Source organism: Ignavibacteriales bacterium (genome assembly GCA_026390595.1).
Classification (GTDB): domain Bacteria; phylum Bacteroidota; class Ignavibacteria; order UBA10030; family UBA10030; genus UBA9647.
In genome coordinates, this window is record JAPLFQ010000008.1 from 115,343 (window position 1) to 167,001 (window position 51,659).

The following is a 51,659-nucleotide window of genomic DNA, read 5'->3' on the forward strand; positions in this document are numbered from 1 at the left end:
TAATATACGTGAGCGCTCGTTCTTCCCCGCGCGTACCGGGAGCGCGCCCTTCCATGGAATCATGCGCAAGGACGGCGGTTCGCTCTTTCAAACGCGCAGCGGTGACACGCGAGAGCGAGAGATCGTCCTGACGGGAACAGGCACAGAGCATGACGAGTATGGCTCCGGTGCCCAGCAGCAAGAGTGATTGTTTCATGGGAATTGTCTTTCGAGAATTGGAGGAGTTATCGAAGAATCGATTGACGAATTGAAAGTATCAAAAGTCCCGACACAAAGCAACGCACACGTCGTGTCCGCTGACGGCGTGTTGAATCTCAGTGCGCGCGTCTGTATATTGACTGAGTTATCATCCCATACTTCGAGATTCGAAATTGGGAGTTCGATATTGGACATTCACCTGAACTTCCAGAAGAAGAGAAGTTCATTCGAGTGAATATCGAATATCGATTGACGAACACCGAATTCCGAGGTATTTGATCCGGTATTCACGATGATACTCTAAGGCAAAACAACTCCCCGTGTCCAAGATCCAGACAAAATACGTGTGCCAGTCTTGCGGGTATGTCTCCCCCCGTTGGGTAGGAAAGTGCCCGAATTGCAATGAGTGGAACACCTTCGTCGAAGAAGCGCCATCTCCGTTGAAGCTCTCGAGAAAACCGGCAGGGGCCGCCTCGAATCTCGATCCGATTCCGATGGACCAGCTTGAGAGCGAAGACGTTCCGCGCGTCAAGACGAATATCGAGGAATTCGACCGCGTGCTCGGCGGCGGACTTGTTCCCGGTTCACTGATACTGCTCGGAGGCGATCCGGGCATCGGAAAATCCACGCTCATGATGCAGGTGGCCCTGAAGCTCAAGGATCAGGTTATTCTCTATATTAGCGGCGAAGAGTCTGTGCGGCAGATCAAGCTTCGGGCCGAACGACTCGATGCAAGCGACAAGAGCGGCATCCTGCTCCTGGCGGAAACGAATCTCGACCTCATTCTCAATGTCATCGAGCGGGGCACGCCCGACCTGATCATCGTTGATTCGATTCAGACGATGTACCGCCCCGGGCTGGAGAGCGCGCCGGGAAGCGTAAGCCAGGTACGCGAATCGACCGCGTTGCTGCTGCGGCTGGCAAAGACACGCGGCATTCCGATTTTCGTGATCGGTCATGTGACAAAGGAAGGGGTCATTGCCGGTCCGAGAGTCATCGAGCACATGGTGGACACCGTCCTGCAGTTTGAAGGCGAAGCACACTACGCATACAGGATTCTCCGCGCGTTGAAGAACCGGTACGGCTCGACGAACGAGATCGGAATTTTCGAGATGCACGAGAATGGCCTGCGGGAAGTCAAAAATCCCTCGGAGGCATTTCTTTCCGAGCGCCGGTACGGAACATCCGGATCGACAGTGGTTTCCAGCATCGAAGGATCGAGACCGATCCTCATCGAGGTGCAGGCGCTTGTCACGCCCACGAGTTACGGTATGCCTCAACGCAACACCACGGGATTCGATTACCGCCGGCTCTCCCTCTTGTTGGCGGTCCTGGAGAAACGCGTCGGCCTCCACTTGGGCAGCCAGGATGTGTTTGTGAATATCGCCGGAGGTGTGAAAATCGATGAGCCCGCAGTCGACCTCGGCATTGCGACTTCCATCACATCCAGTTTGCGTGATATTCCGGTCGACTCCTCCACCGTCGCCGTCGGCGAGATTGGACTGGGGGGAGAAATCAGAACCGTCGGACACGTTGAGAAACGTGTGCAGGAAGCATCCAAACTCGGATTCAAACGGATCATCGTACCCCATAACAATCTCAAGGGCTTGAAGGGACAAGAGGGTATTGAGATCGTCGGAGTTCATACCGTCAACGAAGCGATCCAGCAATTGATCAGCTAGCGCCACTTCTATCTCGGGATCTTGTATTCAAAAAGGCGCTAGTGCCAGCTTCCAATAGCGATCTCGATGACAATAGACGATACGATTTCTTGGAAGCGGCATTGATATGATACAAGAAGAGCAGCTGCGGTTCATGAGAGAGGCAATTGAGTTTTCGAGGGGAAACGCCAGAGACGGCAAAGGCGGTCCCTTCGCTGCTCTTATTGTCCAGGGTGATGCGATTATTGCGCGCGGCACGAATCTCGTCACTTCGACCAATGACCCGACAGCGCACGCGGAGATCGTCGCCATCCGGGAAGCGTGCAGGCACCTCGGCACGTTTCAACTTGCCGGATGCGATTTCTATACGACGTGCGAGCCGTGCCCGATGTGTCTCGGTGCAATCTACTGGGCGCGCCCGCGGGCCGTGTATTTCGCAAACACACGACATGATGCGGCCGGCATCGGGTTCGATGACCGCTTCATCTATGATGAATTTACCCTCCCCCACGAGAAACGCAGAATTCCGATGATTCAGGTTCTTCGGGATGAAGCGCTCATTGCCTTTCGTGAATGGACGACCAAATCTGACAAGATCTCTTACTGACGGAGCACACGATGCAGTGGATTGGATATCTCGGATTGACGGCACTCGTGGTGTGTTGGATCCCTCAGTCGATTGAGACGATCAAACAGGGCAGATGCCCTGTGAACCTTGCATTTCTGCTTCTTACCGCGCTGGGGAGTTTCAGTTTGGCTGTGTATGCATTGAGCCTGGGCAACCTGGTCTTTTCCATGTTGAACTGTCTCACAACGTTCGGCTCGTTGATCAACATCTACTACAAAGTGCTTCCCCGGAAATCACAACAAGGCAATGCATGAACAAGATTGTCCTCGCCACACGGAACTCACACAAGATTCTTGAAATAAAGACCATTCTTCGCGATTTCCCGCTGGAGATTCTGACACTCAACGATGTTCCCAACGTTCCCGAACTGCGGGAAGACGGAGAGACATTTCAGGCCAACTCGCTGCAGAAAGCGCGCACGGTGTATCAGTTCACAAAACTCCCAGCACTCGCCGACGATTCCGGCCTCGAGGTATTCTATCTGAATGGCAGGCCGGGAGTTATCTCGGCACGTTATGCCGGCTTGAACGCGACGGACGAGCAGAACAACAAGAAACTCCTGGGACAGATGCGGGGCGTCTCGCCCCGGCGGCGGAAGGCGCAGTTTCGTGCGGTGCTCACCCTGCTGGACGAGAACGGTGCAGAAGTAACGGAAGGAATTTGTCCTGGCAGACTTGCGGAATTGCCGCGTGGCACGAACGGTTTCGGTTACGATCCAATTTTCATGCCCGATGGGTTTTCGCGTACGTACGCAGAGCTCACAAGCGAAGAGAAGAACCAGATCAGCCACCGCGCACGGGCGCTGGCGGCGATGAGACAGATCCTGCAGCGGTGGTAACGCGAAGTCTCATTTCGCCTAACGGCATTATTTCAGTTTGCCTTCGATCGTGGCAAGAAGCAGTTCCAGATCAAAGGGCTTTTCGATGAAGTTGTCCACACCCAGGCGCATCCCCGCGCGCACCACAAACTCATCGCTGATACCGCTCATCAGAAGAAACGGCGTGTCGTTCAGTCGTTCATCCTCGCGCACATGCTGATAGAACTCCAGGCCCGTCTGTTGACCTTCACCAAACAGCAGGTCGGAGACGACGATGGCCGGGATGGTTTTCTGAAGTATCTCGAGCGCCTTTTCCACGCTCTCCGCGGTTACGACGTCATAGCCATGCTTTCGAAGGTTCGCGGCAAGCGAAAGGAGCAGCGTTTCTTCATCGTCTGCAAGAAGGATCGTTGATTTCGCGTTCGGCGTGTTTTTGGCCCACAGAATCTTCGCCTCCGCGCACATGTGTTCTTCCATTGTGATGTTGAACTTCCGCCGCATGAGCTGCAGAACTTCGTTCTCGTTCTGCGAGATGACCCCATCCTTCCAGGCAATGCGGAGAGACTCCACATATGCATCGATCTGAATTTGTTTTTCGACATCCCGGTGCTCGTCATCTGAGATTCTGAATAGGTCGCGCACTTTTTTCAACTCGCGCGCCTCTTCTTCCGTCACGGATCCGTCAAACCACATTTCCTTCAACAGCTCGCGATACATCGCTACGCTCGCGCGCTCACCCGGCCTGGATTGATCCGCAGGCGGCTCCGGCATCACGGCCCGCTGAGGAGAGTGTTCAGGCTTGTCGGCGGCAGGCTTCTTCACTTCATCGGGGTCGAGGAGGCTGATGCGTTCCTGGTATCCTTTAGCGTAGTAGTTTTGCGGATCGATGGCGAACACTTTTTCCACCTGCTGCCGGGCAAGTTTGAATTTCTTTGCGGCCATGAGCTGATCTGCCGCGCGCAGGAGCATGCTGATCTGCGCGATGCGCTGATCGTCACGGGAAGTTTTGGGGTCCTTCACTTCCGTCTCTTCGACCTGATGTTTCTGCGATTTCTCCATCCGGGCACGCACGCGATCCAGAAAAGAACGGGCATAGTAATTCCTCGGATCGAGCTGCAGCGCCGCTTCGATCTGGGCGATGGAATCCTTGAACTGTGATTCGTTGGCCATGATATCTGCGGCACGCAAATGGAGCGCAACGCGCTCTTTGACCGATTCTTGTTGCGGGTCTTTCTTGCTCAGCATGGACTTCTCCCTGGGGGCTCTGGACGGTGTACTTAGAAACTATTCATTTCGGTCTTGAAAATCAACGAGCGCCATCACAGAAAGGCTCTGGTGGTCGATAAATGTATTCTCGCTCCTTTTTTGATATATTGAGCCCGATGAGGAGCTTTGGAGTACGCTTCGGCTGTTTGACCCGGCGTCGGGTGATGGTGCCGCTGGCCCTCGCACAATTTCCAAAACATGTATGACGAGAAAGGAACATTCATGAGCAGGAGACTCTGGATCGGGTTCGTGGCTGTTTTCGTGACGACACAGATCATCGAAGGTCTTCTCGATTTCTATCTTCTCGATCCAATCTACGGTTCCTATTCCCATATCTGGCGACCGATCGCGGAAATGAAGCTCTGGCTGCTCCCCGTGACCGGAATGTTCTTTTCGTTTTTCTTCGTCTTCATATTCTCGAAAGGATATGAGGGGAAAGGCATTGCAGAGGGAATCCGCTACGGATTGTACGTCGCGCTGATGGCTGCGCTTCCGAAAGCGTACGGAAACTACGCACTCATGCAGATTCCATATTCGCTCGCATTGCAGTGGTTTCTGTACGGGACACTTGAATACGTCATCGCGGGTGCAATTGTGGCAGGAATCTTTTGCCTGCGAATTGACTCTTCTCCTGCATCCTGAAGAATTGTCAATTCTCGGAAATCCGCAAACAGCGCTCTTCTAGAGAGCCGAGCGGAAAGTGCCGCCACCAAGTCACTGAGCCAAAGGCTCATGCGCCTCTGGCGCAAAAGACACCAAGGTGTATGAAAACTTCACTTTTCTGCGTCCTTCTTCTTTGTGACTTAGTGCCTTTGTGGCAAATGACGAGTTTTCATCCGAGCTTCTAGGGCGCTCTTCTTGCATGGACCGCGTGTTTTCGTTGCGTGAGCAGAGAGTTCTTCTTACCTTGATTCACTTTTCTGGTCATCCAAATCAACTGTACAACATTTCACGAGGTGTATCTATGTTGCGAGCAATAGTAAGATCCTCCGCAATTGTTCTGCTTGTCTCGCTGGTGTTCTTCGCCGGCTGTTCGAGCAACCAGGGAACACGACCGGAGGTTACGAGTCAGCAAGTGCTTGAGAGCGTGAAAGCCGGACAGTTCGACACTGGCAAAATGTGGACGTTCGATTTCCCGCCGGTCGACTATTTCAAGAAGACTTACGGTTTCACCCCTGACAAAGCGTGGTTTGACAAAGCACGCCTGGGCACGTTGCGACTTCCGGGTTGTACCGCATCGTTCATCTCCGAAGACGGTTTGGTGATGAGCAACCATCACTGCGCGCGGGGTCCTCTTGCTGCCGTCGCCAAGGAAGGTGAGAAGTTTGTTACCGATGGATTTTACGCAAAGACTCTGGAAGAAGAGCGGAAAGCCCCGACGTATGTCGACCAGCTTGTGACAATCGAAGACGTGACATCCGAGATGCAGGCAGCGTTTGACAGCGGAACAACTGACAGCGCAAAGGCGGCGAACCGCGCTGCCAAGACGACCCAGATCATCGCCCGCTACGCTGCAAAGTTCAAGCAGACCACGAGCGATTCGATGGTCTTTAATGTATACCCCTTCTACAATGGTGGACACTATTCACTCTACGGCTTCAAACGTTATACCGATGTCCGCCTCGTGTTCGCACCGGAAGAAGAGATCGCGTTCTACGGCGGCGATCCAGATAACTTCACCTATCCGCGCTACGACTATGATTTGTCGTTGTTCCGCGTGTATGAAAACGGCAAGCCGCTGAAGACTCCCAACTTCTTCCCCTTCAGCAAGAACGGCGCGGCAGAGAATGAACCGGTATTTGTCATCGGCAATCCTGGTCGGACAGCTCGTCTCAATACCGTTGCCCAACTCGAGACAGCACGAAATCTCTCGTATCCATTCAATGTTGCGGCGGGGTCAAGTCGCCTGAACGCGTTGAATGCCTACGTCGAAAAGAACCCTGATAAGAAGTATGAAAACATCAACACGATCTTCGGGATCGCCAACTCACTGAAAACAACCAAAGGCGAACTTGAAGCGCTCAGAGATCCTATTGTAATGGCGAAAAAGGCCGATTTCGAGAAGAATTTCCGCGGCGCGGTTGTCAACAACGCACAGCTGAAGGCGAAGTACGGCGATCCGTGGGGAGAGATTGCGACGTACGAAAAGCAGCTTCAGGCACTCCAGGGCGAGGCGTTGCCGCTGAACGTCCGGAACTGGTCTTCCACGCTGTCGCTCGCTGCCGGTCTTCTCGATTACGCAACCGGTCAGATGGATTTCCGCGGCCGACCGGCCGGCAAACCTTCGTGGCCAAGAAATTATGCGGCAGAAGTTGAGAAGATGATGCTGATAGACCAGCTGACGTACATGAAGAAGTCGCTCGGCGACAAGAATGAAGCATTCAACAAGCTGATGGCAGGACGTACGCCGGAACAGGCCGCAGTCGCGCTCATGAGCAGTTCCATAACTGGATCCAAGGAGAAGTTCGAAGCATTGGCGAATGCCAAACAGGATGAGATCACAAAGACCGCAGACGTTGTTCTCGACTTCGCGAAGTATGCCACTGCCCGCTCCTCTGAACTCCAGTCGCAGGCACGCCCTGTCGTTGCGAAGCAGCAGCCTTTCCTGCAATTGCTGGGCAAGGCGATGTACGATGTGTACGGCACCAGCATCCCGCCCGATGCGAGCTTCTCGCTGCGCATCGCGGACGGTGTTGTCAAAGGATACGACTACAACGGTACAATCGCCCCAATTTATACAACCTTCTACGGAATGTATGACCGGTACCACTCCTTCGGCAAGAAGGATCCATGGAATCTGCCAGCCCGATGGGCAAATCCTCCTGCCGATTTCAACATGAGCACGCCGATTAATTTTGTTGCCACCAGCGACATCATCGGCGGCAACTCCGGCAGCCCTGTGATCAACAAAAACCTCGAAGTGGTCGGCCTCGTGTTTGATGGAAACATCGAGAGCCTCCCCGGCAGGTTCATCTTCGACGATACGAAGAACAGGACTGTTGCTGTTCACTCCTCCGGACTGATGGAAGCAATGGAGAAGATCTACAAGATGGACAGGATTGCGAAGGAGATGCGTTTCGGCAAGATCGTCAACTAGTGTTTTGCTGACAGATCAGGGGGCGGCCGACAAGCTGCCCCTTGCTGTTTTCTCACGCATCGATGGAACCCCGCAGGGGCTGTTGGGGGTTGAAAAAGGAAGTATGTGGGTAGAGAGTACTGGAGTAGGAAGTACTGAAGTAGTGGAGTAGTAGAGTAATGGAGATGGCTCGGATTATGCGAAATGTACTCAACCGTCTGGCGATAGCATTGGTTCTCTGTCTTGGGATCGCCATCCCCCTTCGGGCACAAACCCAATTGGGAGATCGTCCCAGCGGATTTGATACCTGGCTCGGGCTCCAGGCGGTTCCAAGCATGATGGTTGTCTCTCACCCCGGTGATATTCCGTTCGCCTTTGAGTGGGAAGCGACGCCGGTCTTGTATTCCTTTGGCATGACGAAACTGGTCTCGCCCTGGCATTCGTTCAGAGTCGTACCCCCGGCGCGGTTTACGGGTTCCATCGAGCTGAAGATCACCGGGCAGGTATCGACGCGAAAGACCGGCTCATCGTACTTCGGCAGCTCCGTCCAGCTCATTGGTCACGTACCGCTCATTGAACGCGGCGAGTATCTGGGTCTCACTGTGGGCGTCGCAAAGTACGCATTCGCTGGCTCCTCTCCTTGGTTCAAAGTCGTTGGTGTTTCCACTCTCTTTGGCTTCGTCGAGCTCAACTTCAAGCACAGTGCAGATCCAGCGATCTGGATGGGCACGATTGAATTTCGTTTCTTCTGAAGGCGCCTTGACGAGCACACGGATGACACAGAAGAAGCACGAGATTCCCGCCGATCGACATCAGTGTAGATCTCGTATCATCAGGTCCCGTTGTTCTTCGACAGTTGAACCTGCCCGCCGAACCATTTCTCTTTGGGCAGGCGTGCTGTCGAAGAGGGCCCATGTCCGACAGTTCAACTGTCGGACAACAAGATCAAGAACATATTGTCCAGTAGTTGCTGCAGTCCTTGTCCTGTTCGCGTGCTACGGCTGCAATCCTCTTGTCGCTCGATTCACTTCACGCGCGATCGATCAACTCAGCGAACCGACTCAACCAGTTGCGCATAAGATCGTGTCGCCCGTTCGCAACAGCGTGGGCCTTTCGGTTCTCTGGGTGGGACACGCCACCGTCCTGATACAAATCCACGACAAGGTCATCATCACCGATCCGGTGTTCACCAACACCATCGGTCTCCTCGCCAAGCGTTCCATCGATCCGGGTATCGATTCCAAGTCCATCCCGCGACTCAACGCGATTGTGATCTCCCATATTCACATGGATCATTTCAGTTACTCAAGCCTGGATCTGCTTCCGAAAACTGCCAGACTTTTTGTCCCTTCGGGCGGAATTTCATATACGCCCGAGTTCGGCTTCAGGGAAACCGTCCCGCTAAAACCGTGGCAGGTTTTTGAAGATGACGGCCTTCGCATCACGGCTGTCGCTGAAAAGCATTTCGGGGGGCGGTACGGATTTGATGCGGGCTGGAATGAGGACCCAACGTGGACGGGCTACGTCATTGAATACAAAGGAACGACCGTGTTCTTCGCTGGAGATACCGGGTTCGATCCCGAACTGTTCAAGGAGATCGGCCGCCGATTCCACGTTGATGTCGCCCTCGTGCCGATCGCCCCGGTGGAGCCGCGCGAATTCATGAGCCGCGTTCACGTCGACCCCAAAGAGGCCCTCCAGGTCTTCGAAGATGTTGGTGCAAAGCTGATGATTCCGATCCATCACGATACGTTTTTCCAGGGACTGGAACCGACCGCAGCCTATGCGAAGAACCTTCTGGAGAAACTCATAGCAGAACGCGGACTCCGGGATCGGGTAAAGATTCTTGAAATCGGCGAGCAGGTCATTCTCAAAGAATAGGAAGGAACTCCCAATGGTTACGGCCGCGAAGCCCCTCCCCTCTCTTCTTCTCGTCAGTTGTCTTCTTCTGCTCAGTTCGTGCAGCCCCTCCGGCTCCGCTCTCAGGCCGCACGACGATCGTGTACTGCAGCAGAATGTGGAGGCGCTTGTGAAGGGCTTCAGAGGAGATGTGGGGGTGTACGTCAGGAACCTCACAACCGGTCAAATGGCGGCCTGCCAGCCCGACACTCTGTTCCCCACCGCAAGCATGATAAAAGTGCCCATACTCTGCGGCGTCTTCGATAAGATCAACAAGGGGGAACTCACATACGGCCAGGAACTCGTGTACCGCGACTCGTTGAAATACGACGACGGTGTCACCGGTTCCTTCCGCGACAGCACGAAGCTTCCTCTGGCCGAAATCGTCATGCTGATGATTGCGCTGAGCGACAACACCGCGTCTCTCTGGCTCCAGCAGCTGGCCGGCACCGGCACGACGATCAATGCGTGGCTGGAGAACAATGGATTCCACCAGACACGTGTCAATTCACGGACCCCGGGCCGCCAAGGGATCCGCGAGATCTACGGCTGGGGACACACCACACCGCGCGACATGGCAGAATTAATGGCACTCATCTACCAGGGGCGCGCAGTCAGTCCCGATGCAAGCGAACAGATGTTCCGCGTTCTGTCGAAACCGTTCTGGGATGGGGAGGCGGTTTCACAAATCCCGCCCACAGTTCACGTTGCATCCAAGAGCGGAGCTGTGAACGCCTCCAAATCGGAAGTCGTGCTTGTCAACGGCCCGTCCGGCGACTATGTATTCTGTGTCATCACGAAAAACCAGAAGGATCAGCGGTGGGAGGGTGACAACGAGGGCTATGTCCTGATTCGCCGTGTTTCAAGGATGCTGTGGGAGTACTTTGAACCTGATTCGAAGTGGAAACCGGCGCCGGGTTCGGGGAGATGGGAAAAACCGAACAAATAATGGTGGCTCCGTGAACGGGATATTAATGGTGAATTGTCAATTCACAATTCTCCATTGACAATTATCCGCCTTCACTTCATCTGCTGAACTGTCTGATACCCAACGACCACCGAATCTGATACATTGTGATACCGGATCTTCACGATGAGGTCCCGTGTTGATCTGAATTCAAAACTCCCGTCGCGGTTCACAACTCCATCTCCGGGATTGAGCAGCTGGTATGAAGCGAATGTCGCTGCGGAGTGAACGATGCCGCTCTTCAGAGTGATGACGGGATTTAATCGCAGGAAGTAGACGCCCGACATCGTGACGCTCCGAATCACTTCAAGATCCGTTCTCATACTCACAATGCTGTCCGACGCAGGGGGTTTGAACATGATCAGAGGGTACTCGATTCGCTCCACCCAGTCAAGCATCATGTGTGATCCGTCTTTCACTTCGTAGTACAGAAAGTCCTTTCCATACACGAGTCCCTTTCCCGCCAGGACATCCAGCAGGGGAATATAATAGTCCCACTCCCGTGTTCCGATATCAAACCAGAGCTTGACTTCCTTTCTTGGCATTGCGGCGATGTCATCGAAGATCTTGTTGTTCGCAACCCAATACGACGGCGAGAGGGCTCCGGCCATAGAGAACGTCGTATCATAGTTGAACGCAAGCCATGTCACGAAGAGGCCGCCGAATGAGAAACCCATCGCTGCCCGCCCGCTCCGGTCTTTGATCGTCCTGTACTTCCCGTCAATGGTGGGTATGACCGTTCCGACGATGTAGTTGGCAAACGCCTTCGCGTTCGGAACATAGCGCCCGAAGTGTTCCGTAATGTATGCGTCATCGTACGGAACGAACTCGCTCGTGCGTTGATCCGTGCTGTACACCTGGACAACAATCATCTCCTGCAGTGTACCCCGAAGCATGCGGTCGTTGAGCAACGTATTGATAGCCCACTGATCTCCGTCGAACAGGTAGACGACGGGATAGCTTTTTGTTGACGTACCATAGCCGGGCGGCAGATAGACGCGCAGAGGTCTGTCCTGTATCGTCGCGTCAATCGGGGACAATAACTTGTCGCAACCTGCGTGTAGAAACAGCGAGGCAAGGACTCCAACCAGAATGAGAACAGTCTTGTCGAAAGATGAAACGTTCATCGATTTCCGCTCTTTCCCTTGGCTTCTGCGTTCAAAGATGTGGCTCAAGGTCATACGAATCGCGGCTTGGAAGGTTGGCGCGAGGTGCATTGTGGCGGACATTGGTTCCAGTTTGTCAACGCATCTGGCTCTTTTACGAGCCGATCTATCCGTTTTTGCCAAGCAAATTGAGTATATGTAGAATTCTACGAATTTCCCTCTGAAAGAGCATCGACCTCATACTTTCTTTATATTGTGAACAGTTCTCCCCCCGATTGGTTCTCTCACTCTCTTTAAATATGGGAATCATTGAACCTCCTAAGTTGTTGTCATTAATAGCTTTTTTCTTCCCAACCATGTCACTCCAAGGAAACTATGCCCGTCCAGTCTGGCCAGGATCCGCGGCTGCAATCTCTTGAAGAGGAAAACAAACGCCTGAAACGCGCCGTCGAAGAGCTTTCGGTATTGAATGATCTGGCGCGTGCAATTGGAGCGTCTCTCAACACAGAAGAGATTGTACAGACGATTGTGCGTCGCTCGCTGCGGGCAAGCAGCGCCGAACAGGGTGTCATCACGCTGGTTGAAGAAGAATCCAACCAATCGATGAAGACGCTTGTTCGGACGATGGTGAGTTCGAGAGAACAGGGACATTTTCATTTCAGCCAGGCGCTTCTTGGCTGGATGCACCTCAACAAGAAGCCCCTGGTCATCAACGACCCAAAAACCGATGAGAGATTCCGCGGTATCCCGTGGGAAGAATCCGTTCTGTCACTTATCGCAGTTCCCATGATGGTCAAGTCCGAATTGCGGGGAGTGCTGACTGTCTACAACAAGAAAGACGGGAAGCCCTTCACAGAAGACGATCAGAGACTTCTGGCGATCATTGCGGGACAATCGGGTCAGGTCGTGGAAAACGCACGACTCTACGAGAAAGAGAAGACTCTCGTTAAAATGCAGGAAGAGCTGAAGTTCGCGGCCCGTATTCAGAACGAACTTCTGCCGAAATCAGCCCCCAGTATTCCCGGCTATGAAATTGCGGGCAGATCCATTCCGGCCCAGGAAGTTGGAGGCGACTATTACGACTTCATCCCCATCGATGACCATCATCTCGCTTTCTGTCTCGGAGACGTTACCGGCAAGGGGTTGCCCGCTTCTCTCCTGATGGCCAATCTTCAGGCAACGCTGCGCGGACAAACGCTGACAACAGCATCCCCGAGAACATGTCTGGAGCGTTCGAACCAATTGCTGTATCAAAGCACCAGCCCCGAGAAATTTGCCACTCTGTTCTATGCTATCCTTGACACGCAGAACCATCAGCTTCATTATTCCAATGCCGGTCAGGATAGTCCTTATCTTTGTGCCACCCAATCCGGAATCAAACGCCTGAAGGTCGGCGGAATCCCCCTCGGGATGCTGCCCAACTTCGGTTTCGAGGAAGAGTCCGTTCCGATGGAAGATGACAGCCTCCTGATTGTCTATTCCGACGGCGTTACGGAAGCCATGAATGTCGAAGAAGACATGTTCGGCGATGATCGCATCGCTGCTGTGATCGATCAGCACAAGCACGCGCCCGCCTCCGAGATCATCGACCACCTCGTTGCAGCCGTGAAGAAACATGCGGCCGGCCACGCCCAATCCGACGACATTACCGTAGTCGTCATGCGACGGAAGAAGAACTAACGTTTCACTCCAGAGAATCTACACACTGAGGAATCGCTCTTTGGGCAATCTCTTACCTTTTCGTCATTCTTGTTCTTGATAACGAGCAGAAGGATGACTTGAATGGAACAATTCACTATTCATTAGTTAACTATTTAACTACCCCCCTTTCATCATGATCGGTCAGACAATATCGGACTACAAAATCATGGGTACCCAATTATGAACCAAAGAAAACTCACGACCGTCACCCTGAGCGCAGCGAGCGAATTGTGCGAGCGAAGTCGAACCCTTCGGCTCCAACGGGGATTAAGCACTAATGTCGCTCGGGGTTCGATCCTGAGCTTGTCGAAGGATCGAAGGGTGTGCTCGGCTCAGCAGGCATGGAACAGTCTTCGACTCCGTCCCGCCGCTGCAACAGGCGGGACTGCGCTCAGACTGACGGAGGTCTCCTGATGATCGGGACAATGATATCCCACTACAAAATCGTCGGGAAGTTAGGCGGAGGCGGTATGTCCCGAATTTTCCTGCGAACGCTTTCTGTGAGCAGTAGAAATGTTGAGGATCCCCGCCTGCCATTGTTGGTTCAGAAAGGCGGGCAGGCGCCTTCTTTTTGGCGGAGGCGTCGTCAATGATAGGCACGACAATATCCCATTATAGGATTTTGGAAAAGCTTGGTGAAGGAGGTATGGGCGTGGTGTATAAGGCTCAAGACACCAACCTCGACCGTTTTGTTGCGTTGAAATTTCTCTCCTCCTCCCTTTCTTCATCGCGGGAGAACAAGGCCCGGTTTCTCCAGGAGGCGAAGGCGACCGCCGCCCTGACGCATCCAAATATTCTTTCTGTCTACGAGATCGGCGAGAGCGATGACTCGATGTTCCTTGCCATGGAATTCCTCGAGGGAACAACTCTGAAGATTCACGTTGCGGAGCTGAAGACGGGCTCCGGCGTGCCTATTCACCAGGCGCTTGAATGGACGGAGAATATCGCCCTGGGACTCAAGGCCGCGCACGAAAAGAACATCGTGCATCGCGATATCAAGTCAGAGAACATCATGATCACCCGGAACGGTCAGTTGAAGATCATGGACTTCGGTCTGGCCAAGTTGAAGAATCACAGTACACTCACAAAGGCCGGAACATCCCTCGGGACCCTTGCCTATATGTCGCCCGAGCAGGCCCAGGGGCAGACAGCCGACGCCCGGTCGGATCTCTGGTCTCTTGGCATCATATTCTTTGAGCTGTTGACTGCCGATCTTCCCTTCAAATCAGAGCACGAAGCAGGGCTCTTATATCTCATCGTAAATCAGGACCCACCATCACCGAGCGAACTTGACAGAAGGATACCACACGCTGTCGATGGTCTTGCGCGCAAGCTGCTCGCGAAGGATCGGAATCAGCGATATCAGACGGCCGATGAAGTTTTTGAAGCTCTCCGAAGGATCCGGCAGGAGATGAGCGCCGCAGCCACGTCCGAAAAGCAAAAGGCCATCGCCGTTCTTCCATTCACCAACATCGGTGCGGACAAGGAGAACGAGTATTTCGGCGACGGATTGACCGAGGAGCTGATCGTACACCTCTCGCAGCTGAAAAATATCGATGTTGTCTCGAAGACGAGCACAATGCAGTTCAAGGGAACCAACAAGGATATCAAGACCATCGGCCGGGAATTGGGTTCGCGCTACATCCTCGAAGGGAGCGTCCGGAAATTTCAGGACAATCTCCGAATCGCCGTTCAGCTGATCGACGTGGAGAGCGGGCGTCAACTCTGGGCCGAGTCGTATAAAGGAACGCTGGCGGACGTCTTCGATATCCAGGAACAGGTGGCGAAACAGATTGTCGATGCGTTGATGATCAAGCTGACGCCGACCGAGAAAACCGTGTTGTCAAAACGCACCACGGTGAATGCCGAAGCATTTGACTGCAATCTTCGTGCACGCGACTTCCTCAGTCGCCGTACCAGGACAAGCGTGAACATGGCTGTCCAGTTTTTCCAGAAGGCCATTCAACTCGATCCACGGTACGCATCGGCGTACGCGGGCCTGGGAGAATCGTATGGCATTCTCTACCGTGATTTCGATCGGAAGGAAGCGTGGCTCGATCGTGCTCTTGATGTGAGTTTGAAGGCAATCATGTACGACGCTTCTTTATCGGAGGCATACGCCTCCCTGGCACTTGCCTATTTGGGCAAGAGCTCTTTGGACGAAGCTCTTGAGGCGAGTCAAAAGGCGATTATCCTCGACCCGAAGAATTTCAACGCATACTGGATCCTCTCAAGAATCTACCATACCACCGATCGGGACAAAGAAGCGGCAGATGCGTTGGAAAAGGCCATTGCACTGAATCCTGAATTCCTCCAAGCTTATGATGATCTGGTGATGTATCTCGAGCGGCTTGGCAACAAACAGAAATACGACGAAGTACTGCACAACGTCCTTCAGGTCTATCCCGGATATCTGGAGCGCTATCCGGACGATGCTTACCGGCGAATGGCGTTCGCCGTTCACCTGGTGTACGAAAACCGATCCGCGGAGGCAAGAAGGGAAGGCGAAAAGGCCCTTGAAACAAGCTCGAGCGACCCCATAATGATGTACTACGGCGCATGCCTCTATGCCCGACTCCGGGAGAACCACCGGGCCGTGGACTTGCTGAGGAGCGCCGTAGAAAATGGCTATGAGAATTTTGAGTGGATTAAACGGGACCCGGATTTTGAAAATATCCGGAGCGAGCCCGGATATATAGAGTTGCTGAAGGGGCGGTAAGCGATGAATGCAGGAGATCCCGGCTCGCCGGATGGTAACCGTCCACAGGCATCTTCAGATTCGATGATCATGTTGTTGCGGTATCCGCTCGTCGTGCTGACGGTCGGACGTACCAACTATTCCACTATGTCTTAACTCAACAAGACCCACTATGATCGGAACAACTGTATCCCACTATAGGATTTTGGAAAAGCTTGGTGAAGGAGGTATGGGCGTGGTGTATAAGGCTCAAGATACCAACCTTGACCGCTTTGTTGCGTTGAAATTTCTCCCTCCCCACGTCGCTGCTTCACGTGACGACAAAGCGCGCTTTCTGCAGGAAGCAAAAGCGGTGGCCTCCCTTGCGCACCCGAACATCTGCACGATCCATAGCGTTGAAGAAGAGGATGGCAAAGCGTTCATTGTCATGGAGTACGTCGAAGGCAAAACGCTCAAGGACATGGATCAGAACGTTCCCCTGAAGCAGGCGGTCGAAATCGGCACGCAAGTGGCTGATGGACTCGCCGCCGCGCATGAAAAAGGTGTCGTCCACAGGGACATCAAGCCTGACAACATCATGATCCGCAAAGATGGACGCGTGCAGATCATGGACTTCGGACTGGCGAAGCTTAAAGGTGTTTCCCGGCTCACCAAGGAAGGAAGCACTGTGGGGACAGCCGGTTACATGTCACCCGAGCAGGTGCAGGGGCAGGAAACAGACCATCGCACGGACATCTTCTCGCTGGGGGTTGTGCTGTACGAGTTGTTTACAGGGGAATCGCCATTCAAGGGAGTCCACGAAACTGCCATTTCGTATGAGATCGTCAATGTCGACCCCGCGCCCCTCTCGGCTGTAAAGCCGGAGATCGACCCTCAACTCGACGCGATCATTCTGGAGTGTCTTGAGAAGGAACCATCAGAGAGATACCAATCTGTCGCAGAAGTTGCCAAAGAGTTGCGACGATTCAAGCGCGAGTCTTCCCGTTCGCGCGTCAGCCGCGTCAGTGTTGCGAGGCCGATCTACAAATCGGATAACGCCGCATCTGCAAGCGCAGAGATGAAGCCGAAGATCCGGATTACACGTCGTGAATTCGCGGCTTGGATTCTCGCAGGAGTACTGCTCGTCAGCAGCGTCGTGGTTGCTTATTTCTCTCTACGCGAAAGCGAAGTGTTCGTAACCCGCTCCTCCATCCTCCCTCCGGAGAAAACAACATTTAACGCTGACCTTGGGGGCCACATTGCGTTATCACCGAACGGCAAGTTGCTCGCCTTCGTTGGACAAGACTCTGCCCGCAAATCGAATGTCTGGGTTCGTCCGCTGAATGCGCTTTCGGGCCAGATGCTCAGCGGCACAGAAGGGGCACAATATCCTTTTTGGTCGCCGGACAGCCGCTTCATCGGATTCTTTGCGGGAGGAAAGCTGAGAAAAATCGAGGCGTCCGGCGGACCACCTCAGACGATTTGCGAGGCTTCCGACGCCCGGGGAGGGACATGGAATCGCGATGGCGTCGTGGTCTTCACGGCGGCCGGGAATACTCCTTTATCACGCGTGTCTGCAGCAGGAGGATCGCCAACAGTTCTTACCAAGTTTGATAGTTCGCGACAGGAAATAAGTCATCGTTGGCCATGGTTTCTGCCCGATGGCAAGCATTTCTTGTTTGGTGTCCAGACAACGCAGACGGGAGCAGCTGAAGGGGATCTTATTTGTGTCGGTTCGCTTGACGGCACAGAGAACAATACCCTGCTTCATGCCAGTTCGAACATGGCGTATGCGGCGGGCCATGTGCTCTTCCTTCGTGAACAATCCCTTATGGCGCAGCCGTTCGACGTGAAGAGTCTCTCATTCACCGGCGATGCGTTTCCCGTTGCCGAGCAGGTTCAATTTTTCGCGAATCGCAACAAGGCAATCTTCACTGTCTCGGACAATGGAGTTCTTGCGTTCCAAACCGGCGGTATCTCCGGAAGCTCGCAGCTCATCTGGTATGATCGTACAGGCAAGGAACTCGAAAGAGTTGATAAGCCGGGGAATTTCGGCAATTTCAGGCTTTCGCCGGATGCAAAGAACCTTGCAGTTGACGTTTCTGACACCAAGTCCCGGAATGTGGATCTTTGGGTCTATGATCTTGCCCGGAAGGTTTCTACACGATTCACATTCGACCCTGCTGTGGAGGCCTATCCCGTTTGGTCGCCTGATGGGAACCGTATCGTGTTTAACTCGAATAGAAAGTCCCTTTTCAATCTTTATCAGCGTGCCTCGAGCGGCGCAGGAAGCGAAGAGTTGTTGTTGGAGTCAGACCATACTAAGATCCCGACTGATTGGTCTGCGGATGGTCGGTTCCTGCTGTATTTTACGTTCGGAGATCAAAAAACAGGAACTGATTTGTGGGTTTTACCTCTCTCCGGCGACCGCAAACCCATTCTGTTCTTACAAACAGAGTTTAACGAAGTTCGCCCAACAATGTCACCCGGCGGCAAGTGGATAGCGTATCAGTCGAATGAGTCCGGGACCAACCAAGTGTATGTTCGTCCGTTTCCCGGGCCTGGAGGTAAGTACCAGGTATCAACGACACCGGGAAGTCGTCCCCGGTGGAGGAAAGATGGGAAGGAGTTGTATTACCTGGGTGCTGATGGCAGATTAATGGCGGCGGAAGTGGCATCAATCGGGGAAACGTTTGTCGTCGGTGCGGTCCGGCCGCTCTTTGCGACTCGAGCGGTAACCGGACTGACAACTTCCTACGACGTGACGGCAGACGGCAAACGCTTTCTCGTGAACACCGTTCTGGGTGAGACATTGTCATTCCCCATCACGCTCGTTGTGAACTGGGATGCGGAGTTGAAGAAGAAGTGAATGGAGTGATGAGTGCAAAGTATCAAGTAGTGAATAACGTAAAGAGTGAAAAATAAGACGTTCGAAGACTTGTTGGCATCGGATCATTGTCCGTAGGACCCCTTGGGGGTCAATGGATCGATGAACCAATCACTATTCACCATTTAGCCAGTTAACCAATTCACATGATTGGTCAGACAATATTTCACTATAGGATTCTTGAAAAGCTCGGCGAGGGCGGCATGTCCCGAATTTTCCTGCGAACGCTTTTTGTGAGCAGTAGAAACTTTGAGGATCCTCGCCTGCCATTGTTGGTTCAGAAAGGCGGGCAGGCGCCTTCTTTTTGGCGGAGGCGTAGCATATGATTGGACAGACTATCTCTCACTATAAGATTCTAGAGAAGCTGGGTGAAGGGGGCATGGGCGTCGTCTATAAGGCCCGGGATACCAAGCTCAATCGCGATGTCGCCCTGAAATTCCTGCCATCGCATGTCACAGCAAAGGATGTCGATCGTTCGCGCTTTCTCCTCGAAGCCCGGTCGGCAGCTCTCTTGAATCACCCCAACATTTGCATCATCTACGGCATTCACGACGAAGGCGAGAGACCCTTCATCGAAATGGAATTCGTTGATGGGAAAACGTTGAGGGAGCTCGACCTCGCAGCCACAAAAGTCGAGATGTCACTTGGCTATGCTGTACAGATCGGAGAAGCTCTCCAGGAAGCGCACAGCAAGGGAATTGTCCACCGAGACATCAAGGCCGACAATATTATGGTCAACTCGAAGAGCCAGGTGAAGGTGATGGACTTCGGATTGGCCAAAATCAAGGGCTCGCTCAAGCTGACAAGGACTTCCTCGACACTCGGTACTCTCGGCTACATGGCACCGGAGCAGATCCAGGGTGGCGAAGTCGACGCACGATCGGACATCTTCGCCTTCGGCGCGGTGTTGTTTGAGATGCTGACAGGCCGTTTGCCGTTCCGCGGCGAACACGAAGCGGCAATGATGTATTCAATTCTCAACGAGCAGCCTGAACCATTGACAAAGCATCGTTCAGACACGCCGGAAGATCTTCAGCGGATCATTCTCAGAGCACTCGAGAAAGACCCTGAAGACCGCTATCAATCGGCCGCAGACATGGTGAGCGAAATCAGGCGGCTGCAGAAGAAGACCTCGCGCGTCATGCGCACGCAGGAAATCCCCGTGCAAAAGCCCGAGACAGGAACCCTGGTCACCCCTCTACCATCCGGCGCGCATGAGAGGCCGTCGGTCTCAAAGCGAAATCTCCGAATTGCGATCGGCGCGACCGGCCTCGTCGCTGTCGCGATTGTCGTCATGCTTCTCACCTCGAAGCACACAGTGAATCTCAACGCGGACATGTCATTCCAGGTCCTCCAAATACCATTTACGCAAACGGGACCTCCGGCCATTTCACGGGACGGCAATTGGATCGCGTATCCCGCCATCGATGCAAAGGGAAAATGGGATGTGTACTTCATGAATTCCACCGGCGGCGATGCGAAGAGGATCACATCGGACTCTTCACTCTCCATTCAGTCTGTTGACATTTCTCCCGACGGCAGCCGGGTGGTGTACGACCGGACAGACGCATCCGGATTCAAAACCGAAATCGCAATTGTCTCCACCCTCGGAGGAACAAGCAAGCGGCTCGCTGATCCCGGGGCCGCTCCCCGCTGGCGCCCCGATGGCCAACGCATCGGATATGTTCGAAACAAGGATGTGGGAGGCACTTCGGTATTTCCGGAATTGTGGACAATGAAACCGGACGGCAGCGATAACCATCGTGAATTCCTCGATTCGCTGGCAGCACCTCATGGCTACCCGGTCTTCTCATGGTCACCTGATGGCGGCTCCGTTGTATTTGTCCGGTTCTATCCGGGTCGATTTCAGGAGCTTGTCACGTACGATTTCGAAAGCCGTTCGATGCGTACACTCACATCAGGTAAGAAAAACATCGGCGATGCAGAGTGGACGACACGAGGAACGATCGTCTATTCATCCAACAACAGTGGAAACACGAACTTGTGGATGATTCCGGCTTCTGGGGGAACACCGGTACAGGTCACCAAGGGGAGCGGGCCCGATTTCAACGCACGTTCCTCCGCTGATGGAGCGCGCTTGATTTACCTTCAGCAACAATCGGTTAGCCATTTCTGGATGGCGAATACCGGCGGCGCCCGTCAACTCACATTCGATGACATCAACATTCTCAACATCGCACTTTCGCCGGACGGCAAGCAGATTGCCTTTGTCAGTTCTCTCCAGGATCCCCTGAAGCCCGGGCAGATCCTCAATGTGATGGACCGCGAAGGATCCAACAGAGTCCAACTCACGACAAGTGACGGCGCGGCTCATGGTCCGGTCTGGAGCCCAAACAGCAAGTTTCTCCTCTATGGGCAGCATGCCGCTCTTGAAGTCCATGATTCCGTCAAGGTGTACCTCATCGATCCCTCAAATCCGGGAAGTACCCGCACACTCGGCAAGGGAGAGCCCGTCTGGTGGACTGACAATCAGTCGTTTTCTTATTACCGTTCGTTTCAAACCTGGACCATGACTATTGACGGCTCTGGACAACCAGAGCTGCTTGCCGATTCCGCTTTCGCTTTGAAGATGCAGAATGGGAAATACATTTTGAGTTTCGATCAACACTCGGGAAGAGAAGGACTCTGGATTGCCCCCGTTCCCGGATTGAAAGACGCGCAACTCCCCACCCCGAAGAAACTTCTTAAAGCAGGTGTCTCCGTTACCATAGAACCGTCGGGTCGATACATCTATTATGTGAAGGGGGTCGGCGAGATGAGACGGATGTCGCTTCCTGACGGACGAGACGAACGAATCACAGGATCCTTTCAGGGTTTGACACCGCAATCATCCATTGATGTCAGCAGGGATGGAAAAGAAATCATCTATCTCGATACACGGATCAACGCGAAACTTGTGATGATAGAGAATCTATTTAAGTAGAAACGGGCAACCGAGCGGTCGGATCCTCGAACCAATTAACTCGTTTACCAACTAACCAGGTCATACCTCGTGATCGGTCAAACAATATCGCATTATCAGATTCTTGAAAAGCTGGGAGAGGGAGGAATGGGCGTCGTTTATAAGGCCCAGGATACCAAGCTTCAGCGCTTCGTTGCACTCAAATTTCTTTCGACGCATCTTTCCGCATCGGAAGAGAGCAAGACGCGGTTTATGCAGGAGGCACGGGCGGCAGCAGCACTCAATCACCCCAATATTCTCGGCATATACGAGATCAGCAGGCAAGATGGAAACGAGTTCTTCGTCATGGAGTATGTCGAAGGGACGACCCTGAAATCTCACATCGAGAATCAGAAGTCTTCCTCGGGGACCACTCCCCACCAGGCTCTTGCATGGACGGAACAAATCGCCCGAGGCCTGAAAGCCGCCCATGGCAAAAACATCGTGCATCGTGATATCAAACCCGAAAACATCATGATCGCCAGCGATGGCCTTCTGAAGATCATGGATTTCGGCATTGCCAAGCTGAAGAGCAGCTCCGGGCTGACGAGGACCGGGACATCACTCGGAACGCTTTCCTACATGTCGCCTGAACAGGCACAGGGGGTCGCCACCGACGCACGCTGTGATATCTGGTCGCTCGGCGTTGTCTTCTATGAACTCCTGACAGGCGAAAGGCCCTTCAGGGCTGAGCATGATGCGGGACTCCTGTATCTGATTGTTAACGAGGATCCGCCAGCGCCAAGCGCTCTCGACAAAAAGATTCCGCGGCAACTGGACGCTGTCGTGATGAAAATGCTGCAGAAGGATCGTGCCAAACGCTTCGAGACGATGGAAGCCCTTCTGCTCGAGCTGACAGATGTTCAGCAGGCAATCGCAATGGCCGCTGGTGCCTCAAAGACAAAGGCGATCGCCGTCCTGCCGTTCGGCAATATTTCTCCCGACAAAGAGAGCGACTATTTCAGCGATGGACTGACGGAGGAGCTCATTGCAAGCCTTGCGCGGCTGAAAGATGTTCGGCTGGTTCCCCGGGCGACATCGATGCAGTACAAGGGAACAACCAAGGATATCAAAACCATCGCACGGGAACTTGCTACACGGTACATCTTATCCGGCAGCGTCAGAAAATTTCAGGACAACCTCCGCATCACTGTTGAGCTGATCGACGTGGATACAGACGCTCAACTCTGGGCAGAAACCTACAAAGGAAAGCTCGAAGACGTATTCGACATCCAGGAGCAGGTCTCGAAGCAGATTGTCGACGCACTGATGGTCAAGTTGTCCCCGACCGAAAAGGTAGTTCTGACCAAGCGATCGACGCTCAACGCGGAAGCATTCGACTGCAATCTCCGGGCGAGAGATTTTCTTTATCGGCGCACAAAGAACAGCATTCAATTCGCAATTCAGCTGTTCCAGAAAGCAATCGAGCTTGATCAGCGATATTCGGGAGCATACGCCGGACTCGGGGAGGCCTATGCCACTTTGTATCAGCAATTCGAAAGAAAAGAGTTGTGGCTCGACCGGGCAGTCGAGTCGGGCTTGAAGGCGCTGATGTACGATTCGTCTTCGTCAGACGCCTACGCCGCTTTGGGCCTCGCCTATTTTCATAAGAAATCGGTCGAAGACGCGTTGGCTGCCAGCCAGAGAGCGATCGAGCTGGACCCAAACAATTTTGTCGGGTATTGGATCCTTGGAAGAATCTATCACACGACTGATAGGGATCATGAAGCCGTTGAGCTCTTCAAGAAGGTCATTACACTCAACCCCGATTTCTACACTGCATACGGCGATCTCAAGGTCGCTTACGGGAGAATCGGAGACAAGGAACGAGGACATGAGACGATGCTGCAGGCAATCCAGGTGTTCAGACGCTTCCTGCCACAGCATCCCGATGACGCGCGTGCCCACATGTACTTTGCGAATGCCCTTGTGCAAGAAGGAGAACGTGATGAGGCCAAAGCCGAAGCTGCAAAAGCACTCGAGCTAAGCCCCGGTGACCCGAACATGCTCTATAACGCGGCCTGCTTCTATGCCCTTCTAAACGAATTAAAACTCGCCATCGAGACACTTAAGAACGCAATTACTGCCGGATATCAGCACTACGAATGGATCCAACGCGATAGTGACCTGAACAGCATCCGGCAGGAACCTGAGTATGTCGAATTGATGAAAGGTAAGTGAACGTCAGCATGATTGGACAAACGATTTCTCATTACCAGGTTCTTGAGAAGCTGGGCGAAGTGCCAAACTTCCCGACGAGTGTCCTTCAACGAGTCGCCGGAAGTTTGAGCATCCCGCCGTCTTCTGGCGGGAGCTGCAACTTGAGGTGCATATGATCGGGACAACGATTAACCACTACAACATTCTTGAGAAGCTTGGCGAAGGTGGTATGGGTATTGTCTATAAAGCCCATGACACAACCCTCAACCGCGCCGTTGCGCTCAAGTTCCTCCCTCCTCACGTTTCGGGATCTGAACAGGACAAGGCCCGGTTCCTGCAGGAGGCACAGTCCGCCGCTGCGCTGAGCCATCCGAACATCTGCACCATTCATGGCATCGAAGAAAGTGAGTCAGCCGCAGGCAGACAGCAATTCATTGTGATGGAATATGTCGAAGGCCAGACACTGCAGGAGAAAAAATCTCTCCTCTCGGTAAAACAGGCCATCGACATCGGCATTCAGATCGCCGAGGGGCTGGCAGCAGCTCACGAGAAAGGTGTCATCCACAGGGATATCAAACCCGATAACATCATGATCCGCAAGGACGGAATCGTGCAGATCATGGATTTTGGTCTTGCAAAACTCCGCGGTGCGTCGCGGCTAACCAAGGAAGGCTCAACGGTCGGCACAGCCGGCTACATGTCTCCAGAACAGGTGCAGGGGCTGGATGCCGATCACCGGTCGGACATTTTCTCGATGGGGGTCGTACTGTTCGAACTCTTCACGAAACAGCTCCCCTTCAAGGGAATTCATGAGACAGCCATCTCCTATGAGATCGTCAACGTTGATTCGCCGCCGATGTCGTCGCTCAATCCGGAAATCTCCCCCGAACTCGACTCGATAATTCTCGAATGTCTCGAAAAAGACCCCAGAGAGCGAACGCAGGCAGCGAGTCAGGTGGCTCTTGATCTGAAACGATATCGGCGCGATTCCAGCCGGCAACGCATGAGCAGAATCACGGCCGCCAGGCCGGCAGTCGTGTCACGAATCGAAGCCGCTGCGCAACTGGATCAATCGTCCAGCCCCGAAGTGAAGACGGCCCGTTCGAAAATCACTCGCTGGATACCGATCGTCGTCACAGCATTCGTCGCAATGTTTCTTGGGCTCGGCGGCGCGTATCTGTTGTTCTTCCCGCCCAGCGCGCCAGAGCCGATCTGGGCCTCGATCGAGATGCCTCGCGGGACGGTGTATGTCAATGGTGTCGGGGGGCATTCGAGTATTTCGCCCGACGGAACCATGATCGTCTTCAGCGGAATCGATTCACTTTTTCAACGCACACTTTGGATTCGTCCGCTTCGCTCGAACATTTCCCGTTCTTTGCTCGGCACGAAAGACGCGGAATATCCTTTCTGGTCGTTCGACAGCCGGTCCGTCGGTTTTTTTGCCGAGGGAAAACTCCGGACCGTCAGCGCGAACGGCGGACCGGTGCTCACGCTCGCCGATGCGCCTCTGGGCCGCGGCGGTTCCTGGGGCAAAAACGGACTCATCGTCTTCGCCCCCAATGTCGCAGATCCCAATCTCTTTGGTGTCCCTGCTGTCGGAGGAGCTGTTCGTCCCGTGACTGCATTTGATACCGGAAAGATCGCCGCTCCGCGCTACCCCTGGTACCTTCCCGACGGACATCATTTCCTCTTCACGTCCGTCGAACTCGGCGGCAGAGGAGCGAACACCATCACCTATGTCGGCTCCGACGACGGTGGACAACCGAAAGAGGTCGCCCGGGGATTCTCCAATTGTGTCTTCGCCGCAGGACACCTGCTCTACCTCCGCCAGGGCATTCTGATGGCACAACCTTTCAACGCGAGCTCCTTCACGCTGACAGGAGATGCCGTATCGCTCCAGGAGGGTGTCAACGCATGGCGCCCGCGTGCAAAGGGAGACTTTTCGGCATCCGAGAACGGCATCCTTCTTTCCTCCATCGGGGGCAGCACCACCATAGAAGAGATCATCTGGATCGATACTGAGGGCCGCCAATTGGCGATTGTGCAGGCGACGCCATGGACCGCGGCTCGGTTGTCCCCGGACGAAAAACACATCGCGTATGACGAGATTCAGAATCAGGATCAACGAACTGATATCTGGGTATTCGATATCACCCGAAATGTGAAAACGCGGCTCACGTTCGGAGCGTTTTCCGGATCGCGCCCGCTCTGGTCCCGCGACGGCTCTAAGATTATCTTCTCGGCTGAGATCGGCGTCAACAAGGCGAATCTCTTCGAGAAACGGGCGGACGGTTCCGGGCAGGAAGTTCTTCTCGCTCAAGGCGCAAACGCAAATTCCGTCCTCGCCCCTGTGGACATCTCTCCAGACAGCCGCAGCCTGCTCGTGACGGAGATCCTGGGGAATCAGGGAGAACTCGGCATCGTGGACCTGAGCGATTCCCAACGGCCGGCCAAGGTAACAAGACTCAACATCAGCGGGGAAGACGCCAGATTTTCACCCGATGGGAAATGGATCGTCTATCAATCCGATGAATCCGGGAAGCGTGAGATTTATGTCCGTTCGTTTCGGGGAGAAGGCGGCCAATGGCAAATTTCGTCAGGGACCGGAGAAGAGCCAATCTGGCTTGATAAGGAAATCGTGTTCTACTCGTCCTCCATCGACGCGCACATGAAGGCGGACGTTACTTTTTCCTCGGGAAAACCGTCATTTGGACAGGCCAAACCGCTGTTTCCTCCGGCAATGTCTCGCATGCGCCAGGTATTCGGAAAGTCAAAGAGCGGCGCACGCTATGTTGCTATCCGCCCGCTGGCAAGCCGGAGCACCAGCTCGCTGTCGGTGGTTGTCAACTGGCCCCAGTTGTTGAAGAAGTGAGGTGTGAGACGGAAGACTTGAAAAGAAGAGAACACAGAAGGTGATCGGCTGATCGGGCCACCTAACCAATCACCAATTTCCGCCGAAGGCGCCAGCCCGCCTCGATGCGGTAGTGAGGCTGGCGGGGATGCGCCTCTGGCGCAAACCAATCAAGAAAAGCTATGATCGGCCAGACAATCTCTCATTACAGCATTCTCGAAAAACTCGGTGAAGTCCCAAATTTTCCCGCGAGCGTTCTACCGCGAGCGGTTGAAAATTTGAGGATTCCGCCGTCGTGCGGCGGGAGCTGCAACTTGAGGTGCATATGATTGGGACAATAATTAGCCACTACGAGATTCTTGAGAAGTTGGGTGAAGGTGGCATGGGCGTGGTTTACAAAGCCCACGACGCCCGGCTGGCCCGCGATGTCGCGATCAAGTTTCTCTCATCAGAACTTTCCGGGTCCGCATCAGACCAGGAACGGTTCATCCAGGAGGCACGGGCCGCTTCGTCCCTGAACCATCCCTCTATTTGTACCATCTACGACATCGGAACACACGAAGGCCGACTGTATTTTGTGATGGAACTTGTCGATGGGACCACGCTCCTGGAAAACGCCGGAACCGCGAACGAGCAGTTGTGCCTGCGTATCATCCGGCAGGTTGCTGAGGGCCTCGGGGTGGCGCATGCAAAACAGATCATCCACCGGGACCTCAAGAGCAGCAACATCATGGTGATGGCGGACGGACGGGTGAAGATCATGGACTTCGGCCTTGCCAAGGTGGCCGGGCGCTCGGACCTGACCGCCGTCGGTTCGACCGTGGGAACGATGGCGTATCTGCCGCCGGAACAGGCCCGCGGCGAGGAAGTGGATCAGCGGGCGGATATCTACTCGCTCGGTGTTGTACTCTTCGAATTGCTTACGGGTGATCGCCCCTTCAAGGGACCGTATGACCACGCGATGCTGTATCAGATTCTGAACGAGGAAGCTCCTGCTCCTTCCTCGCGAACGCAGAGTATCTCTGCTTCAGCTGATGCCATCGTTCGACGGTGCCTCGCAAAGAATCCAAATGATCGCTACCAGTCGACACATGAATTGTGCAATGACATCGACGCTGTCCTCGCGGGTGGATCCACCAGTGTCTCGGGGCACATCAGTCCGAAACCAGCGGGGCGATCCCTGGCATCCCGGCGATGGTTGATACCGGTTCTCACAATTCTGCTGGTTGGAGCACTCGCTGTGACCCTTGCCTCTACCGACCTCCGGAACCGATTCGCCCGGATCATAGGAATCAACTCGGTTCCGGACCAGCAGCACCTGGCCGTTCTTCCATTTTCGAACATCGGGAACGATGTCGACCGCCAGGCACTCTGCGACGGGCTCACGGAAACGATGACCAGCCAGCTCACTCAGTTGGAACAATTTCACGGGTCGCTCTGGGTGGTTCCCGCGAGCGAGGTCAGGCGTTCGCGCATCAGGAGCGCCGAAGAAGCTCGAAAGTCGTTCGGTGTCAACCTCGTTGTTGACGGTTCGCTGCAGGCGATCGGGGAAGTCTATCGACTTACGCTCAACCTGATCGATGCTGGCTCAGTCCGGCAAATCAGCGGTGCCTCCATCGACCTCTCGCGCGACCAGCTTGCGTCGCTTCAGAACGAATCAGTCATGAAGGTGTTGGAGATGCTCCACGTGGAGTTTCACCCCGAGATGAAGCATGTGCTCCAGTCCGGTGGAACCTCCGTTCCTGCCGCGTTTGAGTTCTACCTGAGGGGTCGCGGCCAGTTGTTGCGGTACGAGAACGAAGAGAATATCGACAACGCCGTTCTTTCTTTCCGTCAGGCCATCAGGGAGGATTCCGCATATGCGTTGGCTCATGCTGCTCTTGGCGAAGCATTCTGGCGGAAATACGAGTTGGGAAAAGACACGCGATTGGTGCACGACGCGATCGCAGAGTGCAACCGGGCACAGTCCATCGACGCGAACCTCGCTCCAGTGAATATCACACTCGGGATGGTGTATGCGGGGACGGGCAAACCGGAGCAAGCGATACCGTTGTTTGAAGCAGCATTACAGAAGGATCCATCAAGCGCTGAAGCGTACCGGGGCCTTTCAAAGGCATACGAATCTCGTGGAGATATTCCAACGGCAGAGAAGACATACCGACGGGCGATTGAACTGCGACCGGACTATTGGGGGGGGCACAACGACCTGGGGGTCTTCTATTCTAAAAACAGCCGTTATGATGAGGCGATCGCCGCTTTCAAGAAAGTGATCAGCCTTACTCCGGACAACTACCGTGGTTACAGTAATGTTGGCGGTATGTACTATTTCCTCAAACGGTGGTCCGATGCCAGAGAGATGTTTGAGCTTTCGTACAACATCCGCCCCTCCTACCAGACTGCGTCAAACCTCGGAACCCTCAACTACGTTGAGGGTCGATTCCCGGAGGCTGCCACATGGTATGAGAGAGCACGCGCGTCTAATGCAAACGACCACTTTGTTACCGGGAACCTCGCGTCGGCCTACTACTGGAGCCCGGACGGAAGGGGGAAATCAACTGAGTTGTTCCGACAAGCTATCGGGCTTGCGCGACAGCAACTCTCTGTGAACCAGGACGACCCGGATATTATGGCTTCGCTGGGAGGATACTACGCGATGATCGGAGCCCGGGACAGTGCCCGTCTCTGCACGGAACGGTCCCTTCGGCTCAACAAGAACGATGCATCGATCCTCTTCCACGCGGGTACCACATACGAAGCAATCGGTGACCGGGAACGCGCACTGCAGTGGATTGGCAAAGCGCTCGACGCCGGATATTCTGTGAGTGAGATTTCGAGCCAGCCTGAGCTGAGGGAGCTCTATGCCGATCCGAGATATGCTGTCTTGATGAAGCGAACACGATCGCAAAAATGATCCAACTAATCCATTTCTCTCTCACCAATGAGTAAGGAATACCTCATGAAGTCATTCATACGCGCCATTACGTTGCCGCTGTTGTTTCTGTTCATCAGTGGCTTCGGACCGGGGCAAACCCCGCAGGACGTGCCGAAGAACGTCAATGTCTCGATTGCGAAGGTCGAGAATGTATGGAAAGTGGTCCTGACCGGCACAACAATCACGGAGGTCCATGTTGTAGAGGGGCAAAAGGTCATCTTCCACGCGGAAGGGACCGACGTGTACCTCCAGTTCGATGATGCAAACCTGTTCGGCGGGCACGCCAAGAAGATCAAGAGCGGTAAAACCCTGACTCTTGGCGTCGGACAAGTAGAAAAGGGAGTGTATACGTACTCAGCGTTCTGCGATGGACCGAAGGAATTTGCAGTGGGGGATTCGCCCCCAAAGATCATCGTGGACTGATGTTCGCTTGATATGAACAGATGTATGCTCTGTCCGGTGGCCAAGGTCTATAGATAGACGAGGCCACCGGGATGGAGATGCAGTCATCGGGTCTTTGAGCAACTAGATCACGTGTCATTGAGCCACTCACCAATTAACTATTCCCATAGGGTATGATCGGACAAACGATTTCGCACTATACGATCCTTGAAAAGCTTGGCGAAGGGGGCATGGGCGTTGTCTACAAAGCCCAGGACACGAAACTCGACCGGTTCGTCGCGCTGAAGTTCCTTCCCTCTCACGTTTCCACCAACGCAGAGACGAAAGCCCGCTTTCTTCAGGAAGCTAAGGCGGCCGCCGCTCTTAACCAAAATAATATCTGTACAATCTATGGTGTCGATGAATCAAACGGTACGATGTTTATCGCCATGGAGTTCATCGAGGGGGGCACGCTCCGGGAGAAGATCCCGTTCACCAAGCTCGACGACGCCCTCACTGTGGCTGCCCAGATCGGTGACGCGTTGCAGGAGGCGCATTCGAAGGGGATCGTTCACCGCGACATCAAGGCCGACAACATTATGCTGACCTCCAAAGGTCAGGCCAAAGTGATGGATTTTGGATTGGCGAAGCTGAAGGGATCGCTGAAACTTACCAGGACATCCAGCACGGTCGGCACACTTGGTTACATGGCCCCGGAGCAGATTCAGGGGGGTGAAGTTGATCACAGGAGTGATATCTTTTCTTTCGGCGTTCTCTTCTTTGAAATGCTGACGGGCAAGCTTCCATTCCGGGGTGAACACGAAGCGGCAATGGTCTATTCGATTGTGAATGAAGAACCCATGCAACTCGATCAGCTCCGCCCGGAGGCATCCTCCCTTCTCTCCAATTTGATACTTCGATGCCTTGAAAAAGATCCGGCTGATCGGTTTCAACACATGGATGATATCGTCAGCGAACTGCGGCGTGCGCAGAAGAAGACAAGCAAGGTGGTGCGCAGCTCGGCATACACACCCGTTCAGCACGCGGCTGAGGAGACAATGTCAGGCGATATTCCACAACCGGCTGTTGCACAGGCTCTCCCAGTCAGGAAGAATCCGTTGATGCGGTACGGCATCGCCGGAGGTGTGATCGTCATCCTCGCCGCCGCAGCGTGGCTCCTCCTTCCCCATTCACGGCCCAAAGTAAACCCCGATATGACGACACGGGTCCTCCAGGTTCCGTTCACGCAGTATTCCTATCCCGGCATTTCGCCTGACGGCAACTGGGTCGCATTCCCCGCCGCGGACGTGAACGGTAAGTGGGACATCTATTATATGCATGTAAACGGAGGAGAACCCAGGAAGATCACTTCTGACGCGACTACGTTCATTCAGCAAGCGGCCGATATTTCTTTCGACGGAAGTCAAATCGTCTACACGCGGCCAAGTGACGACACCAAAACAAATGATGTTTTTGCTATCTCGGCCCTTGGCGGCACAAGCCGTAAGCTCGCGACGGGGGGCGACACTCCCCTCTGGAGACCCGATGGAAAACGCGTAGGATTCATCCGAACCCCCAATAGTGACACCAGATCGGAATCCGGGATGGTGGAATTCTGGTCGGTGAACGCTGACGGGTCGGATGCGCGCAGAGAATATAGAGATTCACTGTTCGTGGTTAAGGGGGGAGATTATCGGTACAGCTTCTGCTGGTCTCCAAACGGAAATTCGATCGCGTGGATCCGGTCTCATTCCGGCTCTTCGCAGGTCATTATCATTCATGATCTCCAGACCGGCGGCGAACGTCAACTGACCGCCGGAAAGGAGAACATCGACTCGATCGTGTGGACCGTCGATGACCAGATTATTTTCTCTTCGAACAGAGCGGGAAACACAAATCTGTGGACCGTCCCGGCCTCAGGTGGAGAAGCACTTCAGGTGACAAAAGGCGGGGGTCCCGATATCGGCATGAGCGTTTCCCGTTCCGGGAAAACACTCATGTACCTTCAGCAACAACCTGTCGGATATTTGTGGACAGCCAATCTGGATGGGTCATCGCTCCGACAAATCACCTTTGATGACAGGGAAATCTGGGAACCAACCGTCTCGCCTGACAAGAAGCAAATAGCATTTGTCATGAGAGACCCCGATCCGCTGAAAAATAACACGGACCTTTACGTTGTGGATCACGATGGCAGCAACCGGCGCCGCCTGACGACAGGAAACACTGTCTCGCGAGTCCCGTCCTTTTCTCCTAACGGGCAAAAGATCATGTACAGCGTCCCGCCAACAAACCAGGGAGCTGATACCTCCACGTTCAGCATCTACGTGGTGGATGTCGACCACCCGGGCCCGCCAAAACTTGTAGGAAGCAATTTTGGCGTTGATTGGTTCGATGATAATCACATTCTGATCGTCGATAATGTCCGTGTCCGATCCTCTATAGCCTCACTGTCCGGAGGTCCGACACGCCGGTTCTTCAGCGATTCCGTGTTCGTCTGGTCGGTATGGGACAACCGGCACCTTGTGTATTATGATCGTCACTCCGACAAACGAGGATGGTGGGTTGTAGAGACCGAGAAGTTTGATGCCACAGAGCTTCTCAAACAGACGGGGGACATCGTTACACCAATTCTCCGTGGCCCCGCAAGGAAAATCGGTGCCCCTCCCGGCCCGTTCTCGAACTACACATCGCGTTCATCCTCATCCGGATTCATGCTGCAGTATGCCGGGCAGGGCAAAATCCGGAAGATCTGGTTTACCGGGCGGACGGAAGAGGCCTTGCCGGCGGCCTTCGCCGGTGTGACAAATCGATCGATCAACATTACTCTCGACGGGAACGAGATAGTGTATGTTACTCCGAGGTTAAGCGCACGACTGATTTTGGTGGAGAATTTGTTCAAGTAGAAACACGTGATCGGGTCATCGGGTGAGATGTCCATCGGATCATCGAGACAATTATCAATTCACCGATGAACGATTTAACCATTCCTGTACTCCTCATGGTTGGTCAAACAATTTCACACTATCAGATTCTTGAAAAGCTTGGAGAAGGCGGCATGTTCCAAATTTCCCCACGAGCGCTTTTTGCGAGTGGTTGGAAATTTGAGAATCCGCCGAAGTGGAACGAAGGCGGAGGCGTGTCATGATCGGCTCAACGATCAGTCATTTCAAGATTCTGGAGAAGCTCGGAGAAGGCGGTATGGGCGTCGTCTACAAAGCCCAGGACACCAAACTCAACCGCGCTGTTGCCCTTAAGTTCCTCCCCGAGCATTTGTCCGCGTCAGAGCAAGAGAAGGCCCGCTTCCTCCAGGAAGCCCGAGCTGCCGCATCCCTCAACCACCCCAACATATGTACTATCTACGGCATCGATGAATACGATGGACGATTGTTCATCGCGATGGAGCTGGTCGAAGGCCAATCGATGCGGGATAACAAACAGCCCATTTCTGTGAAACAGGCCATTGACATTGGCGCTCAAATCGCCGATGGCCTTGCTGCAGCTCACGAGAAAGGCATTGTCCATCGTGATATCAAACCCGAAAACATTATGATCCGCAAAGACGGTATCGTGCAGATCATGGATTTCGGACTGGCCAAGCTCAGGGGATCAACACGGCTCACGACAGCCCGCAGTTTGCTCGGCACGGTTGGTTACATGTCTCCGGAGCAGGTGCAGGGACTGGACATAGACCATCGTACAGACATCTTCTCGCTTGGCATTATCCTCTATGAGTTTATTTCCGGTCAATCGCCGTTCAATGGAGTGCACGAAGCTGCTATTATTTATGAGATCGTCAACGTCAATCCAAAACCGATATCTGCCATCATCCGCACTATTGACATTCGCGTAGAGCAGGTTGTTCTCAAGTGCCTGGAAAAAGAACAGACTGAGCGTTACCAATCTGTCAAGGATGTCGCCGTCGATCTGAGGCGTATCAAGCGTGATTCAGACGCACTGCATGCATTTTCTGCCGTGCGCGACATGCCGTACTCGACGCCATCGACTTCCTCGAGCGACCGCAGTACAGATCGCATCGAAAGTGCCACACAGAGAAAGCGTCAATGGTTGTGGGTTCTCGCAGCAACTGTTTTCTTTTGCTCCACCGCGTTGTTCGCGATTCGTGATGAATTCTTTCAATCTTCTACCGCACCTTTTACCGTCAAGGCACTGATTCTGCCTGCCGAGATTGGAACGCTGTCGTCCACCGGCCCCCTCACACTCTCTCCGGACGGCCACCGACTCGTATTCTCCGGAAGGGATGCAAACGGCAAGAAGCTTCTCTGGATCCGGTCCATAGACGATGTGCAGGTTCGCCAGCTGCCGGGGACCGACGATGCCTCGTATCCATTTTGGTCTCCGGACAGCCGTTCCCTCGGATTTTTCGCCGAAGCAAAGCTCAAACGGCTCGATGTTGAGGGCGGATCGGTTGTCACCATCTGCGAAGCGAGAGAAGGCCTTGGAGGATCCTGGAGTTCGGATGGAAGTATTCTTTTTGCCCCTTCGTCGCAATCGCCGATTTTCCGCGTCCCTGCGTCAGGCGGCACTGCTGTGGCCTTGACGCAACTTGACACGATCAAACAAGAAACCTCTCATCGGTGGCCGTACTTTCTTCCCGACGGCCGGCATTTTCTTTTCCTCTCCCGGACAACAACGACAGGTGTGCGCGGGGATGCTGATGCTATCTCAGTGGCTTCACTCGACGGAAAAGAACGGAAATTCGTCGTCCAGTCGACCACGAACGCAGCATATGCAGATGGCTATGTGCTCTGTACAATCGCGGGCAAGCTCATGGCTCTTCCGTTCAACCCTGCGAAACTTGTTACAGAAGGTGATCCTATCTCACTGGTTGAGAGGATACAAATCGACGCCGGTGATGGTTCGGCAACTTTTTCGGTTTCCAATACCAATCTCCTCACCTATCAATTCAGGAGTTCGCTGACGGGTTCGCAGCTCATCATGTTCGATCTGTCTGGAAAGGAGGAGGGACATGTCGGTGATCAGGCAGCATACTGGGATGTGCGCTTTAGTCCCAACGGCAAGCTTCTCGCATACGCTCTGAACGATCGCTTGTCCGGCAACCTCGATATTTGGATTTATGAACTCTCCAGCCGATCCAAAACCCGATTCACCTATAACAACGCCCCGGATCGCCTGCCCGTCTGGTCGCACGACGGGACGCAACTTGTCTTCGCGTCCAATCGGAAAGGGGTCTTCGATCTGTACAGGAAGAAACTGGGCACGGGACAAGAAGAGCTCCTGTTCGAATCTAACGAGAATAAGCAGCCGTTTGACTGGTCAGCCGATGGTAGATTCCTCGCGTATGTGACGACAACGGCCTTGAAGACGCGATCTGATATCTGGGTATTACCGATCGCCGGGGATCGAACACCGATACCGTTTCTTCGGACGGAAGCCAACGAATGGGATCCTCACTTCTCCCCCGACGGGAAGTGGATGACATACTGTTCAGATGAATCCGGAAGAAATGAAATATACGTTCGCCCCTTTCCTGGACCGGGCAATCCATGGCAAATCTCACCTTCCGGCGGGTCACGGCCGCGGTGGACGCGAGACGGGTTAAAGATCTTCTACATGGACCCGCAGAGTTATGTAATGCTCACAGAAGTTGCCGCGAAGGATTCACGGGTCGAGGTGGGAAAGAGCAGGGTCCTCTTTCACTCATATCCGAAAGAATATGCAGGCGTGTACGACGTTTCGCCGGAGGGCCGGAGAGTCGTTGTAAATTCGCTGGGCACGAGCGAGATTTCGCCTCCAACGACGTTAACGGTAAACTGGACTGCTCTGGTCAAAAAGAAGTAGTGCTCTCTGATGGGGTCATCGCGAGATCGGGCCAGCGGAAGGTCGATCGATCCAGGCGTTGAAGCGCCCGAGCAGCGGGTTTATCGCTTATGGCTTTGTTTTGGCAGAGAGACGTGCGAGGGCTTCGCGGAGAATTGCAGGCCATTCACGCTCGAAGATCTCACGGTGCCATTGCAGCCCCGAGCCGGCAAGAAAACCGATAATGATGTTGCCGACATCTTCGCGGTGCGCGCTGATATAACCGGGGTCCTTCTCCAGGAATGCACTCACCCGGCGCACATAGCGCGAGGCGGGGGGCTTGAGAAGAAACCGGACAGCTTTTTCTTTTGGTGTTGTAGGCATGACGTACGTGGCAGAGGTTCTTGCACAAGAGTAGGAACTCTTCAGCTCAAAATCAATCGCAGAGCCAGCGAGCGTGAGAAACTGGCCCGGAAGGACAATAGAACGTGACCATCAAAGAACAACGTCGCGGCAAGATCGGCGTCCTGAGCCTCAGAGGGTCTTTTGTCGGGAGACCCGATGTCTCGGTCTTCGAGCAAGCCGTCTTCGGACTCCTCAAAGACAAAATCCACTTCGTCATCCTCGACCTGTCTCACCTCAAGTTTGTCGACAGCGCCGGGCTCGGCGCGATGATCTCGGCAATGGTCTCCGTCGGACGGCAAGAAGGCGCCCTCACGCTGGCAGGAGTTCAGGGTGAATTGCAGAGAATTGTCTCGCACATGCACCTCGATCGGGTGTTCGAAGTCTTCGAATCAGTCGAACACGCCGAAGCAAGTATCGCCAAAAAAGTGAAAACTTGAGCATCAACTGGTTCCGTTACCAAGGGCTTAAGGCCTTTGGCAATTGTCGGTGGGGGACGCCTTGAAGCATCGTTCGCCCAGTCGCGCTGCCAACGTTCACTCAATCGGAGAAGATAGGTTGACCCACCCGTCACTCAGAAACAAGCGGCGAATGCTCTTCGTCATAGCTCTGTGTGAATTCTTTGGCATGTCAGTATGGTTCTCCGCGTCGGCGGTCATACCTGCGCTCACCGTGAATTGGCATCTCACGGGATCTGACCAGGCATGGCTTACAATGTCTGTACAGATAGGATTCGTCGTGGGAGCCTTCGCATCGTCTCTGTTTAATCTGGCCGACTATGTTCCCGGCCACCTGCTCTTCGCTGTCACGTCCTTCCTGGCAGCGCTTGTCACGGGACTCATTCCGTTCCTGGCGATCGGCCTCACGGTAACGCTGCTCCTTCGTTTTCTCACCGGACTATTGCTTGCTGGTGTCTACCCCGTAGGCATGAAGATCATCTCCACCTGGACCATGGAGGACCGTGGTTTCGGAATTGGGCTTCTGGTAGGAGCGCTCACCCTCGGATCAGCTGCGCCGCACTTGATCAACACGCTCGGCGGAATCACAAGCTGGCAGCCGGTGTTGTACTCTTCAGCCGGTCTGGCTTTCGTGGGCGGTATGATCACACTCCTGTTTGTCCGTGAAGGCCCATACCGTACTCCGTTTCGACACTTCAATTGGAAGTATGTAGGGCAGATCTTCCGGAAACGCGAGCTCGTGCTCGCGAATCTCGGTTATCTCGGTCACATGTGGGAACTGTATGCAATGTGGGCGTGGACTCCGATATTTCTCTTCAAAAGCTTCGGAATCAGTTCCATTCAGCCTGTGTGGGGAGGGCTCGCTGCATTCGCCGTGATTGGTGTTGGAGGAGCAGGAAGCATTGTCGCCGGAATTCTTGCCGACAGGTTCGGCCGGACCACCATTACGATGATCTCGATGGTGATCAGCGGCTCGTGCGCACTCTGTGTGGGATTTCTCTTCGGCGGAAATCCGATCCTGCTGCTTCTTGTTTGCCTTCTCTGGGGTTTTGCCGTGGTTGCGGATTCAGCTCAATTTTCGGCGTGCGTCACGGAATTATGTCAGGCGGACTATGTCGGAACTGCGCTCACATTGCAAACGAGCCTCGGATTCTTACTGACACTCATCACCATTCGTCTGATCCCGGTCCTTGTCGATCTGGTGGGTTGGTCATGGGCATTTGCATCCCTCTCGATTGGCCCCGCAGTCGGAGTCATTGCCATGAGTAAACTGAGAAACTTGCCTTCCGCGCAACGCCTGGCCGGGGGAAGAAAGTAAGCGACAACGCGACGGAGGAGAGCTCCCGTATGGAGTAAGTCCGGCAGTACAACGCCGAGCAACAAACAATAATAACGTACTATCAGCCTTGGCGACGAGTCGAAAACATACGAAACCATCACACACTAGGTCCCCACGAGCAAAGAAGCCCGCCGCGGCCTCCAAACCCGCGGAACAGCGCAAGCTCGCGGTTATCATGTTCACCGACATGGTCGGCTACAGCGCGCTCACACAGAAGGACGAAAAGCTCGCTCTTCGCCTGCTTGAAGAACACCGGGCAATAGTTCGTCCGCTCGTGACGAAGCATGGCGGTCATGAAATCAAGACCATTGGTGATGCCTTCCTCGTGGAGTTCGCGAGCGCGCTGGCTGCGACCGCGTGCGCGATGGAAATCCAGAAGACCCTGTTCGAGCGATCAGCATCGAAACCCGACTCGGAGACGATTCGTCTCCGGATTGGTTTACACATCGGCGACGTCGTCTATAAAGAGCATGATGTATTCGGCGATGGCGTCAACATCGCTTCCCGCATCGAACCACTCGCCGAACCCGGTGGCATCTGTCTCTCCGAGGACGTTGCCAGACAGATCCAGAACAAGATCGATTACTCTCTGGTCCGGCTTGGCAAGGGGGAATTGAAGAACATCAATCTCCCCGTGGATCTGTACCGCATCATCCGTCCCTGGGAAAAGCGCCGGTTTGGCTTCCTCGACCGCGTGATGTTTTTCCTCGCCCGGAAGAAGCCGCGGAGAATTGCCATCGCGCTCATACTGGCTTCCGTGCTCATTGCTGCAATCCTGCTGCGCCCGTCAACGCCCCCCAACGGCCCATTGCCCACAAACAGCGTTGCCGTGCTCCCGTTCGTGAACATCGGTACAGACAGCCGCGACGAGTACTTCGCAGAAGGAATGACGGAAGAATTGATCTCGTCCCTCTCAAAAATCCGCGACCTGAACGTCATCGCCCGTACCTCCGTTGCAAAGTTCAAAGGCGTCACACTCGATATCACGGAGATCGGGAATGCCCTGCATGTCGGTTCGATTCTTGAGGGGAGCGTGCGAACGTCTGGGGACGAAGCCCGCATCAGCGTCAACCTCGTCGATGTTCAAAGCCAGAAAACCCTTCTCACTCGTGAGTACACCCGATCCATCAAAGATGTCTTCGCGATACAGAGCGATATCGCCCAGAGCCTTACCCATGCGCTCAGCATTCAGCTCCTTTCCGGTGAGAAAGAGTCTCTTGAGAAAAAAGGAACAGAGAATAGCGAGGCCTACAGGCAGTACCTGCTTGGCCGCTTCCACCTGAGCAAGCGTACCGGTGATGAAGTTGTAAAGGCGATTACCTTTTTTGAACAGGCGGTCAGCCGCGATACGGCGTTCGCCCTCGCATATGCAGGACTGGCGGAATGTTATACGCTTGCGGGAAATGCCGGGTACGGTTCTTTGCCGCGTAATCAGGCGATAGCTGCTGCGAAGAAGTTCGCAGGGAAGGCGATTGCCCTCGACGAATCTCAGGCTGAAGCCCATGCCTCGCTGGCATATGTGAAGTTTCGGATCGATTGGGATTGGGGTGGTGCGGAAAAGGAATTCAAACGGGCACTCCAACTCAAGCCCGGCTATGCCCGGGCGCATGAATGGTATGCATTATTTCTCTCCATCATGGGTCGGTTTGACGAGGCGATGGCCGAAATGCTGCGCGCACAGGAACTTGATCCACTTTCCGCCAGCGTGAGTACAGGCATCGGGCGCATCTATCATTTTGAGTACAAGATCGACCAGGCTATTGTGCAGTTCAACAGAACCCTCGATCTCGATCCTGAATATGCTGAGGCGTATTTTGGACTGGGAATGACTTATATGATCGCCGGACGATATGAAGAATCCATTGCCGTCACCAAAAAGGCCATTCAGCGTTCCGGGAGCCGCCTGGTGATGTTGTCGATGCTCGGCTTTGCAGAAGGCCTCGCCGGGCACGAGGAAGAAACCCGGAGAATTATTCGAGAGCTGCGTGATCTTTCAAAGAAATCCCATGTCTCTCCGTACTATTTCGGGATTCTCGAAATGGGTCTTGGGAGAATGGATGAAGCATTCCGGTACTTCCAGCAGGCATACGAGGAACGTGACGGAATCTTGATTTTCCTCGCGGCGGATCCCATCGCGCAACAAGCATGGAACGATCCGCGTTTCGTCGCACTGTCGAGGAAAATGGGGCTTCAGGTGCGCTCACCGCGTCCGGTCTCCAAAGAGCATTGATTGCGAATCGTCGCTTCAACGTGTCACGATTTATCATGTCGGACTTGAGAGGAGGAAGAACCATGTTCATGCGTCTCGTTCAGGTCAAAGTGAAGGTGGAGATGGTCGAAAAGGTTGGCGGTGTGTACAGAGAGAAAATTCTTCCCGGACTCAAGCAGACGCCCGGGTGCCTCTATGCAAGCCTCATCCGAAGCACTTCCATTCCAGACGAAGCGATTTCTCTCACTCTCTGGGAAACATCCCGGCACGCCGAAGAGTACGAACAACAAGGCACGTTCCAGCGCTCGCTCGCTGAGGCTCAGCCGTATCTGGCCGAGACATCAGAATGGAAGGTACAGCTTTCCAAAGACCTCACACTTGAATATGCTCCTGTACCGGAGGAACCGGTCATCCGTTCCTTCGAGGTCAAGAGCCCCTCGATCGAGCCGCCCCCCGCCTCGATGCAACGGGAACACCTCTATGTTCGCCTACTCTCCATGAAGCTCCAACCCGGCAAGAAGGAGGAATTCACGCGGCTTTATGATGCCGAGGTTCTTCCCGTGCTCCGCAGCGTCGCTGGCTGCCGCTATGTTTTCCTCACCGAGGGAGTGGAGGAGCGAAACGAGGTTATTTCGCTCACCATTTGGGATACAAGGGAGTCAGCAGACGCGTATGAAGCAAGCGGGCTCTTTCGGAAGCTCACCCGCAAGGTTCAGCACACATTCTCTGAACTCTATCAGTGGAAAATGGCTGTCGAAAAACGCTCTTCTTCGCGGGTCACAACCACCGAGGATCTCAACGTCAAAGGTTATGATGTTGTGAGTGGCACGATTTTTCAGTAAGGTTGCGTTCGTGTCGTTGATCGCCGTTTCTCAAGCGACCCGATGTACCGTTCTGGAGGCGATGTCCACAAGAGACTGATGAGCAGCACGCAACCACTTCCTCGTTTCGATTGTCTATGGGAGACGGAAGAAAGCACGTGATAGTGGCGAATGAGAAATTCCCGCAGCTCACATGAACGCAGTACACATCGTACCGCATCGACCAGCAGGAAAGGAACTCAAGCATGGGCGAATCGCCTGAGAATCTTCCGCATGAGCAATTCCTTGAACATCTGCGCGCACTCGAATCCCGCATCGCGCGCATCGAAGCACATCTCGACATTCCGCAATCTGCACCCGAAGAAGATTCCAAGGCACTGCCAGCCACATCGGTCGCCGTCGAAGACGATGAAGAGCTGGAGCTCCAGGTCGGTCAGAACTGGTTCGCGAAGGTCGGTATTGTCGGTCTCGCCCTGGGGATTGCCTTCCTCCTTACGATGCCGTATGATGGATTCCCTTCTTTCCTCCCAAGCCTGTTCGGCTATGCCCTGGTTGGTGGGATCTTTCTACTTTCACGTTATTGGAGAGAATCATTTCAGCAGATTTCACGGTATCTACTCGGCGGAGGGCTTTTGCTCCTCTATTTTACGACACTCCGGCTCTCGTATTTCTCCCCCTCTCCTGCCCTGACGAGTGGTTCCCTGGAATTAAGCCTGTTGCTTCTCGTCGTTTCCGTGAATATCCTCGTCGCGATGCGACGCGCATCGATGTATCTCGCCGCATTCAACCTGACGCTCGGATACCTGACTGCTCTGCTTGGAGGCGGCACAGCTTTCGTTCTCACGGTCCTGGCAATTCTCTCAGCTCTGACGGCCTACCTTTGCATACGATTCCACTGGAAGGGTCTCCTCACATTCGGTATCGGCATCACGTACCTCACACACTTCATCTGGACAGCAAACAACCCGATCTTCGGTCATCCTCTTCAGTTCGGCCTTGTTCCGCAAATTCATCTGGCGTTTGTTCTGATCTATGCGATGTGCTTTGCAGCGCCGGCCCTCCTGCGCGAGAAAGACTCGCCGGAAGATGCTTTTTCGATACTGAACAGTTTTGTCAATGGTCTTCTCGGCTTCGGTGTTTTTGCCATCTCGACGCTCGCCGGACCGAACGGCGGGATCACTGCCTGGAACTCCGCGGCCTCCGTCGTTTTTCTCGCCGTCTCCATTGCCTTCTGGGTTCGCCTGCATAGCGTGTACGCGACGTTTGTTTATGCGATGCTCGGCTATGCCGCCCTGAGCGCTGCGATCGTCGCCCGGTTTCCAATGCCCGATTTCTTCGTCTGGCTTTGCTGGCAGAGCATCCTCGTCGTCACCACCGCGGTCTGGTTCCGTTCACGATTCATTGTCGTCGCAAACTTTGTCATTTACCTTATCATCTTTGCCGCATATCTCTTCGCCGCCCCGACTGTAAGCAGTATCGGCGTGAGCTTTGGCATTGTGGCACTCTTGAGCGCGCGCATCCTGAACTGGCAGAAGAATCAGCTTGCCCTGCGAACCGAGATGATGCGCAACGCCTATCTCGCCAGCGCTCTTCTCTTTCTCCCGTACGCATTGTATCACTCCGTTCCTCCGCAGTTTGTCAGTGCCTCATGGCTGGTCCTCGCATTGTTCTATTATATCGGCGGCCGGCTGCTCAAGAGCAGAAAGTATCGCTGGATGGCGCTGCTGACGATGTCGCTCACCATACTGTACCTCTTCATCATTGACCTCACCACCGTCGACCCCATTGTTCGTATCGTATCGTTCCTGGTCGTCGGGAGCGCACTGCTTGCAATATCGATGGTATACAGCAGGAAGAGAAGAAAAACTGAACCGACCTGATCGAACGATCTCCCGCCCGGTCAATGCCTGCGACGTACGAACCGTCTTTTGTATCAAAGCACAAGTTCGGAGAATGTCGCAACCCTTTTCTATGCGATCCGCGATGCCCGGCGTCACACACTGTTGTTCTCGAACGCAGGGCACGACAATCCGTTTGTTCTCTATAACGGGATCGAAACAAGGAGGTTGAACACCGGAGGTATACCGTTGGAAATGCATGAGGATTTTGTATGCGAAGAAGAGACGATTTCACTGGAGCCGGGCAATCTGATTGTGATGTGCTCCGACGGGATCGCAGAGGCAATGAACACAGACCAGGAACCGTTCGGCGAGCAGCGACTTGCCGCTGTTGTTGTCCAGCCCGATCGGCTCACCCCGCAGGAGGTCATAGGCAAGAGGCTCGAAGCAGCGAAGGAGTTTACCGGCAGCACACTGCAGTCCAACGACATGACCATCGTCATGATCCGGAGGAAGTGATAAAGAAAACCGCCAAGACACAAAGCTCGCCGAGATGATATTGAACATGCTCTTGCAACGAACATTCGAAAGAGAGCTTGTCGTTCTTGTTTACCCCGACTTGTCCCGATGATTTCTATCGGGACGATTCTTGTCGGGGGCGACTTGGCGGTTTAGCCCTTCTCCAGTAAGGCTTTTAGCAACCTCCTGAATTACTTCGCCGCCTCGGTATACTTCTCGACCTTGTTCTTCACCGGAGTAACCGTCCGGAGATACTTGTAGATCGCTGTAAGATCGCGCTCTGTCATTCCCGCGTACATCGTCCACGGCATTACCGAATTGTACCCTACGGCTTCGGGCTTTAGAGTCCGGGCTTCGGCGTTGTCATAGAACTTGAACCTGTTTACAAAATCGGTTTCGGACCATGCTCCGATGCCTGTCTCTTCATCCGGCGTAATGTTCGCGGAGCGGGCAACTGCCCCGTTTGGGAAGGGGAATCTGAAACCCCCGGCAAAATCCATCCCCGGCAGAGGTTTCCCTTTCACTTGTTGAGTGTGACATTCTGCGCACGAGGCGGCGTTGACAAGATACTTGCCGTAGGCATACGCGTTCGACGTGTCGGGTTCCGGCTGGGGAGTTCGCTTCAAGGGAATCGTCCGCACAATGAGATTCATCGGAGCATTCAGCACGGTCTGCGGCGGAGTGTTCTCGATCGGCTTCAGTGTGCGGACGTACGCGATGATCGACAGGATATCCTCTTCGCTCATCGTGTTGAACCGTGTGTACGGCATGATAGGAAACATCGCTTTGCCGTCTTTGTCGACACCTGTGGTAATTGCCCGATACAGAACGCCATCGCTCTGAGAGCCCAATCCGGCTGGCGTGATGTTGTGGGCATAGATCATCCCGGGAAAGCCGAGCGTCTCGTCAAAGCGCTCGCCCCCTTTTCCTTCGGTGCCCGGTACTATCGGACCGGCAAAGTGACTCCAGTCGCGGGTTGAATGGCAATCGATGCACACCGAAACGTGGTTCGCGAGATACGATCCACGGGCAATCCGCTCGGGCGTCGAAGCCACGGAGAGATCACGCACCGGGCCAACATCGGGATATCCCAGGTACAGATATCCAAGGCCAAGGACAACCAGCGCTGCAACAATCCCAAGACCCCACGCAACAATTTTTAGCACTTTCTTCATACCTCCTCCTGGAATGTTTGATGAGAGAAGTGTTCGAACATACATCTTCTGAACCTTGCCAACCTGGATTTCGTTCCCGCCCAGGTATGAGCGGCAGGTCAACACAGATCAACTCCAGCCGGAAATCAGATAGTGTCGTTGCTCGACGATGGTCCATTACTACCAGAAAGCGCAGTACACCCGGAGGTTGAACAGATGATACGTCGTGAATTGTACACGCTTCATCTATCCGCCGAAGTGCCCAGGCAGATTGTTCACACCTTGCTTGTTTGGCGACGAATCTTCATATTTCTTCCGTTACTGCAAGCCGATTGATAGCCCGCCTTTCAGGCCTGAAACGAATTCCCCTATCGGAGGATTGTATGAGATTCTGCTTTGTCGCTTTCATGCTGCTGCTTGGCACCGCGTTTGTCACGGCTCAGAGCCAGAAATCTGACTGGGAGGTCAAGTTCCGTGCGATTCCCTCCGCCGAGCGCCAGCTTGAATACATGCAGCACCTGTCCGCCCGTCCCCATCACGTCGGATCTCCCTACGGCAAAGAGAATGCTGAATGGCTGGCTGCAACATACAAGCAATGGGGACTCGATGCGCGCATCGAATCGTTCAACGTTCTCTTCCCCACCCCAAAAGAACGTCTCGTCGAGCTCGTTGGGCCGAACAAATTCATCGCCCTGCTTCAGGAACAGACTTTCAGTGTTGACCCCACCTCCGGACAGAAGAAGGAACAATTGCCTACGTACAATGCCTACTCCATCGACGGAGATGTCACCGGTCCGCTGGTGTACGTCAACTACGGCATTCCAGAAGACTATGAACAACTCGAGCGGCTTGGAATTTCGGTGAAAGGCTGCATCGTTATCGCCCGCTACGGCGCTTCGTGGCGTGGTATCAAACCGAAGCTTGCGGCGGAGAAGGGCGCGATCGGCTGCATCATCTATTCTGACCCGCGCGAAGACGGGTACTTCCATGGCGATGTGTTTCCCGATGGGCCGTACCGTCCCAAGGACGGCGTCCAACGCGGCAGCGTCATGGACATGCCTCTCTATCCCGGCGACCCGCTCACACCCGGTATCGGCGCAACCGAGAATGCCAAACGGCTCGACCTCCGTGAAGTGAAAACTCTGACGAGAATTCCCGTGCTTCCGGTTTCGTACGCAGACGCCCAGCCGCTGCTGGCATCACTGAAAGGTCCTGTGGCACCGGCCGGCTGGCGCGGCGCACTCCCGCTGACGTACAAAATAGGGCCCGGCCCGGGAAAGGTGCATCTCAAGATCAAATCGAATTGGAATGTCGAAACGATACGCGACGTCATCGTCACGATCCCAGGCTCGACGTACCCGGACGAATGGATTGTGCGCGGCAATCATCACGATGGATGGGTCAACGGCGCCGAGGATCCGATCTCCGGGCTTGTTGCGGAGATGGAAGAACTCCGGGCGTTTGCCGAACTGATGAAGAACGGCTGGCAGCCAAAACGGACGATCATCTACTGCGCGTGGGATGGTGAAGAAGAAGGATTGCTCGGATCGACTGAGTGGGTTGAGACACACGCAGTCGAGTTGAAGCAGAAGGCGGTCGTCTACATCAATTCCGACGGAAACGGCAGAGGATATCTCGGCATGGAAGGATCACATTCGCTTGAGAAGTTCATCAACGGTGTCGCTCGCGACATCGAGGATCCGGAGAAAAAGATTTCTGTCTGGAAACGGAATCAGCTCCAGCGGCTCGTGAATGCCCGCTCCCCGGAAGAACGAAACGACATCCGCTCGCATACCGATCTGCGTATCTCCGCCCTCGGCTCAGGGTCGGATTACACGGCGTTCCTCGATCACCTCGGCATCGCGTCACTGAATCTCGGGTACGGCGGTGAGGATGGCGGAGGCATTTATCATTCGATCTACGACGATGTGTACTGGTTCACGCATTTCGCCGACACAGATTTCAGCTACGGGCGCGCGCTCTCCCAGACCGTCGGCACGGCAGTCATGCGCATTGCGGATTCCGATGTTCTTCCATATGAGTTCAACAATTTCACTGAAACTGTCCGGCGGTATCTCGACGAATTGAAAAAGCAATTGAAGGAAATGCAGGATCAGATAAAGGAACGCAATCAGCAAATTGCCGAGGGAGCATTCACGGCCGCCGCCGACCCGAAGGAGACGTTTGTTCCGCCAAACGTGGAAGAAGTGCCGCCGTACATCAACTTCGCGCCGCTGGAGAACGCGGTTGACCTCGTCGCGCGAAGCGCCGGGCGCTACGACAAGGCCGCAAAAAGGCTCGCACAGGCTTCAACTCCACTTGCGAACGATGCCCTCAAGGGAATCAACCAGAAGCTCATACAGAGCGAGCGGAATCTTACCAATGCCGATGGCTTGCCCGGGCGTCCATGGTTCAAGCATCTGATTTATGCGCCGGGATTTTATACCGGATATGGCGTCAAGACGATTCCCGGCGTGCGTGAGGCCCTCGAGCAGAAGCATTGGAAAGAAGCGGAAGGAGAAGTTGTGCGCGCAGCAAACGCCTTACGCGAAGAAGCGGCGCTGATCGACTCTGCCGCCGCGGATCTTGAAAAGGCGCTGCAGGGGAAATAGCGGTTGCAGCTCGGCCTTGAGGTCGAGGACTGAGGGTCCGTCGCACAGAGCGTTTCGTGCAGCGACGTTGAATTCAACGTCGCTTCCAAAAACCACCCCTGGACCAGCCTCAAACTGGTGAATATCGAACACCGAACAATCGAACTCCGAACAACGAAGTTTGAGGGTTGCCCCGACCTTTAGGTCGGGGTTAGAATATCCAAACAAAAACCTGAGGGGCTTTAGCCCCACCACAAAAAGAACAGGTTTACAGATTACATGCCCCTCGAAACCATACAACACTGGATAGACCTGTACGGATACTTCGGCTTGTACTTCGCCCTCGTCTTCGGCATCGTCGGCCTTCCCATTCCTGATGAATCGCTCCTGACGCTCTCTGGCTATTTCATCTCGACCGGAAGGTTTCATTTCGCCCCCACGTTTTTTGCTGCGATTCTCGGAAGCCTGACCGGTATTACCCTCAGCTACTGGCTTGGACGCGCAGGCGGGTACCAACTCGTGCACAGGCACGGCCACAGGATTCATCTGACTCCGGAGCGGTTGCTAGCAGTCAATCGCTGGTTCGATCGCATCGGAAAGTGGACGCTGACGATCGGCTATTTCATTCCAGGCGTCCGGCATTTCACAGCCCTTATCGCTGGCGCTTCGCAACTCCGCTATCCGCTTTTTGCACTCTTCGCCTACACAGGCGGATTCATCTGGTCCCTTACGTTCATCACGCTCGGATTCTACTTGGGCGAAACCTGGACCACGAGTTTTCACTCAGGCTACTGGCTCCCGATCACCGTCGGTGCCGTGGTTGTGCTCATCATCATCGGCACCGCCTGGTACTTCAAGAGCAGAAAAACTCAACAATAAGCCCTTTCTCAAGGAGGTTCCATGAAGAAACTCGCCACCATCGTTCTCCTGCTGTTCGCTATGCAGGTGGGGATCGCTCAAGGCTCCGTCACTGCGGTCAAATGCGGAAAACTGATCGACGGGAAATCGGATGCGGCAATCGAGAATGCCGTCATTCTTATTGAGGGGAACAAGATCAAAGAAGTCGGGAAGGACGTTTCCATTCCGACAAATGCCAAAGTGATCGACCTTTCGAACGCGACCGTGATGCCGGGGCTCATCGACGCACACACGCACATCCTCCTCCAGGGGGATATTACCAACGACGACTATGCCGTTCAGATTCTCAAGGAGTCCATACCGTACAGGGCGCTGCGTGCCTCGCTCTCCTGCAAGACCTCTCTTCTCAACGGATTCACGACCCTGCGTGACCTGGGTACTGAAGGGGGAATGTATGCGGATGTCGACCTGAAGAAGGCGATCAACAACGGAATCATTGTCGGTCCACGCCTCTTTGTGGCAGGGCGAGCCATCAACTCAACGGGGCACTACCTGCTCTCGAACAGAGAGTACACATGGGAGTGGAAAGTACCGAAGGGACTTATCGAGATTACGGGGGCGAATGAAGCACGACGTGCGGTCCGCGAAGAAATCTCCTATGGGGCCGATTGGATCAAGATCTATGTGGATCGAAGTTACTACCAGCTGCCCGACGGATCGTACCGCAGCCTGCAGAACTTCACGCAGGAGGAACTCAGCGCACTCGGCGACGAAACAGCGATGCACCGCAAGAAAATGTCAGCGCACGCCGTGACGCGGGACGGTATTATTCCTGCGATCAAAGCAGGTGCTGCCTCTGTGGAGCATGGGTTCGGCATCGACGACGACTGCATCAAGCTGATGATCGAGAAGGGGATCTACTGGTGTCCGACGATCCACGTCAACGAATTTGTCGCTGAGGGGCGTGCGGCCGTGGGCAGCATGATGAACAAGACGTTCTCCCGGACTCTGCCGGCAACATTCAACAAGGCTCTCAAGGCAGGCGTCAAGATTGCCTTCGGCACCGATGCTGGAGGTTTCGACTGGACCGAAAACGAAGCGAAGGAGTTTTCGTATATGGTGAAGTGGGGGATGACTCCGATGCAGGCGATCAAGTCTGCGACGGCCGTCGCAGCCGAGCTCCTCGACATGAAGGGAAAAATCGGCGAGATCTCCCCCGGAGCCTTCGCAGACATCGTCGCCTCGAAAGATGATCCGCTGAAGAATATCAGCGTCCTCGAGCACATCGGGTTCGTGATGAAGGATGGGAAGGTGTACAAAGATGAAGCAAGCAAGAAGTAGCCTCGAAATTCATTTCGAGACCAATGGGAGACGTTCTGGAGAGTTCACGGAAATAAACAGTGACGAGCGAGTAGCCCGAAATTCACTTCGGGGTTGTCATAGTAATTGTTCGTGAGAAGCGAACCGTGAGACAGTCACGGAAAAACGTTTACCCTGAGCGAGTCCCGACGCATTGAAGTCGGGACGAGTCGAAGGGTCGGTCGGAACGCTGTCAAGAGGCACAAGAGAGTGAACCTTGTCGGTCGGAACACCGTTCCGACCACAGAGCAACCAACATGACTGATTTGCCCAGCGGACTCTATGCACCGAAAGGACCCACCGGCGCAATGCAAAAAACCCTTGTCACCATTTTCCTTCTTATGCTCGCTCTCGTGAACGACGATCTCGCGCAGGATCGCACTCAGGCCCGATCCATGGTTGTCACGAAGTACGGCATCGTCGCGGCAGAGAGCCCCCTCGCGGCACAGGTCGGTGCGACAATGCTGGCCGATGGCGGGAACGCCGTCGATGCGGCCATTGCCACAAACGCCATGATGGGACTTGTGGCTCCGATGAGTAACGGTATCGGCGGCGACCTGTTCGCAATCGTCTATGATGCGAAATCGGACAAGCTGTACGGCCTCAATGCAAGCGGCTGGGCCCCTGCAGGACTTACGATCGAGTTCCTGCGCAGCAAGGGGATGACCACTATGCCCTACCGGGGGATTCATTCCATGACTGTCCCCGGAGCGGTCGATGGCTGGACGAAACTGCAAGAGCGGTTTGGAAAACTGCCGCTCCGGAAACTCCTTGCCCCCACGATTCAGTATGCGGAAGAGGGATTTCCGGTAGCGGAGCAGGTCTCTGCTTTGTGGGCAGGTGAAGAACAGCTGTTGAAAGGTGAACCGGCTGCGGCGCAGACCTTTTTGATCGATGGGCATACCCCGAAGCTCGGCGAAGTATTTCGCAACCCGGAACTGGCCCGAAGCCTCAAGGCGGTGGCTGCACAGGGACGTGACGCGTTCTACAAAGGGGATGTCGCAAATCTCATCCTCGCATGCTCACAGCAGCACGGAGGAACACTTGCGGCTGCTGATCTTGCGATGTATTCCAGCGAATGGGTCGAACCCATTTCCACGACATACCGCGGCTGGTCTGTCTACGAATTGCCTCCGAGCGGCCAGGGAATTGCCGCGCTGATGATGTTGAATATGCTGGAGAACTTCCCTCTCACCAGCTTCAAACACAACTCTGCTGCTGCGCTGCATGCTATGATAGAAGCGAAGAAGCTGGCGTATGCTGACATGCTGCGCTACGTTGCAGACCAGCGATTCGCCAAAACCCCCGTTCAGGGAATGCTGGACAAGAAATACGCCCTCGATCGCTCCAGGCTCATCGATACCACAAAGGCACACTGCAACGTCGAAGCGGGAAAGCCGCCTGCGCCGGGTGACGACACCATTTATCTCTCAGTGGTCGACAAAGACGGAAACATGGTTTCGCTGATCCAGAGCAACTACGAGAATTTCGGATCCGGCGTGGTGCCCGAAGGGGCCGGCTTTGCTCTGCAGAACCGTGGCGCATTGTTCACTCTCGATGCCCAACACCCTAACGCGTTGGCCGGACACAAACGTCCACTCCACACGATCATTCCTGCTTTCATGACAAAGGGGGATGTGAAGATTGCTTTCGGAATTATGGGAGGGTGGAATCAGGCTCAGGCGCATGTGCAATTCGTCGCGAACGTCGTCGACTTCGGGATGAACATACAGTCAGCTCTCGAGGCAGCGCGGTTCAGGAAAACGACCTTCGACGGGTGTGATCTTCAGATCGAATCCCGCGTCCCTCCTTCCGTTCGCGCCCAGCTTGAATCGATGGGTCACAAACTCGAACTCCGCGGCGATTTCTCACCCGTGATGGGAGGCGGGCAGGCGGTGATGAGAAACTTCACTACCGGAGTGAACTTCGGCGGGTCGGATCCAAGAAAAGACGGGGCGGCAATACCGGAACCGGCCAAAAAGCAGTTTTGAGTTCTGAGTTTGAAGTTTCAAATTGAGTGGCATCGGGAGTTGATTGCCAATAGCCAGCAGCTAACGACCGCCTACTTGTGTCGTCCGGCCAGAAGTTGACAGAGTTGGTTAAGTGTTCATGCAGCATATTTCATCTCTGGCGTCATCATGGCCAGACTCAAGTGTGGACG

The 51,659-nt window shown here is 54.3% G+C and carries 33 protein-coding genes and 1 pseudogene (1 of these 34 cut by a window edge); 29 read left to right on the top strand and 5 right to left on the bottom strand.

Going from position 1 to position 51,659, the window contains the following annotated elements; all coding sequences use genetic code 11:
• Nucleotides 1-196 carry the beginning of a M28 family peptidase gene (locus NTU47_03530; GenBank protein MCX6132865.1) on the bottom strand. The gene continues 1,454 nt to the left of window position 1, outside the view, so 196 of the gene's 1,650 nt are visible here — the first part of the coding sequence; its start codon is at nt 194-196; its stop codon lies off the left edge, out of view.
• A 322-nt stretch (nt 197-518) separates the two neighbouring features.
• Here NTU47_03530 and radA point away from each other — a divergent pair, with 322 nt between their 5' ends.
• The 4 genes from radA to rdgB all read left to right on the top strand — a co-directional run bounded on the left by radA (nt 519) and on the right by rdgB (nt 3,325).
• Nucleotides 519-1,880 carry a DNA repair protein RadA gene (gene radA, locus NTU47_03535; GenBank protein ID MCX6132866.1) on the top strand — a complete coding sequence of 454 codons (1,362 nt, stop codon included), beginning with the start codon at nt 519-521 and terminating at the stop codon, nt 1,878-1,880.
• Nucleotides 1,881-1,986: 106 nt separating this feature from the next.
• Nucleotides 1,987-2,466 carry a nucleoside deaminase gene (locus tag NTU47_03540; protein MCX6132867.1) on the top strand — a complete coding sequence of 160 codons (480 nt, stop codon included), beginning with the start codon at nt 1,987-1,989 and terminating at the stop codon, nt 2,464-2,466.
• Between the two features lie 11 nt (nt 2,467-2,477).
• The gene (locus tag NTU47_03545; GenBank protein ID MCX6132868.1) at nt 2,478-2,741 is read left to right on the top strand and encodes a hypothetical protein; all 264 of its coding nucleotides are present in this window, start codon (nt 2,478-2,480) and stop codon (nt 2,739-2,741) included.
• Nucleotides 2,738-3,325, top strand: coding sequence for an RdgB/HAM1 family non-canonical purine NTP pyrophosphatase (gene rdgB, locus NTU47_03550; protein ID MCX6132869.1), 588 nt, complete (start codon nt 2,738-2,740; stop codon nt 3,323-3,325). Before NTU47_03545 ends, rdgB begins: the two co-directional genes overlap by 4 nt.
• 27 nt (nt 3,326-3,352) lie before the next feature.
• Here the strand turns inward: rdgB and NTU47_03555 are convergent, their stop codons facing one another.
• Complete coding sequence (locus tag NTU47_03555; GenBank protein ID MCX6132870.1) at nt 3,353-4,549, bottom strand: response regulator; 1,197 nt, start codon at nt 4,547-4,549, stop codon at nt 3,353-3,355.
• Nucleotides 4,550-4,792: 243 nt separating this feature from the next.
• Here NTU47_03555 and NTU47_03560 point away from each other — a divergent pair, with 243 nt between their 5' ends.
• The 5 genes from NTU47_03560 to NTU47_03580 all read left to right on the top strand — a co-directional run bounded on the left by NTU47_03560 (nt 4,793) and on the right by NTU47_03580 (nt 10,494).
• Nucleotides 4,793-5,212, top strand: coding sequence for a hypothetical protein (locus NTU47_03560; GenBank protein MCX6132871.1), 420 nt, complete (start codon nt 4,793-4,795; stop codon nt 5,210-5,212).
• 322 nt (nt 5,213-5,534) lie between these two features.
• Nucleotides 5,535-7,667 carry a S46 family peptidase gene (locus NTU47_03565; GenBank protein MCX6132872.1) on the top strand — a complete coding sequence of 711 codons (2,133 nt, stop codon included), beginning with the start codon at nt 5,535-5,537 and terminating at the stop codon, nt 7,665-7,667.
• Between the two features lie 176 nt (nt 7,668-7,843).
• Nucleotides 7,844-8,398: a hypothetical protein gene (locus NTU47_03570; protein ID MCX6132873.1), complete on the top strand. Its 555-nt coding sequence runs from the start codon at nt 7,844-7,846 to the stop codon at nt 8,396-8,398.
• Between the two features lie 331 nt (nt 8,399-8,729).
• Nucleotides 8,730-9,527 carry an MBL fold metallo-hydrolase gene (locus tag NTU47_03575; protein ID MCX6132874.1) on the top strand — a complete coding sequence of 266 codons (798 nt, stop codon included), beginning with the start codon at nt 8,730-8,732 and terminating at the stop codon, nt 9,525-9,527.
• A gap of 13 nt (nt 9,528-9,540) precedes the next feature.
• Nucleotides 9,541-10,494, top strand: a complete 954-nt coding sequence (locus NTU47_03580; protein ID MCX6132875.1) for a class A beta-lactamase-related serine hydrolase — start codon at nt 9,541-9,543, stop codon at nt 10,492-10,494.
• A 71-nt stretch (nt 10,495-10,565) separates the two neighbouring features.
• Here NTU47_03580 and NTU47_03585 read toward each other — a convergent pair whose 3' ends face one another.
• Complete coding sequence (locus NTU47_03585) at nt 10,566-11,639, bottom strand: alpha/beta hydrolase-fold protein (GenBank protein MCX6132876.1); 1,074 nt, start codon at nt 11,637-11,639, stop codon at nt 10,566-10,568.
• A 354-nt stretch (nt 11,640-11,993) separates the two neighbouring features.
• Between NTU47_03585 and NTU47_03590 the strand changes: the two genes are divergently transcribed.
• The 10 genes from NTU47_03590 to NTU47_03635 all read left to right on the top strand — a co-directional run bounded on the left by NTU47_03590 (nt 11,994) and on the right by NTU47_03635 (nt 35,992).
• Nucleotides 11,994-13,298, top strand: a complete 1,305-nt coding sequence (locus tag NTU47_03590) for a SpoIIE family protein phosphatase (GenBank protein ID MCX6132877.1) — start codon at nt 11,994-11,996, stop codon at nt 13,296-13,298.
• A 610-nt stretch (nt 13,299-13,908) separates the two neighbouring features.
• Nucleotides 13,909-16,038: a protein kinase gene (locus NTU47_03595; GenBank protein MCX6132878.1), complete on the top strand. Its 2,130-nt coding sequence runs from the start codon at nt 13,909-13,911 to the stop codon at nt 16,036-16,038.
• Nucleotides 16,039-16,189: 151 nt separating this feature from the next.
• Nucleotides 16,190-18,865, top strand: a complete 2,676-nt coding sequence (locus NTU47_03600; protein ID MCX6132879.1) for a protein kinase — start codon at nt 16,190-16,192, stop codon at nt 18,863-18,865.
• Between the two features lie 340 nt (nt 18,866-19,205).
• Nucleotides 19,206-21,827 carry a protein kinase gene (locus NTU47_03605; protein MCX6132880.1) on the top strand — a complete coding sequence of 874 codons (2,622 nt, stop codon included), beginning with the start codon at nt 19,206-19,208 and terminating at the stop codon, nt 21,825-21,827.
• 69 nt (nt 21,828-21,896) lie between these two features.
• Nucleotides 21,897-24,026 (top strand): protein kinase, encoded by a 2,130-nt coding sequence (locus NTU47_03610; protein MCX6132881.1) that lies wholly within the window; start codon nt 21,897-21,899, stop codon nt 24,024-24,026.
• Nucleotides 24,027-24,177: 151 nt separating this feature from the next.
• Nucleotides 24,178-26,877 (top strand): protein kinase, encoded by a 2,700-nt coding sequence (locus NTU47_03615; protein MCX6132882.1) that lies wholly within the window; start codon nt 24,178-24,180, stop codon nt 26,875-26,877.
• 304 nt (nt 26,878-27,181) lie between these two features.
• Nucleotides 27,182-29,767 (top strand): protein kinase, encoded by a 2,586-nt coding sequence (locus NTU47_03620; GenBank protein ID MCX6132883.1) that lies wholly within the window; start codon nt 27,182-27,184, stop codon nt 29,765-29,767.
• A gap of 45 nt (nt 29,768-29,812) precedes the next feature.
• Complete coding sequence (locus NTU47_03625) at nt 29,813-30,211, top strand: hypothetical protein (GenBank protein ID MCX6132884.1); 399 nt, start codon at nt 29,813-29,815, stop codon at nt 30,209-30,211.
• 152 nt (nt 30,212-30,363) lie between these two features.
• Nucleotides 30,364-33,075, top strand: a complete 2,712-nt coding sequence (locus NTU47_03630) for a protein kinase (protein ID MCX6132885.1) — start codon at nt 30,364-30,366, stop codon at nt 33,073-33,075.
• 238 nt (nt 33,076-33,313) lie between these two features.
• Nucleotides 33,314-35,992: a protein kinase gene (locus NTU47_03635; GenBank protein ID MCX6132886.1), complete on the top strand. Its 2,679-nt coding sequence runs from the start codon at nt 33,314-33,316 to the stop codon at nt 35,990-35,992.
• Nucleotides 35,993-36,079: 87 nt separating this feature from the next.
• Here the strand turns inward: NTU47_03635 and NTU47_03640 are convergent, their stop codons facing one another.
• Entirely contained in the window at nt 36,080-36,334 is a 255-nt protein-coding gene (locus tag NTU47_03640) for a hypothetical protein (protein ID MCX6132887.1), read from the bottom strand.
• A 104-nt stretch (nt 36,335-36,438) separates the two neighbouring features.
• On the opposite strand from NTU47_03640, the gene NTU47_03645 reads away from it, so the two are divergent.
• The 6 genes and pseudogenes from NTU47_03645 to NTU47_03670 all read left to right on the top strand — a co-directional run bounded on the left by NTU47_03645 (nt 36,439) and on the right by NTU47_03670 (nt 43,536).
• Entirely contained in the window at nt 36,439-36,792 is a 354-nt protein-coding gene (locus NTU47_03645) for an STAS domain-containing protein (GenBank protein ID MCX6132888.1), read from the top strand.
• Between the two features lie 151 nt (nt 36,793-36,943).
• On the top strand, nt 36,944-38,128 hold the full coding sequence (locus NTU47_03650; GenBank protein MCX6132889.1) for an MFS transporter: 1,185 nt from the start codon (nt 36,944-36,946) through the stop codon (nt 38,126-38,128).
• A 196-nt stretch (nt 38,129-38,324) separates the two neighbouring features.
• Entirely contained in the window at nt 38,325-40,379 is a 2,055-nt protein-coding gene (locus NTU47_03655; GenBank protein MCX6132890.1) for a tetratricopeptide repeat protein, read from the top strand.
• Nucleotides 40,380-40,441: 62 nt separating this feature from the next.
• Nucleotides 40,442-41,200: an antibiotic biosynthesis monooxygenase gene (locus NTU47_03660; protein MCX6132891.1), complete on the top strand. Its 759-nt coding sequence runs from the start codon at nt 40,442-40,444 to the stop codon at nt 41,198-41,200.
• Between the two features lie 224 nt (nt 41,201-41,424).
• Entirely contained in the window at nt 41,425-43,059 is a 1,635-nt protein-coding gene (locus NTU47_03665) for a DUF2339 domain-containing protein (protein ID MCX6132892.1), read from the top strand.
• Nucleotides 43,060-43,077: 18 nt separating this feature from the next.
• A pseudogene (locus tag NTU47_03670) lies at nt 43,078-43,536 on the top strand (PP2C family protein-serine/threonine phosphatase).
• A 191-nt stretch (nt 43,537-43,727) separates the two neighbouring features.
• Here NTU47_03670 and NTU47_03675 read toward each other — a convergent pair.
• The gene (locus NTU47_03675) at nt 43,728-44,711 is read right to left on the bottom strand and encodes a c-type cytochrome (GenBank protein MCX6132893.1); all 984 of its coding nucleotides are present in this window, start codon (nt 44,709-44,711) and stop codon (nt 43,728-43,730) included.
• Nucleotides 44,712-45,073: 362 nt separating this feature from the next.
• Here NTU47_03675 and NTU47_03680 point away from each other — a divergent pair, with 362 nt between their 5' ends.
• The 4 genes from NTU47_03680 to ggt all read left to right on the top strand — a co-directional run bounded on the left by NTU47_03680 (nt 45,074) and on the right by ggt (nt 51,489).
• Entirely contained in the window at nt 45,074-47,302 is a 2,229-nt protein-coding gene (locus tag NTU47_03680; GenBank protein MCX6132894.1) for a M28 family peptidase, read from the top strand.
• Nucleotides 47,303-47,560: 258 nt separating this feature from the next.
• Complete coding sequence (locus tag NTU47_03685) at nt 47,561-48,160, top strand: DedA family protein (GenBank protein ID MCX6132895.1); 600 nt, start codon at nt 47,561-47,563, stop codon at nt 48,158-48,160.
• A gap of 21 nt (nt 48,161-48,181) precedes the next feature.
• A complete protein-coding gene (locus tag NTU47_03690; GenBank protein ID MCX6132896.1) occupies nt 48,182-49,480 on the top strand; it encodes an amidohydrolase family protein in 1,299 nt (432 codons plus the stop codon).
• A gap of 275 nt (nt 49,481-49,755) precedes the next feature.
• Nucleotides 49,756-51,489, top strand: coding sequence for a gamma-glutamyltransferase (ggt, locus tag NTU47_03695; GenBank protein ID MCX6132897.1), 1,734 nt, complete (start codon nt 49,756-49,758; stop codon nt 51,487-51,489).
• Nucleotides 51,490-51,659 lie beyond the last annotated feature (170 nt).

Coding starts and splice junctions, on each gene's coding strand:
- NTU47_03630 (MCX6132885.1), top strand. CDS start 30,364: ATGATCGGACAAACGATTTCGCACTATACGATCCTTGAAAAGCTTGGC.
- NTU47_03650 (MCX6132889.1), top strand. CDS start 36,944: ATGCTCTTCGTCATAGCTCTGTGTGAATTCTTTGGCATGTCAGTATGG.
- NTU47_03680 (MCX6132894.1), top strand. CDS start 45,074: ATGAGATTCTGCTTTGTCGCTTTCATGCTGCTGCTTGGCACCGCGTTT.
- NTU47_03685 (MCX6132895.1), top strand. CDS start 47,561: ATGCCCCTCGAAACCATACAACACTGGATAGACCTGTACGGATACTTC.
- NTU47_03625 (MCX6132884.1), top strand. CDS start 29,813: ATGAAGTCATTCATACGCGCCATTACGTTGCCGCTGTTGTTTCTGTTC.
- NTU47_03595 (MCX6132878.1), top strand. CDS start 13,909: ATGATAGGCACGACAATATCCCATTATAGGATTTTGGAAAAGCTTGGT.
- NTU47_03605 (MCX6132880.1), top strand. CDS start 19,206: ATGATTGGACAGACTATCTCTCACTATAAGATTCTAGAGAAGCTGGGT.
- NTU47_03570 (MCX6132873.1), top strand. CDS start 7,844: ATGCGAAATGTACTCAACCGTCTGGCGATAGCATTGGTTCTCTGTCTT.
- NTU47_03615 (MCX6132882.1), top strand. CDS start 24,178: ATGATCGGGACAACGATTAACCACTACAACATTCTTGAGAAGCTTGGC.
- NTU47_03545 (MCX6132868.1), top strand. CDS start 2,478: ATGCAGTGGATTGGATATCTCGGATTGACGGCACTCGTGGTGTGTTGG.
- NTU47_03690 (MCX6132896.1), top strand. CDS start 48,182: ATGAAGAAACTCGCCACCATCGTTCTCCTGCTGTTCGCTATGCAGGTG.
- NTU47_03600 (MCX6132879.1), top strand. CDS start 16,190: ATGATCGGAACAACTGTATCCCACTATAGGATTTTGGAAAAGCTTGGT.
- NTU47_03580 (MCX6132875.1), top strand. CDS start 9,541: ATGGTTACGGCCGCGAAGCCCCTCCCCTCTCTTCTTCTCGTCAGTTGT.
- NTU47_03655 (MCX6132890.1), top strand. CDS start 38,325: ATGTTCACCGACATGGTCGGCTACAGCGCGCTCACACAGAAGGACGAA.
- ggt (MCX6132897.1), top strand. CDS start 49,756: ATGACTGATTTGCCCAGCGGACTCTATGCACCGAAAGGACCCACCGGC.
- NTU47_03565 (MCX6132872.1), top strand. CDS start 5,535: ATGTTGCGAGCAATAGTAAGATCCTCCGCAATTGTTCTGCTTGTCTCG.
- rdgB (MCX6132869.1), top strand. CDS start 2,738: ATGAACAAGATTGTCCTCGCCACACGGAACTCACACAAGATTCTTGAA.
- NTU47_03585 (MCX6132876.1), bottom strand. CDS start 11,639: ATGAACGTTTCATCTTTCGACAAGACTGTTCTCATTCTGGTTGGAGTC.
- NTU47_03675 (MCX6132893.1), bottom strand. CDS start 44,711: ATGAAGAAAGTGCTAAAAATTGTTGCGTGGGGTCTTGGGATTGTTGCA.
- NTU47_03660 (MCX6132891.1), top strand. CDS start 40,442: ATGTTCATGCGTCTCGTTCAGGTCAAAGTGAAGGTGGAGATGGTCGAA.
- NTU47_03590 (MCX6132877.1), top strand. CDS start 11,994: ATGCCCGTCCAGTCTGGCCAGGATCCGCGGCTGCAATCTCTTGAAGAG.
- NTU47_03665 (MCX6132892.1), top strand. CDS start 41,425: ATGGGCGAATCGCCTGAGAATCTTCCGCATGAGCAATTCCTTGAACAT.
- NTU47_03635 (MCX6132886.1), top strand. CDS start 33,314: ATGATCGGCTCAACGATCAGTCATTTCAAGATTCTGGAGAAGCTCGGA.
- NTU47_03560 (MCX6132871.1), top strand. CDS start 4,793: ATGAGCAGGAGACTCTGGATCGGGTTCGTGGCTGTTTTCGTGACGACA.
- NTU47_03620 (MCX6132883.1), top strand. CDS start 27,182: ATGATTGGGACAATAATTAGCCACTACGAGATTCTTGAGAAGTTGGGT.
- NTU47_03555 (MCX6132870.1), bottom strand. CDS start 4,549: ATGCTGAGCAAGAAAGACCCGCAACAAGAATCGGTCAAAGAGCGCGTT.
- NTU47_03640 (MCX6132887.1), bottom strand. CDS start 36,334: ATGCCTACAACACCAAAAGAAAAAGCTGTCCGGTTTCTTCTCAAGCCC.
- NTU47_03540 (MCX6132867.1), top strand. CDS start 1,987: ATGATACAAGAAGAGCAGCTGCGGTTCATGAGAGAGGCAATTGAGTTT.